A 56,983-nucleotide genomic window follows, 5' to 3' on the forward strand; every position below is an offset into this window, starting at 1 on the left:
GGGTTTGGCCGGTGTTTAACTATTTTAAATCGGCCCCGGCGGGGGGCCCCACCCCCCCCCCCGCGCCAAATTAAGTCAGCACCAGAAGAAGGTGCCGGCAATCGCTTGATCGGGCCGTCGACGCTGCCGACGGCATATTTCGGGGGGAAGTTTGCCCGTCCCACTGAAGGGTCCGCAAAACGCCTGTCATCTTTTTGGGCCGTTAAGCCACAAGGCGCACTTTGCATCAGGCGACCGTTCTCCTAAACCTGTTGGCCGGCGCGCGCGCAATCTTGATCGCACGCAATGGCGCCGGTTTGCCATTCATCCCGCATTCATCCTGCGCGTTTGTCCCGCGCGTTTGTCCCGTCTACTTGGCGCCCGCTGCGGGCGCCCGGTCTTCATTTGATTCGTGCATCTGATACGGATGGCAATGCGTCCATTGCCACCGGCAGACGTTCATTCGCTGACTTTCTTATTCCCAGGTCAGCGCGCCGCCCGTTTGATACTCAATCACTCGCGTCTCGAAGAAGTTGCGCTCCTTCTTCAAGTCGATCATCTCGCTCATCCACGGGAACGGATTTTCTTCGTTCGGGAACAGCGGGTCGAGGCCGATCTGCTGGCAACGACGGTTACAGATGAAACGCAAATAACTCTTGAACATGGAAGCATTCAGACCGAGCACGCCGCGCGGCATCGTGTCTTCTGCGTACCGGTATTCCAGTTCGACGGCTTCCTTGAAGATCTCGCGGATCTCCGCGCGAAACTCCGGCGTCCATAGTTGCGGCTCTTCCAGCTTGATCTGGTTGATCAGGTCGATGCCGAAGTTGCAGTGCATCGACTCGTCGCGCAGGATGTACTGATACTGCTCCGCCGCACCTGTCATCTTGTTCTGGCGACCCAGCGCCAGGATCTGCGTAAAGCCGACGTAGAAGAAGAGCCCTTCCATCACGCAAGCAAACACGATCAGCGACTTCAGCAATTTCTGGTCCGCTTCAAGCGTCCCGGTCGTGAAGGCCGGATCGGTGAGCGTGTTGATAAACGGAATCAGGAACTCGTCTTTCGCGCGAATCGAGTCGACCTCGTGATACGCATTGAAGATTTCGCTCTCGTCCAGACCCAGCGATTCGACGATGTACTGATACGCGTGCGTGTGGATCGCTTCCTCGAATGCCTGGCGCAGCAGGAACTGCCGGCACTCGGGCGCCGTGATGTGGCGATACGTCCCGAGCACGATGTTGTTGGCAGCGAGCGAGTCGGCCGTGACGAAGAAACCGAGGTTGCGTTTCACAATCCGGCGTTCATCGTCGGAAAGGCCGTTCGGGTCTTTCCACAGCGCGATGTCGCGCGACATGTTCACTTCCTGCGGCATCCAGTGGTTAGCACAACCCGCCAGATACTTTTCCCACGCCCACTTGTACTTGAACGGCACCAACTGATTCACGTCGGTCTTGCCGTTGATGATGCGCTTGTCCGCCACATTCACCCGCTTCGCACTGGCCGCCGCGATGTCGCTGGCGCTGGGTGCTGCGGGAGCAACGAAGTCACTTGCAAAAATATTTGGTGCGGCTGATGTTTGATGAGCCGTTTGAAGAACGCCATGACCAGCGGCTTGCGTGGCTGCATGCGAAGTGACTGGAGCTGCAGCGCGCGATGCTTGGCTGACTGCTTGGCTGAAACCCGCAACCTGCCCCGCCGGGTTACGCAACGTGTTGTGTTGCGAACCATTCGAGGGAGTTACGGCAGTGGTCTCGTCATCCCAGTTGAGCATAAATTCTCACCATCAATTTAGATCGGTTTGTACCATCTTTCCATGAGCGATAAAAGAGCTTGCTCATAAAAATCCTGTTTTAGTGTTGACGCTGCTACTTGCATACAACACTTTGCGTTGAGCTCACTGCTTGAAGCTTCATGCGAAGTCTCTTTGAATGTGTTCGATGCAGTGCTTGCTCAGTGCTCCTTCAAGCTCTTTCAGTGTTGCTTTTGCTTGGAGCGCTGCATCGTCCGGCTCTGCTGTGAATCGTGCTGCATGCGGTGCTGCGTTAAGTCTTACGTTGGATCTTGCGTGCGAAGTTCGCGTGGTCGTGAAGCGTGGAAACTAAAGTGGAAACGCAAGCGTGAGATCGAACAGCTTGCACTACATGACTGCTTCGATAAAAACCCGGCGTGTCTCTCTCGCGTCTTTCGCGTTTCACTCACCTTCGCGACTCGTTCGAAGCGGTTGAAACAGCCTTCCGATCGTGAGCTTCGGCGCTTCGCCTCAAGCCACTTTTCGAGTGCGCTCCGGCTCTGAAAAATCTGTTGCACCGAGCTTGCAATTACACGTATCTTGCAGCGGAAAAGAGTCGTTGGCGCGTCTCGTTTCCATGTCGAAAGTGTAGCACTCGATGTCGTCATCGCAAAGGCAAAACCACAAAATATTGGGTGTTCTACGCTCGTGACGACTACCTATAGTGCAAACGGCTACGTCATGCAAGAGCTGATTTCGAAGGTGAAAATGCGCTTTCGAAACCGCTGGAAGCGTAGTCAGATCATCCGTCCGAAGCCGCTTGCACGCGGCGTCTCAACCTTGCCGACAGCGCAGCGGCGTCAGCAATTCGCGCAAGTTGTTGTGATCGATTTCGTGCATCAACGCGAGTAGCCGGCCAAGTTGTCCTGCAGGAAAACCCTCACGCGCAAACCATGCAAGATAGTGACCGGGCAGGTCCGCAAGCAAGCGATCCTTGTACTTTCCATAAGGCATTTTCTGCGTGACGAGACGCTGCAAATCTTCCGGGTCCATCGTCGTTCTCCTCGGGTTTTATCGTCGCTGAATGTCGCTTGCGCGTCAGTCATGTCGGCACTTCGCGATGTCGCTGTCATGATATCGATGCCATAATCCCAGCTTCCCGCCGCGAAGAGATCCCTTCCGTTCTCCATGTCGCTAGCCATCAAAGCTTTCGTTGCCCCTCTCATCGTCGCCTGCGCGATGTTCATGGAAAGCGTCGATGCCAACGTCATCGTCACCGCAATCCCCGAAATGGCCAAAGCATTCGGGCGCGATCCCGTCACGCTGAAGATCGCCGTCACCAGCTACGTGCTCGGCCTCGGGGTCTTCATCCCGATCTGCGGCTGGGTCGCCGACCGCTTCGGCGCGCGCACCATCTTCCGTCTCGCTATCGGCATCTTCGTCGCCGGCTCGCTCTTGTGCGCCGCGTCCACCTCGCTGATCCCGTTCACGCTCGCGCGCTTCGTGCAGGGCGTCGGCGGCGCGATGATGGTGCCGGTCGGGCGGATCATCATCTTCCGCTCGGTACGCCGCTCCGAATTCATCCGCGCGATGAACTACCTCTCGCTGCCCGCCATGCTCGGCCCCGCCGTCGGGCCGCTGCTGGGCGGCTTCATCACCACCTATCTGCACTGGCGCCTGATCTTCTTCATCAACATCCCGATCGGCATCCTTGGCATCTACCTGACGAACCGTTACATCGGTAATGCGCGCGAGCCGCATCCCGGACGGCTCGACTGGTTCGGTTTCTTTTTGTCAGCAAGCGGCGGCACGTTGTTCCTGCTCGGGCTCTCGCTGATTGGCGGCGAGCTGGTCTCCAACCTGACCGCGACGAGCATGACGCTGGGCGGCGTGGCTTTTCTCATCGCGTATTTGCTGCACTCGCGACGCGTAAAAATCCCGCTTCTCGATTTGCGTTTCCTGCGCGTGCCGACGTTCCAGGCGAGCGTGATGGGCGGCTCGCTGTTTCGCATCGGCTTGGGCGCCGTGCCGTTCCTGCTCCCGCTCGCGATGCAGGAAGGGCTCGGCATGAGCGCGTTCAAGTCCGGCTCGATCACCTGCGCGTCTGCGTTCGGCGGCATGTTCATGCGCTCGCTCGCGTCGCGCGTGCTGCACCGGTTTGGCTTCCGGCAGACGCTGATGGTGAACGCGGCGCTGTCGGGTATTGCGATCGCCGCCTGCGGCATGTTCTATCCCGGAACGCCGACGTGGGTCATCTGGTCCGTCGTGCTGCTGGGCGGTTTTTTCCCGGCGTTGCAATTCACGAGCCTCAACTCGCTGACGTATGCCGAAATCGAAAGCCGCGACGTGGGCCGCGCGACGAGTCTCGGGAGTTTTATCCAGCAAGTGTCGCTGGGGTTGGGCGTGACAATCGGCGGGATCGCGCTGCAGATTTCGCATGAGCTGCAGGGACATCCGCACATCGTCTGGTCGGATTTCTGGCCGGCCTTTGTGGTCGTCGGATTGTTCTCGTTCCTTTCGATACCTATTACCGCGAAGCTGGGACACGACGCCGGGCACGAGATATCGAGAGGCACGCGCGGGTGAAGCGGTGTGCGGGGCTTGGCTAAATGCGGTGACAGCACATCCAGCCCCGATTGCGGAAAGAGCAATTGCTTCGGTCCCGTAAGCCGAATCTCAGGCTCTGCAAGCAACGGGAATTCAGCAACCACAAATACAAAAGGCCGGTTCCGAATTCGCCTGCCCTTTCCGCTGTGGGAAGAACCAACGTTTCGTACCGGCCTTCAATCCCACCGACTATCCGACTAGCGAGAGGCCGATTACATCGGCCTCTCGCCCATTACAACTTACTGGCAAGCCTCGCACTCGTCGAAGCCCGCATCGCCCGGACGCATCATGCAAACCGGACCATCGGCTTGCTGTTCCGCCGCAGTGGCAATCGCCGGCGCCGCAACCGCAGCGGCGTTGAAACCACCCGTCGACGATCCATGCGAACCCTGCGAACCAAAACCGTTGCCGTTCGCGCCTGAAGCACCGCCCTCGCCGTTCCCCGAATTACCCGACGGCACCGAGTTCAGCTGACCGTGAGCGACCGTCGACTTCTCGACGTGGGTGGCAGCCATCGTGCGGAGGTAGTAGGTGGTCTTCAGACCGCGCAGCCACGCCAGCTTGTACACCTCGTCCAGCTTCTTGCCCGACGCGCCGCCCATATAGATGTTCAGCGATTGCGCCTGGTCGATCCACTTCTGGCGACGCGATGCTGCTTCCACCACCCACGTAGCATCGAGTTCGAACGCTGTTGCGTAGATTGCCCGCAGGTCAGCCGGAACCCGGTCGATACGCGACAGCGTGCCGTCGAAGTACTTCAGGTCCGAGACCATCACTTCGTCCCACAGGCCGCGTTCCTTCAGGTCACGCACGAGGTAATCGTTCACGACCGTGAATTCACCCGACAGATTCGACTTCACGTACAAATTCTGGAACGTCGGCTCAATACATGCCGACACGCCGATGATGTTCGAAATAGTCGCGGTCGGAGCGATTGCCACGCAATTCGAGTTGCGCATGCCGTAGGTGGCGATCCGCGAACGCAGCTCGGTCCAGTCCATCGACGCGCTGTCGTCCACTTCCACGTACCCGCCGCGGGCTTCGGCCAACAACTTCAGCGAATCCTGCGGGAGAATGCCGCGATCCCACAGCGAGCCGCGATAGCTCGAATAACGGCCGCGCTCTTGCGCCAGTTCCGTCGATGCGTAGTACGCGTAGTAGCAGACCGCTTCCATCGATGTATCGGCGAATTCGACTGCTTCCTTCGACGCATACGGCGTGCGCAGCAAGTGCAGGCAGTCCTGGAAGCCCATGATGCCCATGCCGACCGGACGATGCTTCAGGTTCGAATTACGTGCTTTGGCGACAGCGTAGTAATTGATGTCGATCACGTTGTCGAGCATGCGCATGGCGACGCTGACAGTGCGCTTGAGCTTCTCGTGGTCGAGCGCCAGCGTGCCGTCGGCCTGCTTCTTCATGTGCGCGACGAGGTTCACCGAGCCGAGGTTACACACGGCGATTTCGGTGTCGCTGGTGTTCAGCGTGATTTCCGTGCACAGGTTCGACGAGTGGACAACGCCCACGTGCTGCTGCGGCGACCGGATGTTGCACGGATCCTTGAACGTGATCCACGGGTGACCCGTTTCGAACAGCATGCCCAGCATCTTGCGCCACAGTTGCGCAGCCGGAACCTTCTTGAACAGCTTGATCTCGCCGCGTGCGGCTTTCTCTTCATACGCCACGTACGCTTTTTCAAACGGTGCGCCGAACAGGTCGTGCAGGTCCGGGCAGGTAGCCGGCGAGAACAGCGTCCAGTCGCCGCCTTCGTGAACGCGCTTCATGAACAGGTCGGGAATCCAGTTCGCCGTGTTCATGTCGTGCGTGCGGCGACGGTCATCGCCCGTGTTCTTGCGCAGTTCCAGGAATTCTTCAATGTCCAGATGCCACGTTTCCAGGTACGCGCAGACCGCGCCCTTGCGCTTGCCGCCCTGATTCACCGCGACGGCCGTGTCGTTCACGACCTTCAGGAACGGCACCACGCCTTGCGACTTGCCGTTCGTGCCCTTGATGTGCGAACCGAGCGCACGCACGCGCGTCCAGTCGTTGCCCAAGCCGCCCGCGAACTTCGACAGCAGCGCATTTTCCTTCAGCGCTTCGTAGATACCGTCGAGATCGTCGGCCACCGTCGTCAGATAGCACGACGACAATTGCGAACGGCGCGTGCCGGAGTTGAACAGCGTTGGAGTGGACGACATGAAGTCGAAGCTCGACAGCACGTTATAGAACTCGATTGCCCGCGCCTCGCGGTCAATTTCGTTCAGCGCCAGGCCCATTGCAACGCGCATGAAGAACGCCTGCGGCAATTCGATGCGCTTGGTTTCGTTGTGCAGGAAGTAGCGGTCATACAGCGTCTGCAGGCCGAGATAGCCGAATTGCAGATCGCGGTCAGCGTCGAGCGCGGCGCCCAGGCGCTTCAAGTCGTACTGCTGGAGTTTTTCGTCGAGCAGTTCCGCTTCCACGCCCTGCTTGATGAACAGCGGGAAATATTCAGCGTAACGCGTGGCCATTTCGCCTTGCGAGACGTCTTCTTCCAGGATTTCGCGACGGATGGTGTGCAGCAGGATACGCGCGGTGACCTGGCTGTACGCCGGGTCCTTTTCGATCATGGTGCGCGCGGCAAGAATGGCCGAGTCGTAGACTTGCGCCATCGGCACGCCGTCGTACAGGTTCTTCACCGTTTCCGCGACGATCGGGTCAGCGTTCACTTCGCTGCCGAGATTCACGCACGCTTCGTTGATGCGCGCCTTCAACGCGTCGAGATCCAGCGGATGCGACACGCCGTTATCGATCACGTTGATGCCCAGCGCGTTCGCGCGCGTTTCCGGTGCATGCGCGCGCTCTTGCGTGCGCTTCTCGCGATACAGCACGTATGCGCGCGCCACGTTGTGCTCGCCGCCGCGCATCAGCGCGAGTTCGACTTGATCCTGGATATCTTCGATATGAAACGTACCGCCGTTCGGACGGCTGCGAACCAGCGCCCGGACCACGCTTTGCGTCAGTTGTTCGACCAGCTCGCGCACGCGCGCCGAGCCTGCGCCCTGACCGCCGTTCACCGCCAGGAAAGCCTTCGTCACAGCGATGGAGATCTTCGACGGCTCGAACGACACCACGGTCCCGTTGCGGCGGATGACTTTGTAGTCGGCCAGTGTGGCGTCCGGCGCGAGCGAGCTGTTGCTCGGCTGCTGACCCTGTACGCCGATGGGCCGCACGGAGGCGCCCTCGTAGGAAGTCGTGGCGTTGTCGGTGGTTTGCATGTGCAAATCTCCAGGTGTTCGATAGTGCGGAACGTCCGCGGATTGTTGAGATGCGTGCCGCGCGTGGTGGTCGCCTGATGCTGCTTTGTTGCTGCTCACTACTGCGTTTTCCTACCTTGCCAACCACGCACGACGATGAAATTGAAAACTGAAAATGGCTTTGCCGGGAAAATCGCCGGTGCCGTTCTTGCGTCTGGTCCAATGATTTTTCCATGGACCAGTACGCTTCAAACTGACGAAGACAACCTCTCTTGCGACGCCTGTTTGCCTCGGTCTTTCAAACTGCATGTCGACGTTTTTTACGCGACAAATCAGTTGCTTATCCGGTGTTTTCTTCTATGGCCGGGAAAGCATACGGCGCCGGCTCTACGAGCGGGGCGCCGCTTGGACAACACAACATATAGTGCGAAATACGTCCCTGAGCACCAAGTATAGTGGCATTCCGCACAGTCTCAAAAACTTTTATTTGCTGAAGAATAGCCTTGGAGGGTTGACTTTTGAAATGCCAAAGTCAGATAAGGGATAGCGCGCCAAGGTGCCGGGAACACACGCAAACTCGCTGCAATGCAAAAAGAAAGCGGCGCGGATTCATTGGCAGCGATCAGGCATAGCTGGCGCCAATCCAGCGAACGATGGCAAGCCGCAGCGCGTCAAAATAGCTCACGTCGCTCAGTGACTCACTTGCAATCAAGGGCAAGCGAGCATCGAATCAAACGTTGGCGAGATAGGGAAAGTACCGAGGCGGAAGTTGTGTATCGCGTTGCAATCGCCACCATTCAAAGTACGGGCCGGGATCCGTTTTACGACCCGGTGCGATGTCCGAGTGACCGGCTAGTGCTTCGATCGGATAACGTCGGGTGAGCGCCTGGATTACATCGTTGAGCGACGTGTATTGCGCGTCCTCGAACGCACATCGATCACTGCCCTCCAGTTCGATGCCCACCGAAAAGTCGTTGCATCGTTCACGGCCAAGAAAGCTCGACACGCCCGCGTGCCATGCGCGCTCGTTGCACGACACGTACTGCTCGATGCGGCCATCGCGATGAATCACGAAGTGCGACGAGACTCGCATGCCGCGCAAGTGGTCGTAGTACGGATGTGCGTCGTGGTCGAGACGGTTCTGGAAGAACTCGGCGATGGCGCTGCCGCCGAATTCATCGGGCGGCAGGCTCATGTTGTGAACCACAACGAGCGTGGGCTCGATGCCCCCCGGACGCGCTTCGAAATTCGGAGACGGCAGCTGGAGCGCCGCCGTGTACCAGCCGTTTGCATCGATCAAACCAGCCACGCTCATCGAGCGTCGCGGCCAGTGGGATGAGTGGCGTAGCGCTGGGCGTGATCGGAACAGCAGAAGCGATGCCCGGCCGCGACAATCGCTTCGCTACTCGGCGTATGCACGCCGCATTCGGCGCAGCGCACGAGGGCATCAGGGAGTTGCGGCGCGGAGCTCGAAGCCGAAGGACCACGAGAAGCGCGCGTGGCGCCTCCACCTTGTGGACCTGTTTGCGCGCCGGCGGGAGCCTGAGCGCGCTTGAGCTTCTTGAACAGCCACTGGCTCGCGAAGAACACAAAAATCAGCAGAAGAAGTTGGCGCATGATCTTACTAATAGTAGAGGCAATGAGAGGCCGGGGTTTCAGCTAACCGCGTCAAACGACCGCTCGATGCAGCAACACTTCGAACACGAAGCGGCTGCCCACATAAGCGAGCAGCAACGCGACGAACGAAGCCAGCACCCAGCGCAACGCGGCGCGACCGCGCCAGCCCGACACGCGGCGAGCGGTCAGCAGCGCGCCGAACATCAGCCACGACAAAATGGCGAACACGGTCTTGTGATCGAGTTTGAACGCTTTGTCGACGAGTTGCTCGTTGAACGCGACCCCCGATATAAGCGTGAGCGTCAGCAGCACGAAACCCGCAGCAATCAGGCGGAACAATAATTTTTCCAGCGTGAGCAATGGCGGGAGGGTATCGAGCCAGCTCGACACCCAGCTATTCGATGTATGCCGCGTGCTCGTTCCGCGCATGTTCTGCAGACGCTTTTCGACCATCAGCATCAGGATGGCGTGAAGCGCGGCAATCGCGAACAGCCCGTACGCAATATTCGCAATCAGGAAGTGCAGCTTGAACATGGGCGCAGCGGCATACGGCAGCACGCGTACGCCGCCAAAAATCAGCGGCATGACCGAAGCCACGCAAGCTAGCGGCAGCACGAGCAAGCGCAAGCCGTCGAGCGGGAAGAAAAAGCTTTCTATCCAGTAGATGCCAGCGCCCAGCCAGAACATGGCGGAGAGTGCGAAGGCGAAACCGAACACCATCGCGTTCTGCGGAAAGATGGTGGTGTGCAGCAAGACGCCGTGTACGAGCAACGCGACGCCGAGCAATACGCGCCCCATCGCGCTCATGCCTGACGCCTTCGATGCCCGGCCGCGCCGCATGGAGTCGGCCATGCCGGGGTTCATTCCGGTCGTCATGCCACCCGCCAGGCGACCGCCCGCCGGCATGCCCGCCAGCGCCGGCTCGACGGCCGTGTTGCGATGCGCGCGCCAGCCAGCTACGGCAAGTCCGCCGTAGAGAAGCGCAGTGAGGGCATACAGTACAATATCCATGTTCGAAGTTTACACCAGGCCCTGAAGCCACGACGTCTTCCCCCTCTTGCCAGGTCGTCTTGAAGCAAGAGCCGTCAGGACGCCGGTACTCATACGCTCTCACACGCTCCCATGCTCGACACACTCACTACACGGATGGCGCGCGTCGTCAAGACGCTGCGCGGCGAAGCCCGGCTCACCGAGGCTAACACGCAGGAAATGCTGCGCGAAGTACGCCTGGCGCTGCTCGAGGCCGACGTCGCGTTGCCGGTCGTGCGCGAATTCATCGCGAAAGTGAAGGAGAAAGCGCTCGGCGAAGAAGTGCTGTCCAGCTTGTCGCCGGGTCAGGCTCTCGTTGGCGTGGTGCAGCGCGAGCTGACGGCGATCATCGGCGGGGATTACGAGGGTAAGGCCGTCGAGCTGAATCTCGCGGTCACGCCGCCGGCCATCATCCTGATGGCCGGCTTGCAAGGCGCGGGTAAAACCACCACGTCAGGCAAGCTCGCCAAGCTGCTGCGCGAGAAACACAAGAAAAAAGTGCTGACGGTTTCCGTCGACGTGTATCGTCCGGCCGCTATTCAGCAGTTGAAAACGGTGACCGAGCAAGTCGGCGCGGACTTTTTCCCGTCGGAGCCGGATCAGAAACCGGCCGATATCGCCCGTGCGGCGGTGGATTGGGCGAAACGCCATTTCCACGACGTGCTGATCGTCGATACGGCCGGCCGGCTCGGTATCGACGAAGCGATGATGAAGGAAATCGCCGAGCTTCACGCCATCCTGAAGCCCGCGGAAACGCTTTTCGTCGTCGACGCCATGCTCGGCCAGGACGCCGTGAACACTGCGAAGGCGTTCAGCGACGCGCTGCCGCTGACCGGCGTGGTGCTGACCAAGCTGGACGGCGATTCACGCGGTGGCGCGGCGCTTTCCGTGCGCCATGTGACCGGCAAGCCGATCAAGTTCGTGGGTGTTGCCGAAAAACTGGACGGGCTGGAAGTGTTCCACCCGGACCGGATGGCGAACCGGATTCTCGGCATGGGCGACATCCTTGCCCTGGTCGAAGAAGCGCAGAAAGGCGTGGACGGCGCGGCCGCGCAAAAACTCGCCGATAAAGTCAAGAAAGGCGGCGATTTCGACCTGAACGACTTCCGCGCACAACTTGCGCAGATGAAGAACATGGGCGGTTTGTCGTCGTTGATGGACAAGCTGCCGGCGCAGTTCCAGCAGGCCGCGGCGGGCGCGAACATGGGCATCGCGGAAAAACAGATGCGCCGGATGGAAGGCATCATCAATTCCATGACGCTAGTGGAACGCGCGAAACCCGACCTGATCAAGGCGCAGCGCAAGCGCCGTATTGCAGCGGGTGCGGGCGTGCAGGTCCAGGAAGTCAACCGCATGCTCGCTCAATACGAACAGATGCGCGGCATGATGAAAAAGCTCAAGGGCGGCAATCTGCAGAAAATGATGCGCGGCATGAAGGGCATGATGCCCGGCATGCGTTGAAGTTTTTGATCTCGGCCCAGCTTCGATTTTTTTGGCCCGCGTTTCGTTGAGGAACGCGGGTTTATTATGTGGTGGCGCGCGCTCTGCGCCTCGTTTCCCTTTTGTAGCTCTACACCCTCGCCGCCTGCCCTATGAATCGCGAAGAAGCACTCCACATTTTCAGCCACTCCGAAGAGATTGTTTCGGCGCAGGACGTGACCGCGTCGATCGAAAGCATGGCGAAAGCCATCGGAGCGAGCACCGGCGAAGAGTTTCCGCTTGTGCTGTCCGTCATGGGTGGCGCGGCCGTGTTCACCGGCATGCTGCTGCCGCATCTCGACTTTCCCCTTGAGTTCGACTACATCCACTTGACGCGGTATCGGAACACGACCAAAGGCGGCGACAAGATGGAATGGCGCGTGGCGCCGGCGGAAGCGGTGAAAGATCGCGTGGTGCTGGTGCTCGATGACATCCTGGATGAAGGCGAGACCATGGCCGCTATCCGCGACCGCATCATGGCCATGGGCGCGAAGAAATTCCTCTCGGCCGTGCTGTGCGAGAAGCTCATCAATAAAGAGAAGCCGTTGCGGCCGGACTTTTGCGGCTTCGAAGTGCCGGACCGGTATGTGTTCGGCTGCGGCATGGACGCGAAGGGATACTGGCGCAACCTGCCGACCATCCGGGCGCTGACGGAAGGCGCGTGATGTGTCGCTGAGGATTGAGGTGCGGCGATCGGCCGCATCAGTTGCTTGGCGGTGAACGCAAGGCACCGAAGATTAAAAGGCCGTTTCAACGTAAGTTGAAACGGCCTTTGTACGTTCATCGTCCGGAACATCTTCAGTCAGCTCAGCTACTCGCAGCCAACTGATGCACAAACGTCCGTATTCCGGTGAGGATCATTTCCACCGATATCGCGACCAGCACCAACCCCATCAGCCTTTCAAACGCCGTGACCGCGCGTTCGCCCAACCAATGCTGGATCTTCTCGGCCAGCACCAGCACGACCGCGCAGACCATCATGGTGACCGTCAGCGCGCCGACCCACTCCCACATCTGCCCGGGTGCTTGCGATGTCAGCAACATCACCGTCGCCAGCGCCGACGGACCGGCCAGCGCGGGAATGGCCAACGGCACGATCAGCGGTTCGCCACCGCGTGAATCACCGCCCATCGGACCATCGGGATGCGGAAAAATCATGCGCAGCGCGATCAGGAACAGCACAATCCCGCCGCCCAGCCGCAACGATAAATCCGTCAGGCTCATCGCGCGAAGAAAGCGGTCGCCGACCAGCATGAATACCAGCAAGATCCCAAAGGCGATGGCAACTTCCCGCAAGATCACCACCCGCCGGCGTTCCTTTGCCACACCACGCAATGCGTTGATGAAGATCGGGATATTGCCAAGCGGATCGGTGATCAGGATGAGCAGCACCGTCGCCGAGAGGAAGTTGTACTGCACGTTACTGGGCCACTCCACGGGCCAATGCAGCGCGCACCTTCTCGATCACGATGTTGGCCGCGTCGTCCACCGGCAGCAATGTAGCTTCAGCGTCGCGTCGTGCCTGGTATTCGAGCTTGCCGTCCTTAAGTCCGCGGTCACCAATCACCAGCCGGTGCGGCACGCCAATGAGTTCCCAATCAGCGAACATGACGCCGGGGCGCTCGCCGCGATCATCGAGAACCACGTCGATGCCCGCAGCCTGCAGCGCCGCGTAGAGCTTGTCGGCTTGCTCGCGAACGGCGTCGCTGCGGTCGTAGCCCATCGGGCACAACACGACTTCGAACGGTGCAATCGATTCCGGCCAGATGATGCCCTTGGCGTCGAAATTCTGTTCGATCGCAGCGCCCAAAATGCGCGTGATACCAATGCCGTAGCAGCCCATTTGCATGGGCGCGGGCTTGCCGTTTTCATCGAGGAACGACGCGCCCATGGCATCCGAATACTTCGTGCCGAGCTGGAACACGTGACCCACTTCAATGCCGCGGCAGATTTCCAGCGTGCCCTTGCCGTCGGGCGACGGATCGCCGGCCAGCACATTGCGGATGTCCGCCACGACCGGTTCCGGCAGATCACGTCCCCAGTTCACGCCGGTGGTGTGATAGTCGACTTCATTCGAGCCCACCACGAAATCGCTCATGTTCGCGACCGTGCGGTCCGCGATCACCTTGATCGGCTTCTTCGTATTGAGCGGGCCGAGATAACCGGGCGGCGTGCCGAATGTATCGATAATTTCAGCTTCGGTAGCGAAGCGATAACCCGCCAGACCTGGCTGCTTGTTCGCCTTGATGTCATTGAGCGAATGGTCACCGCGCAACATCAATAGCCAGATGGTCGGCTCGGCACCTTCGTTTTCCGTCGCAAGGATGATCGACTTGATCGTGCGTTCCAGCGGAATGTTCAGCAGTTCCGCGACCGCTTCGCACTTCGCCTTGCCCGGCGTGGCCGTCTTCTTCATCTCTTCGGCAGGCGCCGCGCGCGTTGCATTCAGCGGCAGCGCATCGGCGGCTTCCACGTTTGCGGCGTAATCCGAGGTCGGGCAATACGCGATAGCGTCTTCGCCGGTATCGGCGATCACGTGAAATTCATGCGAACCGCTGCCGCCGATCGAGCCGTTGTCTGCCGCGACCGCACGGAATTCCAGGCCAATACGCGTGAAAACACGCACGTAGGCATCGAACATTTTCTTGTACGACTCGGCGAGGCTCGCCTGGTCGCGATCGAAGGAATACGCGTCCTTCATGATGAATTCGCGCCCGCGCATCACGCCGAAACGCGGCCGGATTTCATCGCGGAACTTGGTCTGGATCTGGTAGAAATTGACCGGCAGTTGCCGGTAGCTCTTGATCTCGCGCCGCGCGATGTCCGTCACCACTTCTTCGTGCGTCGGTCCGAGCACGAAGTCGCGGTCATGGCGATCCTTGATACGCAGCAATTCCGGACCGTACTGGTCCAGGCGTCCCGATTCCTGCCAGAGTTCGGCCGGTTGCACGCCGGGCATCAACAATTCGAGCGCGCCGGCCCGGTTCATTTCTTCACGCACGATCGCTTCCACCTTGCGAATGGAACGCAGGCCGATAGGCAGATAGCTATAGATACCGCCTGCCACGCGGCGAATCATGCCCGCACGCATCATGAGTTGGTGGCTGACGATTTCCGCGTCGGTGGGAGCTTCCTTCAGGGTGCCAATAAAGAAACGGGATGCTTTCATTCAAAAATTTTCCAATGCGGGAGCGCGTCGATTGAATGGGTTTGTCGCCCAAACCTGCGGAACATGCAGAACGTGCGGAACAAGTGAACGACGGGACAGCGATGCGGTAAGGCGTTAGCCACCCGCCCCAGCATCCCGGGCACCGAAGCGAAACGAACCCCGATTCGGGTTCGTGCCGGTGCGCCAGGCCCGTTATCTGTTTATAATCAAAGCAATTTTAAAGGATTCGAAGGTGGTTGTATGCTGGATCGTGAAGGCTTTCGCCCGAACGTCGGCATCATCCTCTTGAACGCGCACAACGAAGTGTTTTGGGGCAAACGGCTGCGTGAACATTCCTGGCAGTTTCCGCAGGGGGGCATCAAGTACGGCGAGACCCCCGTGCAAGCGATGTATCGGGAGTTACACGAAGAAACCGGTTTGCTTCCGGAGCACGTGAAGGTCGTGGGTCGGACCCGCGACTGGCTGCGTTATGAGGTGCCGGACAAGTTCATCAAGCGCGAGGTGCGCGGGCATTATCGCGGACAGAAACAGATTTGGTTTTTGTTACGCATGGTAGGCCGCGACTGTGACATTTGTTTGCGTGCGACTGATCATCCGGAATTCGATGCCTGGCGGTGGAATGAGTATTGGGTCCCGCTTGATGCGGTGATCGAGTTCAAGCGGGATGTTTATCAGCTTGCGCTCACGGAACTTTCGCGCTTTCTCAGGCGAGCAGTTGTGCGTGCTGAGCGCGCGGAACGTATGGCGCATCACGCCAATCGTTATCCGCGTGTGATTCAGGGCATGACCATGGAAGATGCGACCGTTTCTGCTAACGGTAGTGTCATTCAGGCAGAATGTTCGGTGACCGAAGAGCTGCACATCTACGCACAACGTCCTTCGCGGGATTAGGACGTGTGTCATCCGAAGCGGCGGTGCGGCAACGCACGCCGCTTTTTTTCGTGCAGCGTCGAAGGCTGGGTTTGCGTGCTTGACATGCCAGCGTTTCCCTTCAAGGGACAAAACGCGGCGTCATCACGCGGCACGATCAATTTGCAGTCGCTTCTGCATCAACCTCGGGAAATCAAGAATTGAAAGCCATTGCATTGTTCGCGGCATCCGCGGCAGCCCTTGTCGTGCTCGCCGGTTGCGGCAGTTCCAACCCGTCCAACAAGGACGACAGCGCGTTCGTCTACCTCATGGACCGCGCGCCGAATTGGACCGAAAACAAGGTGGATACCCTGCCTCCGCTGCCAAAAGATGCCAATCTCCTTGAAATTACGGTGTCGAACAATACGCCGCTGAGTTTTTTCATCGATAAAAACTCGCTTACCGTAGGCACCGACGGCGTGATCCGCTACACAATCGTCGTGAAAAGCCCGGCTGGCGCGCGCAACGTCAATTACGAAGGCATTCGCTGCGACAACTATAACTGGCGCCTGTATGCGAGCATTAATGAGGACCAAACCGACTGGGACCGCACGGTCGAAAACGATTTTCGACGGATTGAAAACGGCGAGTTAAACGCCTATCACGCCGCCTTGTATCAGGATTATTTCTGCGTGAACAAGCTGCCGTCAGGGCCAGCGCAGCAGATTTTGTCGAATATTCAGGCGAAGCGGACGGCGGTTTCGAACTATCACTGAAGCGGATGACTATTGAAAAAGCCTGCTGCGTGTGACGGTCAGTATGCTTTTTTCTAATTTTCCGTTGAGAATTTGCGACTTTTGAGGAAATAAACGAAAAATCCGCCAATTGGCGGATTTTTCGCTTCTGAGCACCCAACGTGGCTGCTTATGCCAAAACCAGGTTGTCTCGATGTATCAACTCAGGTTCGAGCATATATCCCAGCACCGTTTCGATTTCACCACTCGGCCGGCGCTGGATCAGCCGCGCCTCAGAGCTGCTGTAGTTCGTAATACCGCGCGCCACTTCCTGACCGCCCGGATTCATGCACGCGATCACATCACCACGCGCGAACGCGCCGTGTACATCGATCACGCCAATTGGCAGCAAGCTTTTGCCGTCTGCGGTAAGCTTTTCGACCGCACCGTTGTCGATAACCACGTGGCCACGCACCTGCAAATGATCGGCCATCCATTGCTTACGGGCCGCCATGCGGGCTGTCCGCGCCATGAGTTGTGTACCGATCATCTCGCCCGACGCCAGCCGGGTCAGCACATCCGACTCTCGCCCGCTAGCGATGACCGTATTCGCGCCGCTATGCGCCGCGCGTTTCGCGGCGAGAATCTTGGTCAGCATGCCGCCGCGCCCCAGGCTAGAACCCGCGCCGCCCGCCATGGCTTCGAGTTCGGGCGTGCCCGCGTCAGCCTGTTCTACCAGCGTGGCCATGGGGTCGCGCCGTGGGTCGGCGGTAAACAGGCCGCGCTGATCGGTGAGGATAATCAGCGCGTCGCCTTCTATGAGATTCGCCACTAACGCGCCGAGCGTGTCGTTATCGCCGAATTTGATTTCGTCGGTGATGACGGTGTCGTTTTCATTGATGATGGGCACGCAACCCAGACGTAGCAGGGTGAGCAGCGTTGAGCGTGCGTTCAGATAGCGTTCACGGTCGGCGAGATCGGCGTGCGTCAGCAGAATCTGCGCGGTCCGCATGCCATGTTTAGCGAAACTGCTTTCATAGACCTGCGCCAAACCCATTTGCCCGACCGCCGCTGCAGCCTGCAACTCGTCTATTTCACGCGGCCGCTTCGTCCAGCCCAGCCGATGAATGCCCTCGGCAATCGCGCCCGAACTGACCAGAACGACTTCCTTGCCCTGCCCGCGCAACGCTGCAATCTGCGCGGCCCAGCGCGCGATGGCCGCGTGGTCGAGCCCGCGCCCGTCGTTGGTTACCAGGCTCGATCCCACTTTCACTACGAGTCGCTTCGAAGCGGCTATGACGGAACGCATCTGACGCATTTCTCCTCGGATTTGCCTCGATAACCACGGGCCAGACTTTTACGCTTCGTCTTCGTCTTCGTCGACCCCCGGCGCGCGCTGCGGCGCCACGACGGCGGGTTCGTCGCGGAAACGGACATCCGCGGCGAGATCTTCGGCTTCCGCCGCCCGCGATGCATCCGAGTTCTTCGAGATGTAATCGAAGATGGCGTAGGTCAGGCTTTCGCAACCTTGCCCTGTGAGCGCCGAGATTTCGAACACCGGACCGTCCCATTCATAACGCTTGATGAAGTCGGCGACGCGCGATTTACGTTCGTCGTCCGGCACCATGTCGAGCTTGTTCAGCACCAGCCAACGCGGTTTTTCGTATAGCGCTTCGTCGTACTTGCGCAATTCGTTGACGATCGCGCGCGCTTCCACGACAGGATCGACCGCGTCGTCGAACGGGGCCAGATCGACGAGATGCAGCAGCACGCCGGTGCGCTGCAAGTGCCGCAGGAAGCGGTGACCCAGACCCGCGCCTTCCGCCGCGCCTTCGATCAAACCCGGAATATCCGCGATGACGAAGCTCTTTTCCGGTCCCACACGCACCACGCCGAGATTCGGTGCGAGCGTGGTGAACGGATAGTCGGCAATTTTCGGCCGCGCATTCGACACCGCCGTGATGAACGTGGACTTGCCCGCGTTCGGCATGCCGAGCAGACCGACGTCGGCGAGCACTTTCAACTCGAGGCGCAACATACGCCGGTCGCCCGGCTTGCCTTCCGTCTTCTGACGCGGCGCGCGGTTCGTACTTGACTTGAAGTGCAGGTTGCCGAGACCGCCCGCGCCGCCGTGCGCAATCAACACGCTCTGGTTGTGCTCGGTCAGATCGGCGATCAACTCACCCGTCTCCGTGTCCGCGATGATCGTGCCGACCGGCATGCGCAAAATGATGTCGTCGCCGCCCTTGCCGTAACAGTCGGCGCCGCGGCCGTTTTCGCCGTTGCGCGCCTGGTGTTTCTTCGCATACCGGTAGTCGATCAGCGTGTTGATGTTGCGGTCTGCAACCGCATACACGCTGCCGCCCCGGCCGCCGTCGCCGCCATCCGGTCCGCCGAACGGGACGAACTTCTCGCGCCGCATCGACGCGCTGCCATCCCCTCCGTCGCCGGCGATGACTTCAATTCTCGCTTCGTCAATGAACTTCATGAGTTGCTCCGTCCCGTGTTTCAGCGGTGTTCCGCTATTCTGCCGCGACCAGCCGATGCCAGCCACTAGACCATTCGATATATGTCACTGCCTGGCCGCGTCAATCAAGCCAGCCAATGAAAAAAGCCCCGCGAACTTCGCGGGGCCTTTTCCGGTCCTGAAGCCCGTGCCTGATTACACCTTAGGCAGCCGGGACAACGTTGACCAGATGCTTCTTTGCTGCGCCCTTCGTCGAAAACGTGACGTGGCCGTCGGTCAGCGCGAACAAGGTGTGATCCTTGCCCATGCCGACGTTATCGCCCGGGTGCATGCGCGTGCCGCGCTGGCGAACAATGATGCCGCCTGCGTTGATAGCCTGGCCGCCGTAAACCTTCACGCCGAGGCGCTTTGATTCAGAGTCGCGACCATTGCGGGATGACCCGCCTGCTTTTTTGTGTGCCATTTAATAGCTCCTTGACCGTTTAGCTTAATCGACTCGACGACGCTTACGCGGCGTTGATAGCGTCGATACGCAGTTCGGTGTAGTTCTGGCGATGGCCAGCGTGCTTTTGGTAGTGCTTCCGGCGACGCATCTTGAAGATCGTGACCTTCTTGTGACGACCTTGGGACACGACGGTACATGTGACGGAAGCCCCACTGACCAGCGGTGCACCGAACTGAATCGATTCACCTTCGCCTACTGCGAGAACCTGGTCGAGCGTGATTTCAGCGTCAATGTCTGCCGGTATCTGTTCTACTTTCAATTTTTCGCCGACAGCAACCTTATACTGCTTGCCACCGGTTTTTATGACCGCGTACATTGAGAACCTCACTCTGAATTCATTTTTCCGCACACCGTGCGCGAAAACGCGTGATTATACAGAGAGTTAGGTTCTCCGTCAAAACCTTGTGCGTCGCGAAAACTGGGGCGCTTCAGACCGGACAGAGCAACGTACACGGACCATGCGCGCACCATTATCGCGATTTTGCCGCCTGACGCCGTCCATCAGGCTTGTCGCAGCGCCCCGCGCGGTTCATCCGCGGCGTCTTTAGAGGCGGCTATCGGCCGATTCGCCTTATAATTCGCGGCACTACCCTAATTGCCGATCATGTCGTCCACTGCCATTTCCTCCCCAAACGCCGCCAACGTGCTCGAGCCTATCGCCGAGGACATGAAGCAGGTCAATCGCGTCATCCGGCAGCGCCTGGCGTCCGAAGTGATGCTGATCAACCAGATTTCCGAGTACATCATCGGCGCCGGCGGCAAACGGCTCCGGCCCGCGTTGCTGTTGCTGGTCGCCGGCGCGCTCGGCGACACCACCGGGCACCGGCATGAGCTGGCCGCGGTCGTCGAGTTCATTCATACGGCCACGCTGCTGCACGATGACGTTGTCGATGAATCCGATCTCCGGCGCGGCCGCAAGACCGCGAACGCGCTGTTCGGCAATGCGGCAAGCGTGCTCGTCGGCGACTTCTTATACTCACGCTCCTTCGAAATGATGGTCGGCGTAGGCAAGATGCGCGTGATGGAGATCCTGTCGGTTGCGACCAACGTGATCTCGGAAGGCGAAGTGCTGCAGTTGCTCAACATGCACGATCCGGACGTGGACGAAGCGCGTTACATGCAGGTGATCCGCTACAAGACGGCCAAGTTGTTCGAAGCAGCGGCGCAACTGGGCGCGGTTTTGTCGGGGTCGGATGCCCGGACGGAAGCGGCGGCGGCGGAGTTTGGCCGCCGTATCGGCACAGCGTTCCAGATCATGGACGACTGGCTCGATTACACCGGCACGGCGGAATCGATGGGGAAAAATGCCGGAGACGATCTGCGTGAAGGCAAACCCACGCTGCCCCTCATCTATCTGATGGAGCATGGTTCGGCTGAACAGGCAGCGCTCGCGCGCGAGGCGATCGAACAAGGTGGCACCGATAAATTCGATACCATCTTTGAAGCCATCACGACGTCTGGTGCGCTCGATCACACGTTGAAATGTGCACGTCAGGAAGCTCAGGCAGCAGCGGATGCAATTTCTTCGTTTCCAGATTCCATTTTTAAAGAGAGCCTGCTAGAATTATGTTCTTACTCGACGGCAAGACAGTCCTGAAAAGGAAACGAACCGTCTCAGAGTGAACATTCGGGGTGTAGCTTAGCCTGGTAGAGCGCTACGTTCGGGACGTAGAGGCCGGAGGTTCGAATCCTCTCACCCCGACCAGAATTGATAAAAAACCGCCCAGCTTGCTGGGCGGTTTTTTGTTTTGGGCCATCGATTTTCGGAGTCTCGTGTCTTGGGCTCTCGTGTCAAACCTGGCGCAAGGTTCGCGCTGTCATCGAATAAGACTCAACCACACGGCGCTTGCTCATTCATGTCTTCACTCAGATTTTCATCGGCTAGAAGAATGTCTGCGGGCCAGCGCATTGGACTGTGGTTCGTATTCTTGTATTTTCTGATCGGCGGCGCGTGCCACTTCTTGTACATGCCGCTCTTCGTGCAAATCGTGCCGCCTTATATTCCCTTCCCGCTTCTGGCCGTCATTGTGAGCGGCGTGTTCGAGTTGCTGGGTGCGGCAGGCGTGATGATCAAACGCACGCGAAGTGCAGCGGGCATTGGGCTGACGTTACTGACCATTGCCGTTACGCCCGCCAACATATTCCATGTATCAGCACGCGGATCAGTTTCCACAAGTTCCATCGTGGCTATTGCTCGTGCGGTTGCCGTTGCAGCTTGTGCTGATTGCTTGCATTTTATGGAGCACGCGAGAGCGCGCTTAGCGCGATTCGCACTTGGCTCGCTGAACTAACCACTGCGTGACGTGATGCCCGAGCCGCGCTCCTATAATGCCGAAGGCACCACTTGGCGGTCACGACCCATCATGCTTCCTCTGAAATACCTCAGCGCCTATCCGCAAACGCTCCAGGATAAAGTCCGCAAACTTATCGCCGATGACCAACTCGGCAAGTATCTCGACGACCGGTATCCGCACCGCCACGCCGTGCAATCGGATCGCGCGCTGTATCAATACACCACGGATCTCAAGCAGGAGTTTCTGCGCGTGGCGCCGGCTATCGATAAGGTGATGTACGACGCGAAACTTGACGTACTGCGTCATGCGCTCGGTCTGCACACAGCCATATCGCGCGTGCAGGGCGGCAAGCTTAAAGCGAAGAAGGAGATTCGGGTCGCGTCGCTGTTCAAGGAAGCGGCCCCGGAATTCTTGCGCATGATCGTCGTGCATGAACTCGCGCATTTGAAGGAAAGCGACCACAACAAAGCGTTTTACAGGCTATGCGAGTTCATGCAGCCCGGGTATCACCAGATTGAATTCGATCTGCGCATCTACCTGACCCAACGCGATCTTTCACGCGATTCGTCCGCTTTGTCGAATTCGTCCATCAAGTAATTGCGTCAATCCGCCGCCGCGTGAGCGAGGGTTTCGCTGGAAACACTTCGCATCGGCCGGATCAGCAACAGCAGCGGTACCACCAGCAAGGTCGCGACGAACATCAGCTTGAAGTCATTCAGGTACGCGATCATCTGCGCCTGCTGATTAATCGATTGATCCATCAGCGCGAGACTCATCTGCGATCCACTTTCGAGCATGGGCTGCATCGACGGATTGAATACGTTCACGTTCGCTGCGAGATCGGCGTGCGCGACCTGCGTGCCGCGCGTCATCATGGTCTGCACAATCGAGATGCCAATACTGCTGCCAATATTACGCATCAGGCTGTAGGTCGCCGTGCCGTCGGCGCGCAGTTCGGGCGTCAGCGTGGAAAACGTCAGCGCGCTCAGCGGCACAAAGACGAAACCCAGCCCAAAACCTTGGATCACGCCGGGCCACACGATGTCCGACACCGACAGCACCAGCGTGTATTGCATCATCTGCCAGAGCGCGAACGCCGAAATGAGAAAGCCGGCGAGCAACAACAAACGCGCGTCGATGCGTCGTAACAACCGCCCGGCAACCAGCATGGCGACCATGGTTCCCGCGCCGCTGGGCGCCGTGACCAGACCCGTCGTGGCGACGGGATAGTTCATCAGGTTCTGCAACATCGGCGGCAACAATGCACGCGTCGCGTACATCACTGCGCCAATCATGAAGATGAAAAACACGCCGGTCGCAAAATTGCGGTCCTTCAGCAGTTCGTACTTGAAGAACGAACGCTTGCCGGCGGTCGCGGTGTGCGCGAGAAAAAAGATAAAAGCCAGCACGGCAAGGATGGCTTCGATGCGGATTTCGAGCGAACCGAACCAGTCGAGCTGCTCGCCGCGATCGAGCATGGCCTGAAGTGCGCCGATCGCCAGGCCTAGCGTAGCGAACCCGAACGCGTCGAATTTCACCCCGAGCTTCGCCGCTCGCGCCGGCAGGAACGTCACCACGCCAAAGAGCGCAAACGCGCCGATCGGCACGTTGATGAAAAATACCCAGCGCCAGTTGTAGCTGTCGGTGAGCCAGCCGCCGAGTGTTGGCCCGAGAATGGGCCCGACCATCACGCCCATGCCCCAGACGGCCATCGCCTGACCTTGCTTCTCGCGTGGATTGATGTCGAGCAGAATGGATTGCGACAGCGGCACGAGCGAGGCGCCGAAAATGCCCTGCAGCAATCGGGACGCGACAATCTGCGCAAGACTCTCCGATAACCCGCACAGCGCCGAAGCGACCGTGAAACCCGCGATCGATATGATCAGGAGCCGCTTTGTGCTCAGCCGATCGGATAACCAGCCGGTCAGCGGCGTGGCGATCGCTGCCGCAACAATGTACGACGTCAGCACCCACGTGATCTCGTCCTGCGACGCCGACAACGTGCCCTGCATATGCGGCAGCGCGACATTGGCAATCGTGCTGTCGAGTGTCTGGATCAGCGTTGCAAGCATGATCGAGATCGTGAGCATGGGCCGGTTGAGCGGCGTGGCCGCCGCGCTTGCCGGCATCGATTCAGAAGACATTCAGGCGCCAATCCGGTTATCAAGGCGCTTACTTTAATAGTAAGCATGCTTATTATAAACAGGCTGATGATTGGAACAAGGACTCAGAAACCCGGGGAAACCCTCGTCCGCTCGAATGCGTGTGCGCGAGCTTCTTTCGTATAATCCGGGCATGGAAACGCACCTCGACAAGCGCTTTGGTTTTCTGATTTCGGACGTGGGCCGCTTGTGCAGCAAGCGCTTCGACGAACTCGCGAAATCGTCCCTCGACCTCACGCGGGCGCAATGCCGCGCGCTCGCCTATCTGTCCCATTTCGGCGATGTGAACCAGGCGCGGCTGGCCGATCTGCTCGAAGTCGCGCCGATATCGGCTGGCCGCCTGCTCGATCGGATGGAGGAAGGCGGCTGGATCGAACGTTTTTCGAATCCCGATGACCGTCGCGAACGGACCGTGAGAATGACGGCGAAGGCTGAAGGCGCGCTGGGCAGGGCTCGCCGGGTGGGGGATTCAGTAGCCACGGAAGCGTTGGCAGGGCTCGACGCCGACGAGCGTGCGCAACTGATCTCGCTGCTGCGACGCGTGCGCGTGAATCTGAGCACGATTGTGGACGAGTGAGCGAATTGGGAAGGGTCGGTCGCGCGATTGCCATGCAGCGGCCGCATTCAGATCCACGTCCTTTAACTCCGTCAACGCAGCGCAATCGATAGGAGGTCCGACATTTGCTACAAAGCGTGTCGAATCGTCCGCCGCGCATCCGCGATGCTTGCGGGCTCCCGCAACGCGTCCTCCTCTCCTGATTGCAACTCGTCTCCTCGGAATCCGACATGCTCCTGCTCGCCATACCGCTTACGGTAGTCGTCACGCTCGTCGTGGTCCTGATCCTTGCGAACTTCGTTAGCGGCGAAAAGAAGGTCGAGCACAACATTGACCGGCTGTATGCCAGCGACGACCCGCAGTTCATTCGTTCAATGAGCCTTCTGCTAGGGCCGCCCGTGACGTCGGGCAACCGGTATGCCGTGCTGCTAAACGGCGACGAAATCTTCCCTTCCATGCTTGATGGCATTCAATCCGCCAAAGAGACCATTACCTTCGAAACGTTCATCTACTGGTCCGGTGAAATTGGCGCGCGATTTGCGGAGGCGTTGTCGGAGAAAGCGCGCTCGGGTGTGGCTGTGCATATCCTGCTCGACTGGATGGGCTGCAAAAAAATGGACCACCGTTACCTCGACGAATTGCGGCAAGCCGGTGCCGAGGTCGTGCAGTATCACAAGCCGCACTGGACCGGACTCGGGAGAATGAATAACCGGACGCACCGCAAGCTGCTGATCATCGATGGCCACGTGGGTTTCACCGGCGGCGTCGGGATTGCGGAAGAATGGACCGGGCACGCGCAAGACGAAAAGCATTGGCGCGACACGCATTTCAGGGTGGAAGGTCCGGTAGTCGGACACATGCAGGCCGTCTTCATGGACAACTGGATCAAGGCGACTGGCAACGTGCTTCATGGTCCCAAGTACTTTCCTGAGATATCCCCCTTGCCGGAGGGCGATGCGAGTAACGGCGTCGCGCACATGTTCAGCAGCTCTCCCACTCACGGCGCGGACGACATGGAGCTGATGTATCTCATGGCGATCACTGCGGCCACGCACAGCATTCATCTGGCCAGCGCATATTTCGTCCCCGACGGCCTCGCGATCAATGCCTTGGTGGAGGCCGCTCGACGCGGCGTGAGAGTACGCATTGTGACACCCGGCAAACGCATTGATACGCATACGGTGCGTGAGGCTTCCCGCGCCTGCTGGGGAGATTTGCTGGCCGCGGGTATCGAAATTCATGAATATCAGCCGACCATGTTCCATTGCAAACTACTCGTAGTGGACGATTACCTGGTTTCAGTCGGATCGACGAATTTCGATAGCCGCTCGTTCAAGCTTAACGATGAAGCGAATCTCAATATCTACGATCGGGAATTCGCTCGTCAGCAAAGTGCGATCTTCGACGCCGATATAGAAAAGTCGCACCTCGTCACGTACGAGGAGTGGCTGAATCGGCCGAGGCTAGAAAAGCTGATAGAGAAAGCGATGCCGTTGCTCGATTGGCAACTTTGAGCATCTACACGATTTCCCGGGTTCGACCTTCGGCTATGACCTCAATGCAGTGTCAGACTGCCGCCCGCTGCCCCAATCAACTTTCTCATGGGCCACGCCTGCGCATACTGGCCAATCACAGCCACTTCACGATCCGCCTGCTCGGGCTGCACACGGTCGTCCACCACCACGATGATTGGCATGTTGGCAGTCAGCGCATTGCCCCGCAGGTCCACAAGCTTGTAAAACTCCGACGACGAAGCGTTGCGATGACATGAGATCACGTCGATCTGCGTGTCACCCTGCGACAGGTCGAAGCCATAGTGACGGCCTGACACGCCCGCAGCCTTTAGCGTGCTCCTCACTGCCAGGACATCTGGCTTCATTGCGTTGAGGTAAAGCCTTGTATCGCCGATCAGCTCGGCTCGCGGACCGCGAAGTCAGTACCCGCGTTGTCGAACTCCCATCTGGCCAGACTCATCAATGCGTCGATATAACTCGCGAACCCCGACGCCATGTTGGCAATTTTCAAACGTGCCTTCAATTTCTCCCTCATGCGTCACCTTGATATCCGGCTGCTTGATCGCCGCTTTCACGACCTGATAGTCCCGCAGATGAAACGAATTGATCTGGCGAGCGAAGCAGTGGAACAGCGTTCCCCCTGAATCAAAGAACCGTATCTGCTCGGGATCGCCCTCACCCAGATACTCCGCGTAAATCTCGAATGGGTCGCCACCGTAAAAGCCAAAAGGGGTTTGGAGAGCCATCATGGGCGGGTATTCATCTTCTAGTTGCACGCAGCCGAAGCCGAGCTTTGCGCACATGTCCTGGCAGGACGACTGGATATTCATTTCGACTCCGGAACCGAAGGGTCAGGTAAAACGCATGACAGCGTCAAGTTGGTCTTCCTGCAGAAGAGCAGCAGCGCGCTCGTAAAACTGATCGCAGACCATTCAGCGTGGCCAGCTAAACGATCGCGGCCCACGTGCTCGTGAGGATGCTGATAACCACCGACTGGTCGTCGACCGCTTTGGAAAACGTCGAGCTGGTACGCACGGCGATTACCCCGATGCTGGGAGCAATACATGCTGAACAGGAATTGCTTGAGGTGCGGCCGGTGGCAGTACCGAACAGACAGATCAGCCGCGATATCCTGAATGCGTTTGCCTTCGGCGTCCGTGACGCCGAACTCGCACTTCGCCCAATTTACCGTGTGCTGCCGCCTTCTCCATCCCGTTGATGAATCGCCAAATTTGGTGAGGCTCAACAGGCGTTCCGCCTCGTCCCGTGGAAGATCGTCGATCATATGAGGTCATGGTTTGCATCCTGCGTGCTTGCGTGGATTTCACATGACCAACCATACCTTGACGCGCTTTAGGTGAGTCAAGCTGAACGTTGTCATAAAGTGTCGGCTCGCCGGACCGACACACCTGACATCGCGAGGAAGCGATCAAGCTATCCGCCGATCACGCCCGTTCGCGTCAGCTCCTCAATCTGTGCATCGCCCATTCCAAGCACGTCGCGCAGCATGGCGCTCGTGTGCTGTCCAAGCATTGGGGGCGCCTGATCGTATGCAACCGGCGTAGCCGATAACCGCAGCGGGCTCGCCACCGTCGGCGCCACGCCCGCGACAGGATGCGTTATCTCCCGCGCCGCGCCGCGAAACTGCGCCTGATCGGAATCGAAAGCCTGCGCGATATCGTTGATCGGCCCGCATGGCACGCCACACGCCTCGAGCGCGTCGACCCAAGCGTCGCGAGGACGCGTCATGAACACCGCGGCCAGTTGCGGCAACAATTCCGCCCGGTTCACGCTACGCCCACTATTGGTGGCGAAGCGCGCATCGAGCGCCAGTTCGGGTACGTTCATCGCGGTGCATAGCGAACGAAACTGGCTGTCGTTGCCGCATGCGACGATCACATGACCATCGCTCGTGGCGAAAGTCTGATACGGCACGATGTTCGGATGCGCATTGCCCATGCGCTGGGGCGCGATGCCCGTGGTGAGGTAATTCATCGACTGGTTGGCGAGCATGGCGAGCTGGCAATCGAGCAACGCGATGTCGAGATGTTGCCCAAGCCCGCTTTTTTCGCGCTCCATCAGCGCGGCGAGCACGCCGGTAGTCGCATACATGCCAGCCATCAGATCTGTCACGGCAACGCCGACTTTTTCCGGACCGCCGCCCGCGACGCTGTCGGGTTCGCCGGTGATGCTCATCAGGCCGCCCATGCCCTGGATCAGGAAGTCATAACCCGCGCGCTGCGATAGCGGTCCGCTTTGACCAAACCCCGTTATCGAACAGTAAACAAGCCGTGGATTGAGCGACGACAAACTCTCGTAGTCCAGCCCGTATTTCCTGAGCCCACCCACCTTGAAGTTTTCGACGACCACATCGCAGGACTTCGCAAACTCGCGGATCAACGCAGCGCCTTCAGGTGAACTCATGTCGATAGCAACCGACTGCTTGTTGCGGTTCGCACACAGGAAATAGGCGCTCTCCGACGTGTCTCGCCCCTCGGCGTCGCGCAGGAACGGCGGCCCCCATGTGCGGGTATCGTCGCCCGCGCCCGGTCGCTCGATCTTGATCACCTGCGCCCCGAGATCCGCGAGGTTCTGCGTGCACCACGGCCCCGCCAGCACCCTCGATAAATCCAGCACGCGAATGCCATCCAGCGGGCGCTTTCTCGATGTATTTGTATTCATGTTCGCGCCCGGGTTTTCCGGCGTCGGTTGAGTCTTGCTGTCCTGCACCATTTCACCTCGCTCTTTTCACGCCGGGTTTTGGCTGATGCCGTCGATTGTAGCCAAGTCATCCGACAGGGCGTGTCGGCCGATCGACAGGTTCGAAATCACGTCCGCAGCCGAAATATTTGTCAGCCACCGGAATATTCGACGAGCACCATCCGTTTATCCCGTACCTGCACAAACGGAACGAGACGAACAACATGAGATTGCGAATCCCGATGCTCGCTGCAGCCCTTGTTGCGGCGTTCAGCCTGAATGCGCATGCCGCCCCGCCCATGGCCGCAAGCGGTAGGTACACCGACGCGAAGGGCATGACGCTCTACACGTTCGATAAAGATCCGGCGTCCGGCCCGAGCGCGTGCAGCGGCGGTTGCGCCCAGGCGTGGCCCGCGGTCATGGCCGACGCCTCGGACAAACCAAAAGGTGACTGGACCATCATGCCGGCCGCCGATGGCGGCAACCAGTGGGCGTACAAAGGCAAGCGCGTCTACACGTTCGCGAAAGACCAGAAACCGGGCGATGCCACCGGCGACAATTTCAAGGACATGTGGCATACGGTCAAGCAATAAGCGTGAAGCAGAAACCATCAGGAGCGATGGAGACCAGCCTGAAGCGATCGATGGCCACTGTCCGCGCGCCGGCGATATTGCCGGAACGTGAACAGTGGCCTGGATCGCCGGAAGTGAACCAGACATGAGCCAAGGCCGTTGAGCTTCGATACCGACCTCGTTGGGGTTCTCCCGCAGTTGCGGCGTTATGCGCGCGCGCTGACGGGGGACCGTGCGTGGGCCGATGACCTCGTGCAGGATGTGACCGAACGGGCGCTCGGCCGGTCGAAAGGATTTCGCGTCGGTAGTAATCTTCGCGCATGGCTGTTCACGATCATGCGCAATCTCTATATCGATCAGTTGCGCGGCCGGCGCGATATTGCCGTCGACGATGAAACCGCGCCCTGGCGCCAGATGGCCGCGCCCGTGGGCGAAGTCGACGGGCTCGTGTTGCGCGACGTGCAACGCGCGCTGTATTGCTTGCCGGTCGAGCAACGCGAAGTCATGCTGCTTGTCTGCGTGGAGGACATGAGTTATCAGGAGGCATCCGTGGTGTTGAACGTGCCGGCCGGAACGGTAATGTCGCGACTATCGCGGGCACGTGAACACATGCGTGTGCTGCTCGGTGAGGAACCGGGCCGCAAATCGGCATCGTTGAAAATCGTGAGTGGCGCATGACGAATCACGAACGTCCTGATCAAGCAGATTCCAGCGCCGCAGCCGATGAGTTGCGCGCGCTGTCGGCGTTCATCGACGATGAAGCGCCGGAGGCCGAGCGCGCCGAAACCGCCGCGCGCATTGCCCGCGATCCGGCGAGCGCAGCGACAGTGGCCGCGTATCGCGCGCAAGATAATGCGCTGCGCGCGCTGTTTGCCGCCACGGCTGATAAAGAGCCGCAAATCGTGCTCGTGCGTCCTCGCAAGCGTTACCTGATGGCTGCTAGCTGGCTGGTGGTGGGTATCGCGTGTGGCTTCCTGATGCACATGCTGTTGCCGGTCCTCGGCCAGGAACGCCCGGCGCCCACGTTCGCGCAACGCGCGGATATCGCTTACGCCGTGTACGCGCCTGAGCAGCGGCACGCGGTGGAAGTCGCGGCGTCACAGGAAGATCATCTGGTTACGTGGCTGTCCAAACGGCTCAACCGGACTTTGACTATTCCTTCGCTGCACGAATATGGGTTCGAGCTGGTCGGTGGCCGCTTGTTGCCCGGCGAGGACGGACCCGCGGCGCAGTTCATGTATCAGAACGCCAACGGCGAACGGCTTACGCTGTACATGACCAGCGGTTCGGGCAAGCACAATGACGAATACGCCATACGGATGCTGCGCGAAGGCTCGCGACGAACTTTCTACTGGACGACGGATCACGCGGGTTACGCGCTTTCAGGGCAGATTGGCGAGGCGAAGCTGCGTGCCATCAGCTTCGATACCTGCGCGGCGTTAGGCGGCGATCCAAAGAAATGGCAGTAAAAAGACATCGGGATCGCGGCGTTTGACGGTGAGTACTTAGCGCGAAGTTACCAAGACTCAAGGCCAGAAGAACAATGAAAAATAATCGAAGCAGCATGCGCCGCGCAAAGCGGCTTTTGCGCGTTGCCGCGTTCGGCACGGGATGTTTGCTGAGCGTTGTCGCCATCGCCGATGAGCGCTTCACGCTGAGCTCGCCCGGCCTCACCGATAACGCCACCCTCGACTCCCGGCACGCCGCCAGCGCTCAGGATTGCGGCGGCAAGAACATCTCGTTGCCGCTCACGTGGAGCAATGCGCCCAGTGACGCAAAAAGCTTCGCGATCACTATCTACGATCCCGACGGCGCTCGCGGCCTGGGTATCGTGCACTGGATCCTCTACGGAATTCCCGCCACGACGACCGCGCTCGGAGAAGGCGGGCCGCCGCCGGCGGGGAGCATCGGCGGAATCAACCGGACGGGGAAGGACGGCTATTACGGACCTTGTCCGCCGCACGGCGATGCACCGCATCACTATGTCGTGCAAGCCTACGCACTGGATCTCGCCGCCAATGCCCTACCCGCCGCACTCGATCGCGATGCTTTAATTGCAGCGATGAAGGGTCACGTGCTGGCGTCGTCGAGCATGGTGGGGCGGTACGCGCGCTGATGATCATCGCGCTTATGCCTTCAGTCAGGCCTCATCCGCGGCCGCGAGTCCCGCCCTCGTCTGAACGCGCCATGCACGTGAACCGCCGAGAAAGTCGACCCAGCCAAGCGCCGCGCCCGTATGGCGCAGCAACTGGAATGTGAACGGCTCGACAATCGCCGTCACAACCGCCATCCACAGGCTCGACCCGGCCGTGTCTCCGGTCCAGCGCCGGTACAGATGCACGGTCCACAAATGGAACGCGAAATCGATAAGAATCTTCGCGCCGATCACACTGAAAATCGGCAGCACAATCGCGCCGCGCCGATCCACGATAAACCCCAGCAACAGCGCAAACGCTGTCAGCCCGTAGATAGGCTGCACGGTATCGAACGCCTTCACGGGCAGCATCAGCAGACCGAGCGTGCCGTAACGCCGGTTGCCGGTCATATCGCGATTCCAGTATTGCGTCTGCAAAAAGCCCGCGAACCAGCGCCGCCGTTGCCGCATGAAACCGCTGAACGAACTCGGCGCGTCCGTGATGGCGTGCGCGTTGCCCACTACTCGCACGTCCCAGTCCAGACCGTGATCGACAGAATGACGGCGCAGACGGTGAATCAGTTCGTAATCCTCGACCAGGCATTGCGGATCGAAACCGCCGACGGCCAGCAGCGCATCGCGGCGAAATGAGGCGAACGCGCCCGAGATCAGCAGCAGACTATCCGCACGCATCCAGGCAAATCGCGCGATGAAATTACGGATGTATTCGTAGGTCTGGAACCACTGGAAAAAGCGTCCGCTCATTGTTTTGCTGCACACCGGAACCAGGATGCCCGCCGCCGCAACCAGGTTCGCCTGCGATGCAAACGCGCTGCGCATGGCCAGAACGGCGTCGTCGGCGAGACGCGTGTCGGCATCGACGGTCATGACAATCGGCGTACTGATTTTTTCGATAGCCGCATTCAGCGCACGCGCCTTGCCGCCATGCGCCACACGTAGCCAGAAGAGCGTTGGATGCAGAGTGGACGCCGCGCTCAACTCGCCTTCCACCGGTGCAACAAGACCAAAACGCTGCGTGAGAAGCTCGGCAGTGGCGTCCGAAGAACCATCGTCGGCAATCACGATTTGCGCCGCGCCGTGTGTTTGCCCGAGCAACTTTGCGAGCGTGTTGGGCAACACGGCCGCTTCGTTATGCGACGCCACGATCACGCCAAGCTGCGGCAAACCAAATTCGCGCTGTTTGCGATCAAGTGGCTTATGAGGCCGCACGAGCGTCCACGATTTCGCCGCGACGAACATCAGCAGCAAGGTGTCGTAGATCACGTAGGCAATGCCCGTGGACCATGCCACCACGCCGTGCAGGAAAAACGCACGGGCGAACAGCACAAGCCAGAGCAGCACCACGCCACCGTGAATCAGCACGCTCGCGAGGGTGATCGGGCGGGGTGCCAGACGCGGCGACGCCTGCGCGAGCGCCTCTTCCAAAGTCCGCTTCACAACGGCATCCGGTTGGGGCGAGGCCTTTTTGGGTCGCATGGGGACGGCGTGAAGTTTCACATCCATTACGGCACCATCCGCGAGATCACCGACTTCTTGTCGATCCATTGATGCTTGAGCGCGCCGCCCACGTGCATCGCTAAAAGTGCGTACAGCGCGTAACCGAGCCACGCGTGCAATGCGCCGAAACGATCGTGCAACGACTCCTTCAACGCCGGATCGAGGTTCATCACGAACCCCACGCGCGGCCACGGAATCACGCCGAACAGATGCATCGGATGCGTAGCGGCGCCTTTCCACGCCGAGTCGTGCAGCCAGCCGGACAACGGCAAGCCGATCATCAGCAGATACAGCACAAAGTGCGCAATGTGAGCGGCCATGTGTTCCCACTTCGGAAACGCCTTCGGCAACGGCGGCGGACGATGCGACACGCGCCACAAGATACGCAGCAGCACCAGACCGAGAACCGTGATGCCGATGGACTTATGGGTATCGACGATCGGACGGATCCATGAATCAGGAAACGATTCCGCCGTCAGTCCCAGCACGACGTTACAGATAATCAGCAATGCGATCAGCCAGTGCAGGACCATTGCGGTGCGTGTGTAGCGCAGCGACGTCTCGGTTTGCGGTGGATCTGAAACCGCGTTGGCAGCTTGCGTGGACATTGAAACTCCGTGCGGGAAATGGGGATTGGCCGGATGGTTCTGCCACCCGCCGCGCCAGCTTGGTCTATTGAAGCCAAGCGCGACAAGTTGCAGACGACACGATCCAAACGCGCCGCGGCGCCCGTTTATTCCATCGATTCTGCGGGAAAACGCGAACTTGCGTTAGTCGACCGTTTGTCAGATGACGTGTTGAAAGGATTCGACGGATCCGACGCCCTTGATCGACGCATTTGGCGAGACGAACGCCAGCACCGCTTGAGCGAATTGCAACGCAGCCGGATTCGCCGCGTCGCGTCGCGTGACAAGGTGAAGCGGCGCGGAGAACGCTTCGTCGCCGGCAACTGCGCAATACACCACGGTTTCCTGCTGGTATCGCTGCATGGATGCAGGCACGAGCGTAATGCCGCCGCCGGCCGCCACCAAATTGATGGCGCTCAACATGCGCGGCACTTCGCTCACCACCTCCGGCTTGAATCCCGCCTCCTCGCACGCGCGGATGAAGTCGGCGTACATACCCGGCGCGCCCGGTCGCCGCACGAAGATAAACGACTCGCCGGCGAGCGCCTTCAGCGGCACACGCGGTTGTTTGCCCGGACGCACGCCTTTTGCGGGTAGCAACGTGTGCCCAACCGGCAGCACGAGCACCATCCGCTCCTCGTGCAGCAAGTCGAAGCGCAGCTCCGCGGGCATCTCGATCGGCTTGCGCAGGATGCCTGCATCGACACGTCCAATCAACATCCGCTCGATAATGTCAGCCGCGTTGATCTCGTTCAGGTCGATGGCAATATCAGGATGCGTCGCGCGGAAACGGCGGATCGCGGCGGTGGCAAGCGGGTGAAATGCCGCCGAGCTCGTCAGCGCGATCCGCACGGAACCGAGTTGGCCGTTCGCCACGCGCCGGGCGTTGACCACGCCTTGATCGAGCGCATCGAGCACGGCGCGGGCATCGACGACAAAAGCCGCACCCGCCGATGTCAGCTCCACCCCGCGCGGCAAACGCGTGAAAAGCGCAAAACCCAGCTCTCGCTCGAGCTCCTGAATCTGCTGCGACAACGGCGGCTGCTGGATATGCAGCCGTGCCGCCGCCCGCGTGAACTGGCGCTCTTCGGCGACAGCGAGGAAGTACCGTAGGTGACGCAGTTCCATCTGAGTACCTCGCATACGCTGTAAATATGGCAATGCCATCCGATATGTATTTTACATTTGCCACTGCGTTTCGTACTCTTCGACTCAAATACACATAAATGCACGAATCCGGAGACATATGGAAACCACCTTCCCACCCAATTCGGCCGACCACGCGCCGGCTTCGCTGGCGTCGCTCAGCAAGGCGCAGATTCGCCGCGCCGTGCTGGCGTCGGTGATCGGCAATGGGCTGGAATGGTTCGATTTCCTGATCTACGGCTACTTCGCGAAGATCATCGCGCACGTGTTTTTCCCGGTCGGCAACACGGCGCTTTCAACGACGCTGACGCTCGGCACATTTGCGGTTGGATTCATCGTGCGCCCGCTCGGCGGGATCTTCATTGGCGCTTATGCGGATCGCGTCGGGCGCCGCAAGACGCTTTCCATGCTCATCCTGATGATGGCCGCCAGCACCTTGTTGATGGGCCTCACGCCCGGCTATTCGACTATCGGGTTTGCCGCGCCGTTGCTCGTGCTGCTTGCACGCGTCATGCAGGGTTTATCGGTTGGCGGCGAGTTCGCCACGGCTGCCGCGATGCTCACGGAATACGCGCCGCGCGGCAAGAAGATGTTCTTCGGCAGCTTCCAGATGACTTCGCAGGCGGTGGCGCTCGTGCTTTCATCGGCGTTTGGCTATTTCCTGACATCGAATCTGGACCGGGCGTCGCTTGAGTCATGGGGCTGGCGCGTGCCTTTCCTGGTCGGCGCGCTGGTCGGGCCAGTGGGGTTTTATATCCGCCACAAGGTCGCGGAATCGCCCGAGTTCGTCGAGTTGCGTGAACGGCTTGGCCACGCGCCCCGGCAGACCATTCGCGGTTTTTTCCGGCAACGTGGCGACGCGTCGTTGTGCGCGATGGGCGTGATCATCGTTGGGACGGCAACGAATTATTTGTGGCACACGTTCATGCCGCTGTATGTCGAGCGCCAGTTGCACTTGCCGCTGAAGAACGCGTTGTTCGGTACGGCGGTTTCAGGGCTCGTCTCGATTGTGGGATATCCGCTCGCAGGGAAACTCGCGGACCGGATCGGCGCGTACCGGCTGTTCTTTCCGGTGACGATTGTCTGGGTCGTGATCGCATATCCGCTGTTTGCATGGGTGCTCGCGTCCCCAACACCCGGCCGCGTTTTCGCAGCGCAAATGGTCGCGACCGTGGTGCTGAGTCTGATGTCGGGGCCGCATCCCGGCATGCTCACACAGTTGTTCCCCACTGCCACGCGCTCTACCGGCGTCGCGCTTTCGTACAACATCGCGGTGACGCTGTTCGGCGGTCTTGCACCGCTGACCGTCTCCACGCTCATCACCGTGACTGGATCGAATATCGTGCCGGCGTATTACCTGATCTTCGCGGGTTTCGTGTCGCTTGGGCTGGTCGGGTTGACACATTCCGGGCAGCGTCTGCGCCGAGATCCCGATGCCCTCCCGCTGGACTGAAATGAACTCCTCACATAAGGCTCGCAACGAGCACCCGGTAAGCGCAGTCGGCAACGAACGGCTGCGCGTGGTGACGTCGCGTGGTACGGGTACCGTACCGTTTTACCGGTCAATAGAAGAACGGAATGCTGCAAATATTTCGCGAATCGTGATCCTGTTGCACGGCCGTTTGCGCGATGCCGACGCTTATCTGCTCTCGGCGCAACATGCGCTCGCGGCGGCATCGACCGATCCCGCCCATACATTGCTGCTCGTGCCGCAGTTCTTGGCCGCTGCGGATATTGCAGAGCATGGCTTGTCCGCCGACACGCTGCACTGGGAATGGACTTCATGGATGGGTGGCGACGACGCGCTCGGTCCCACGCCGCTGAGTTCCTTCGATGTCCTCGATGCATTCATTGCGCAATTCGCGGATACCGCTCGTTATCCGGCTTTGCGCGACGTGGTGATCGCCGGGCATTCGGGTGGCGCGCAGGTCGCGCACCGGTACGCGATCGTAGGCGCTGGCTGCAACGTAGCCGGTGTGCGATGCCGGTATGTGATCGCGAATCCATCGTCGTATGTGTACTTTGATTCGATGCGCCCCTATGAAGACGGCGTTCTGCGTCCCGCCGATACCACCGCGTGCCCGGGGGTGGATGACTGGAAGTACGGCGTGCGGCGCGCGCCACGCTACGCGGAGTCCGCGTCATTCGGTGCGCTCGAAACACGTTACGCCGCAAGCGACGTTATCTATCTGCTCGGTCAACAGGATTGCGATCCGCACCACGACGCGCTCGACCGATCGTGTGCGGCCGCAGCGCAAGGGTCTCATCGGCTTGCGCGCGGACGCTATTACTTTTCGTACCTCGAAGCCCGCCACGCAGGGCTTGGACATCGCTGTATGGAAGTCGCCGGCGTAGGTCACAACGGCGCTGCGATGCTCGATTCGCACGAAGGCGTGCGAGCGCTGTTCGACGCAGAGCGTCTTGCAAGCGTGGTCGATTCATCGATCGCCGGCGCGACGGACTAGACACAGCGCGGACCATCACGACATTCAAGAACGTTGCTTGGGCGACGGGAACGTCGTCGTCCATACGGTACGTGGTTTCTTTATTGGTTTACCGGCAAGCGTTCGTTTGGTTCGTTTGGTTCGTTTGGTTCCTTTAGCTCATTTGTCCGATGCAGCAGTGGTTAATAAACATACGGAGACAGCATGATGAAAAACACCCTCGCCGCTTGCGGCACATCCCTTCTTGTCGTTGCGCTGGCCGGTTGCGGCGGTTCATCGTCGAATAACGACGGTGCGCCTCCTACGCCACCGACACCGCCCATTTCGTCCGCCGCGGCATGCTCTGCCCTCAACGGAACCAAGATTGCGGCGACGTCGATAGGCGTTCCCAGCAACGGCGCCACGGTGGCAAGCGCGACACTGGTCGCGGCGTCGGCCACGTCTGGCGAGTATTGCCAGGTGAACGGCACCATTGCACCCGTCGATGCAACTGCGCCAAACATCAACTTCGAAGTCAACTTGCCGACAGCATGGAACAAAAAGGCGCTGCAATATGGCGGCGGCGGATTCGATGGCACGCTCATCACCGGCCTTGCCGCACTCGACATGGCGCCAGCCGGTTCATCGACACCGCTTGCCCGCGGTTACGTAACCTTCGGCGACGACTCCGGTCACCAGAGCAAAAGCATCACCGACGGCTCGTTCGCCGCGAACGATGAAGCGCTCGCCAACTACGGTGGCCTGACGCTGAAGAAAACGCACGACGTCGCCATGCTGCTACTGAAGGCGCGTTACGCCGCTGCACCCACAAAAACGTATTTCTTCGGCAGCTCAACTGGCGGCCGCGACGGCCTCACCGTGATCCAGCGATGGCCGGCCGACTACGACGGCATCGTCGTCAACCGCCCCGCGCTTAACTACACGGGCCTGCGGCTTTCCAACGTCGTGCTCGGCCGCGCGCTTTATCTGAATGGCGGCGCGGGCTGGCTCGACGTGAACAAGACCGTGCTGCTCGAGAACGCCGTAACGAAAGCCTGCGACACGCTCGATGGCGTAGCCGACGGCATCATCTCGAACGTCGCGGCGTGCAAGCTTCAAACGCCCGCTGTGCTCACGGCCCTGCGCTGCGCGGCCGGCAAAGACACGGGAGACACCTGCCTCTCCGACGCGCAGATCGCAACCGTGAACACCATTGCCTCGCCAATGGTCTTGCCCTATCCGCTCGCGAATGGCGTCACCCGTTACGCCGGGTACAACATCCTCGCCGGTTCCGTATTTGCGGGTCAGTACACCACGCGCAACTTCGGCACGTCACCCATACCGGCCAACCCCGCTGGCAAGAACGACGCGAACCAGTGGGTCACCGGCGACCAGTGGGTGAAGTACTTCATCACGCGTATTCCTACGTTCAACTCCCTCACCTTCGATCCGCTGAATCCGGGTGCGTATCAGGCACAAGTCCAGCAAGTTTCCGCTGAAAGCGATGCGACCAACCCCGACCTCTCGGCGTTTATCGCGAAGGGCGGCAAGGCGATCATCACCCACGGTCTCGCCGATGAAATCGTCAGCACGGATTCGTCCGTGGACTACTACAACGCGCTGGTGCAAAAATTCGGCCAGGCTTCCGTCGATAGTTTCGTGCGCTTCTACCTGATGCCTGGCGTAGGCCACGGCACCGGACCATTCTTGCCGCAAGTCGATTCGCTTGGCGCACTGGAACAATGGGTTGAAAGCGGCACCACGCCGGAAACACTCACAGTCACTGACTCGACCGCTGCGACTGCCGGACGGTCGCGGCCGCTGTGCCGTTACCCGACCTGGCCGAAATATGCCGGTGGCGACGTAAATTCAGCCGCGAGTTTCAGTTGTAGCCAGTAATTGACGAGGGAGGACGGGAACGGTCGAACTAGCGTCCGGAAGGCCTGTTTAGCAAGAGAAGCAATCGCTTTCTGCTCTGCTATAGTCTTTCCCATCCTCCCTTTCCAGATCGCGCGTGGACCACATTCCCTTATGGGCGCAAATCTGCGCCATTTTTCTGCTGTTGTTTTTCTCCGCATTCTTCTCGATTTCCGAAACGTCGATGATGGCGCTCAATCGCCATCGGCTCAAACACCTCGCCAACCAGGGTTCGCTGCGCGCGCGGGTTACGCAGGGCCTGCTCGCCAAAACCGATCAACTGTTGAGCGTGATCCTGATCGGCAACAATCTGATCAACACGATCATTCCGGTGCTGACAACGTCCATCGCGTTGCGCACTTTTGGCCATAACAATGTGGTGCTGTCGATAACGACCGGAGTTGTCGCGTTCCTGATCATTGTGTTTGCGGAAATTGCGCCGAAGATTGTCGGCGCGACTTATCCGGAAAAGGTTGCGCTTCCGGCCAGCCTGATTTTGTCGCCGTTGATGCGGGCGGCCCGGCCGGTCGTCTGGTTCGTCAACCTGTTTGCGAATGGCGTGCTGAGGGTGCTGCACATCAACACGAAAGGAGGCCGGGACCAGCGGCTTTCCACCGAGGAATTGCGCACCATCGTGCTGGAATCGGGTAATTTCATGCCGACGAAGCACCGAAGCATTCTGTTGAACTTGTTCGATCTGGAGAACATCACCGTCGACGACGTGATGATCCCGCGCCGCCGGATTGAAGCACTGGATTTCGATGCCCCCTTCGACACCATCCTGCATCAGCTCGAGACCTGCTATCACAACAAGCTCGTGGTGTATCAGGGCGACATCGACCGCGTGCTGGGGGTTCTTCACGTGAGAAAGACGCTCTCCGCGCTGCACAACCAGGAATTCGAGCGCGAGACCTTGCGCGAACTTTCGGCTGAACCGTACTTCGTCCCGGCAGGCACGCCCGTATTCCAGCAACTGCAATTCTTTCAGGAGAGCCGGCATCGAATTGCGATTGTGGTGAACGAATATGGCGAGCTGCAGGGACTGGTGACGCCGGAAGACATCATTGAAGAATTGATTGGCGAGTTCACCACGACCATTCCACGCGGTGCTGGTTCGCGTGGCGGTTGGAACGAGGAAGGCGAATGCATTGTGGCGGGCAGCATGCCGTTGCGCGAGCTGAACCGCTGGTTGAAACTGACCCTCCCCACCGACGGCCCCAAGACCCTTAACGGCCTGATCCTCGAGACCCTCGAAGAGATTCCGGACGGCGACGTGAGCGTGCGTATCGCCGGCGTGCATTTCGAAGTCATGCGCAGCGACGACCAGGCGATACGCACCGTAAAAATATTCCGGCCGCAAGGCGTGGTGCTGAGAAAGCAGGGTTAGCAACGAAGATGGGAACATGGGTAGCTCGGGTTCCGCGTTGGGCATCTGGTTGCATCAGCTTGCGCCATTTCCGCCTCCGTAAATCAGCTGTCGGTGCACGTTAGCCGTTCGGCCAGCTTTTTTAGCATTGCCGAACGTTAGCCGTTCGGCCGAGTTGGAACGAGGCGCGTGGAGAGAGAAGATCAGGGCATCCCGTTCACCGAGCCACGCCCATGCCGTCCTCCCTCCCCATTACGTTTTCGCGGCCGCGGCCGCAACTGTCCTCTCGTCCATACGATGCAACTCCGGACGCCGACAACGCACCCGCCGTTGCGTTGCTCACCGAGACCCTGCGCGAAGCCGCTGCACGCGGCGCATCCGATATTCACGTCGAACCGGGCGAGCACGAGTGGCGCATCCGCTTGCGTATCGACGGTGCATTGCATGTCTTTCTCAAGCCGCCGCCGCATCTGCGTGATGCGTTCATCACGCGGATCAAAGTGCTGGCACGCATGGACATTGCCGAGCGGCGCGTACCGCAGGTCGGACGTTTGCGCTTGCCGCTGGCGAACGGGAATCCGGAAGACTATCGCGTGAATTCGCTGCCGGTCCTGTTCGGTGAAAAACTGGTGTTGCGCCGCCTGGAATCACTGCCGCCGGATTTATCCCTGGCGGCGTTGGGGCTTGCCCCCGATCAGCAGAAGATCATAAAAGCCGCTATTCACGCACCACACGGACTCGTGCTGGTCACCGGTCCCACCGGCCAGCGGCAAAACGCTCTCGCTGTATTGCTTTCTGCAGATGCTCAACGCGGAGTCACGCAACGTCTGTTCCGTCGAAGATCCCGCCGAAATCCAGCTTGCCGGCATTAATCAGGTCAGTGTCCGCGACAAAGCGGGACTCACTTTCGCAGTCGCGCTACGTGCGTTCATGCGACAAGACCCGGACGTAATCATGGTCGGCGAAATCCGCGATGCCGAAACCGCCGACGTTGCCGTGAAAGCTGCGCAAACAGGCCATCTCGTGCTGTCCACACTGCATACCAACGACGCACCCGCGGCCACCGCACGATTGATCGATATTGGCATCGCGCCGTACAACCTGGCGTCGGCGCTGAGGCTCGTTACAGCGCAACGGCTGGTGCGGCGGCTCTGCGACGCTTGCCGCTTGCCTTCAGCGCTGGAGTTCGAGCCGGGCTTCAAACCGTTCGAGCCCCTTGGGTGCGCCGCGTGCCATGGCATTGGTTATCGCGGCCGAGTAGGCGTGCATCAACTGATGCCCGTCTCCGACACCTTGCGCGAACTGATCGTCGCACGCACCGCTACGCACGCCATCACGCGGCAGGCGCAAAGCGAGGGGATGCCGAGCCTGCGTGATGCCGCGTTCGCCCGTGTACGCGAAGGCGTCACAAGCGTAGCGAAAGCCTCCGACGCCACGGAGCTCACATGAACGGCAACGCGAGCTCGATATCCTTCGATACGCGCTTTAGCTGGCGCGGCGTTGACACAAACGGCACGGACAAACGCGGCAAGACGATCGCCGCGGACTCAGCCCGTGCGCGCGCCGCGCTCAAGCGCGGCGGCGTCACGGTGCTGGAACTCACCGCGCTCGGTTCAGCACCGCCGCCTAAAGCCCGGGTTGCCGACGTCACGCTGTTCACGCGGCAACTCGCAGGCTTGCTGCGCGCCGGCTTGCCGCTTGCGCCTGCACTGGATCTCATCGCCGATACCCCTTCGCGCGGCGGCCTGCCACGCATTGTCGGATCGGTCGCGCGCGATATCACGCAGGGCATTTTTTTTTTTTTGAATTCTCGGAAGCGCTCGCGCGTCATCCCGCCTGTTTCCAACGCGCTGTATTGCCAGTTGGTCGCCGTCGGCGAAGTGGCCGGAGCGCTGCCGGTCGTACTCGCGCGGCTCGCAGACGATCGCGAACGGGCAGGCGCGCAACGCGCGAAACTGCGTGCGGCGCTGACCTATCCGGTCGTGGTGCTGTTGTTGTCGCTCGCCATTACCGCAGGGTTGCTGATTGGCGTGGTGCCGACCTTCAAGACTATCTTCGATGGCTTCGGCGCCAAGCTGCCAGCACCCACTTTGCTCGTGCTCGCGTTATCGGATGGTGTCGGGCGCTGGTGTGGACCGTTCGCGCTCTTTTGCGTGGTATCCGGCATCGCGTTCAAGCGGCTTCTACGACGCGTGCCCGCAGCAAGAAGTGCGTTCGACCGCGCGATGCTGAAGCTGCCGCTGGCGGGATCGCTCCTGCGCGCGTTGGCGGTCGCACGCTGGAGCCGCGCGCTCGGCACATTACTGGCGGCGGGCACGCCGTTATCGGATGCGTTCGACTCCCTCGCGAGCGCCACGGGCAATCGTATCTTCGATACCGCCACCGTCGAAATCGCCCGGCGCCTTCGGCATGGCGAGCGGCTTGCCGCCGCCATGCGCGCGGTCGGCTGCTTTCCGCCGGATGTGGTGCAGCCTATCGCCGTGGCCGAGGAATCCGGTTCGCTTGGCCCGATGCTGCTCGATCTCGCTACACTGGGCGACCGTCAGGTGGACGAACAGACCAGCGCATTTGCGAGCTTGTGCGAACCGGTTGTGATCGTGGTGCTCGGCGCATTGGTGGGCGGCCTGGTCCTCGCCATGTATCTTCCGATCGTTCAGCTCGGGAATGTGGTGTAGGTGGTGTAGGATCGCAGCCGAATTCAACTCAGGACAGCTATGCAGCCTTTGTATCAGGCGGAGTTTTCAGGCCGCTATCTCGACGCTTACAGTTCCGCATTCGGCGCTTTGCCGCTCGCGGCGCAGTATGGTTTCGCGATTGTCTTCGGGCTGGTGATCGGCAGCTTTTTGACGGTCGTCGTACACCGCCTGCCGATCATGCTGGAACGCGCGTGGAAGGCGGAAAACGCTATCAACAGCGAGGACCACGCGTTTAAGGACGCGCCATCGATTCCCCGCTACAACCTCGCCGTACCCCGCAGCGCATGCCCACACTGCGGCCATGTATTGCGTGCGTGGGAGAATATTCCGGTCGTGAGTTACGTGCTGCTGCGCGGCCGTTGCGCAAACTGCAAGGCACGCGTCAGCGCGCGTTATCCGCTGACCGAACTGGGGACCGCGCTGTTTGCGGCGCTATCGCTGTTTGCGTTCGGACCCACGCTGATCGCGCTCGCCGCGTTCGCTTTGTGCGCGACGCTGTTGGCTGCGAGCCTGATCGACTTCGATACCCGCTATCTGCCCGATACGCTGACCTTACCGCTGCTGTGGGCTGGCCTGATCGTCAATCTCGGCGACACTGCGTTCGTCCCGCTGCACGAAGCGGTGATAGGGGCGATCGCGGGTTATCTGTTTCTCTGGTGCGTGTATTGGCTGTTCAGGCTCGTACGCGGCGTGGAAGGCATGGGTTACGGCGACTTCAAGCTGCTCGGCGCGCTGGGCGCCTGGCTAGGCTGGCAAGCGCTGCCGCAGGTGGTGCTGGTGTCGGCGGTGGCGGGCGCCGTCTTCGGACTGGCGGCAACGGGTATTGGCAAGATGCGATTTGAAGAACCGCTGCCGTTCGGGCCGTTTCTAGCGGCAGGCGGCGTCATTACGTTATTTTTCGGTACACCGCTTTACGCATTGTTGGGCGGATAAAACGCAACAAAAAGGGGAGTTGAACGATGTTCAGCATCGGCTTGACAGGCGGAATCGGCAGCGGCAAGACCACGGTGGCGGATATGTTCGCCGTGCGGGGCGTGCCCGTCATCGATACCGACCTGATCGCGCACCAGATCACCGCACCCGGCGGCGTCGCCATGCCGTTGATCGAGAGCACGTTCGGCCCTGAATACGTCGCTGCCGACGGCTCGCTGGATCGAGCGAAAATGCGCACCCGCGTTTTCTCCGATAACACCGCCAAAGCTCAACTCGAATCGATCACCCACCCCCTGATCCGCGCAGAAAGCGAACGTCAACGCAAGGCAGCGCAAGGGGCTTATCACATCGTCGTGGTGCCATTGCTGATTGAAGCGGGCGACCGTGCGAGCAAGGTGCAGCGCATTCTCGTGGTCGATTGTCCGGTGGACATGCAAATCGAGCGCGTGATCCGGCGCAATGGCTTCACGCGCGATCAAGTGCTCGCCATCATTGCGCGTCAGGCGACACGTGAAGCGCGCCTGGCGGCCGCTGACGACGTCGTCGTTAACGACTCCGCGGCCACTCTGGAAACGCTGCAGCGCGAGGTAGACGCGTTGCACGTGCGCTATGTGGCAATGGCGCCCGGCAACAGCAAACCGCGTACCTAGCAAATGCATGCATTGCGTTCGAACTCATCACCAACGCCGCTGAAAATGCGCGCCAAATGTGATTAAACGTGCGGATTTGCCGTGAGTTTGATGCGGCATTAGAATGTCCTCACTTTCTGACATCGAACCTTTCGACCAACGCCGAGGCGAGCGCGCTTGATCCTTTACGAGTACCCCTTCAACGAGCGAATCAGAACGCTGCTGCGCCTCGAAGATCTTTTCGAGCGCTTCACCTTCTTTCTGACTCAAGAAGACCCGCGCGAACATCACGCTGCACTGACCACGTTGTTCGAGATCGCCGAAGTCGCGGGCCGCACGGATCTGAAAGCGGACCTGATGAAGGAGCTGGAGCGGCAACGCCAGACGCTCGCCCCATTCCGCGGCAACCCCGGTATCGAGCAGGATGCGCTGGAGTCGGTGCTGGGCGAAATCGAGCAGACTTTGGCCGGCCTCGGGCAGATGCAGGGCAAGACAGGCCAGCATCTCGCCGATAACGAATGGCTCGCGAGCATTCGCAGCCGTACGATTATTCCGGGCGGAACCTGCCGGTTTGACCTGCCGTCGTACTTCGCGTGGCAACAAAATCCAGCCGAGGAGCGCCGCGGCGACATCGCGAAATGGGTCACGCCCATGCTGCCCTTACGCGACGCTGCCACTATCGTGCTGCGACTCGCGCGCGAGTCGGGACAGGCGTCCAAAGTCATGGCAATGCAAGGCAGCTATCAGCAGATGCTGTCAGGTCGGACTTATCAATTGATGCAAGTGCGGGTGCCGTCAGACACGCGCCTGATTCCCGAGGCAAGCGCGAACAAGTACATGCTGTGGGTGCGCTTTACGGTTCAGGACGGCGATCTGAGGCCACGTGCAGTAGACGCTGACATCCCTTTTCACCTGACGTTATGCAGTCTTTAAGTTGGGCTTAGAAACCCCATTTACTGAACTCAACCTCTTTAAATCCGCTCTGCAGAATGACCACTATCGTTAAATGCCCGACTTGCGAGAAGGACGTCCGCTGGGTTCCTGAAAGCCGCTTTCGTCCGTTTTGTTCAGACCGTTGCAAGCAGATCGATCTCGGCGCCTGGGCGACCGAGAAGTACAAGATCGGCGGCAGTCAGCAAGACACGCCCCCCGATGAAGACTCGCACAGCGGCCTGAATTAAGGCCTGGCGTACTAAAACTAAAACTAAACCGCTTCAGCCGCGAGCCATTCCAACACCGGAATGGCAGCGGGCAACAACGGCGCAACATCGGCGGGAAGATGCTGCCAGGCCAGCGCCTGACCTTCGCGGCCAACCGGCTCACCGCTCCACGCAGTCACCTTGCAGAAGTAAAGCCGCACATAAGCATGCGGATAATCGTGCTCAAGTGTCCGCCAGCGCTCGCAGGCGGTCACATCGATACCCAATTCCTCATGCAATTCCCGCGTAAGCGCCGCTTCAACGCTTTCCCCCGCTTCCAGCTTGCCCCCGGGAAACTCCCAGTAACCTTCATACGGCTTGCCTTCCGGACGCTGCGCCAGCAAATAACGCCCATCCGGCTGCACGAGCACGCCGACCGCGACATCCGTCACTCGGCGCCCGTCAGGCGCCACGTTTGAAACGCTTGAACCAGACGCCGTCATACCTTGCGGCCCGACCAATCGCGGGCAAATTGCCACGCCACGCGTCCTGAACGCGAACCACGCTCCAGCGCCCATACGAGGGCATCGCCGCGAGCGCCGGCAATCTCTTCGTCCTGACAGCCGAAATGCTTCAGCCAGTGACCGACGATCGTCAAATAATCGTCCTGCTTGAACGGATAAAAGCTCACCCACAGGCCGAATCGCTCGGACAGCGAAATCTTCTCCTCAACCACTTCGCCGGGATGAATCTCGCCGTCGGACGTGTGTTTGTAGGTCTCGTTGTCGCTCATGTATTCGGGCAACAAATGGCGTCGGTTAGACGTCGCGTAGATCAGCACGTTGTCCGATTGCGCGGAGATCGAGCCGTCGAGCGCCACTTTCAGCGCCTTGTAGCCCGACTCGCCTTCTTCGAACGAGAGGTCATCGCAAAAAACGATGAACCGTTCCGGCCGCTCTGAAATCAGGTCGACAATGTCGCCGAGATCGTGGAGATCGTCTTTATCGACTTCGATCAGCCGCAACCCTTCCGTGTGGTATTTGTTCAGGCATGCCTTGATAAGCGATGACTTGCCGGTACCGCGCGCCCCTGTCAGCAACACGTTGTTCGCCGGCGACTTGCGCACGAATTGCCGCGTGTTCTGCTCGATCAGCCCCTTCTGGCGCTCGATATTGCAAAGATCATCGAGCGATAACGGCGACAGGTTCGGTACCGGCTGCAGGAAACCGCGACCCTGACGCTTGCGCCAGCGAAATGCCACGGCACTGTTCCAGTCGATTTCCGGCGGAGCCGGCGGCAACATCCCTTCTACGCGCGCCAGGACAGCTTCGGCGCGGGTCAGAAATTGTTCGAGTTTATCCATGGGAAATTTAGGTGGCTCAAGACCGGTAATCGGCGTTGATGCTGACGTAATCATGCGAGAGATCGCACGTCCAGATGGTGGCGTCGGCCTGACCGCGGCCTAGCAGCACGCGAATGGCGATCTCGCTTTTCTTCATCACGCGCTGGCCGTCTTCCTCGCGATACTCAGGATTGCGGCCGCCGTTCTTCGCGACGAGGACATCGTCGAGATACAGGTCGATCTTGTTCACGTCCAGATCGGTCACGCCCGCATAACCGATAGCCGCGAGAATCCGGCCGAGATTAGGATCCGACGCGTAGAACGCGGTCTTGACCAACGGCGAATGGCCGATCGCGTAAGCGATCAGGCGGCATTCGGCTTCGCTCGTGCCGCCTTCCACCGTCACCGTCATAAATTTGGTCGCACCTTCGCCGTCGCGCACGATCAGTTGCGCCAGCTCTTGCGCCACCGACGTCACCGCATCGCGCAACGCGACATAAGCGGGCGAATCCGTAGAAGTAATCAACGGCAGCGTCGATTTACCCGACGCAATCACGATGAACGAATCGTTCGTCGAGGTATCGCCGTCAATGGTGATGCAGTTGAACGAGCGATCGGCCACGTGCTTGATCAGCGTATCGAGGACGGGTTGCGTGAGAGCGGCGTCGCAGGCGAGAAAACCCAGCATGGTCGCCATGTTCGGCCGAATCATGCCGGCGCCCTTGCTGATCCCCGAAAGCGTGACCGAATGGCCATCGATCTGAACCTGACGCGATACGGCTTTCGGCAACGTATCGGTCGTCATGATGGTTTGCGCCGCGTCGTACCAGTGAGCCGGTTTTTGATTCGCGAGCGCAGCAGGCAATCCCGCCTTCAAACGATCAACCGGCAGCGGCTCGAGAATCACGCCCGTGGAAAACGGCAGGATCTGTGTGGCTTGCAAGTCCAGCAGCGCGGCCAGCGCGTCACAGGTTTCGCGCGTGTGAGCCATGCCCGGCTCGCCGGTTCCCGCGTTCGCGTTGCCGGTGTTCACCACAAGTGCGCGAATGCCCTTGGCGCCCGCACGCACTGCGTCCAGATGCTCGCGACACACCGTGACGGGCGCCGCGCAGAAACGGTTTTGCGTGAATACGCCGCCGACCGTCGCGCCTTCTTCGAGTTGAATAACGAGCACATCCTTGCGATTTGGTTTTCGAATGTTCGCCTCGGCCCAGCCTAGCGTGACGCCGGCGACGGGAAACAGGTTGGCGGGATCGATCGAGGGGAAATTGACGGCCATGTTCGCGACTCGCTAAAAGTGGCGAGTGCCGCTGCACAAAAAACGCAACGACACGGAGATGAAAGAAACGGAGCCCGGCTTGTTTGAAAGACAGACATCCGGGGATACCAAAACCAGCTTGCCAAAGACAAACGACGCATCGCTGCGTCGCCTGTCTCTAATGCTCTTTGTTACTTACCTACGCTTTCCAAACCGCCAATTATGCGAGCTTGCCGTGACAGTTTTTGTACTTCTTGCCGCTGCCGCATGGGCACGGGTCGTTACGTCCGACCTTCGGCACGTCGTCGGTTGCCACGCGCGTCGCAACCGTGGTGTCGTCGCCGTATGCCATTGCCTGATTGATCATCTGCGCAGTGGCGTCTGCTGCGACGGCTGCCGCCGGCGCGGCGCCATCGGTGAAATCCGCGTGCTGGAACGACACGTTCTCCAGATGGCTGCCCCGTTCCTCGTACTGTTCAGCGGCTTCTTCAAGCTGTTCCGGCGACTGGATCTGCACGTTCATCACAACCCGCGTGACTTCCTGCTTCACCGAATCAAGCATGGCGGCGAATAGTTCGAACGCCTCGCGCTTGTACTCCTGCTTCGGATTTTTCTGCGCATAACCACGCAGATGAATGCCCTGACGCAAGTGATCCAGAGCGGCCAAGTGCTCGCGCCAACGGCTGTCGAGCGTCTGCAGCATGATCGAACGCTCGAACGCGCTGAACGATTCACGTCCAACCAGCGCGACCTTGGCTTCATAGCTTTCATCGGCGGCGGCAACAACGGCTTCCAGAATCTCGTCAGCGTCGATGGAATTCGACTCGTTGATCATTTCCTGAACGGCGAGATCGAGTGCCCACTCGTTGCGCAGCGCTTCTTCCAGTTCCGGCGCGCTCCATTGCTCTTCAATGCTTGCCGCCGGAACGTACGTGCGCGTCACCTCGGTAATCACGCTCTGGCGCATGGCGGTGATCGTCTCGGCCACGTCCGTTGCTTCGAGCAATTCGTTGCGCTGTTGGTAGATCACCTTGCGCTGATCGTTCGATACATCGTCGTATTCGAGCAATTGCTTGCGAATGTCGAAGTTGCGCGCTTCCACCTTGCGCTGCGCCGATTCAATCGAACGCGTGACAATGCCCGCTTCAATCGCCTCGCCTTCCGGCATCTTCAGGCGGTCCATGATCGAGCGCACGCGATCGCCGGCGAAGATACGCAAAAGCGGATCGTCGAGCGACAGATAAAACCGCGATGAACCCGGGTCGCCCTGACGTCCGGCGCGACCGCGCAATTGGTTATCGATACGACGCGACTCGTGCCGTTCCGTACCAATGATGTGCAGCCCGCCCGCCGCCTTCACGCGGTCGTGCAGCGCTTGCCATTCGTCCTCGAGATGCTTGATGCGGCGTTGCTTCTCTTCGTCGGAGAGCGCTTCGTCCGCCTCGATAAACGACGACTGCTTCTCCACATTGCCGCCCAGCACGATGTCCGTACCGCGACCGGCCATGTTTGTCGCGATGGTAACCGCCGCCGGCCGTCCCGCTTCCGCGACAATCGCCGCTTCGCGTGCGTGCTGCTTCGCGTTCAGCACTTCGTGCTTTAGACCGGCTTGCGTGAGCAGACCGGACAGCAATTCCGACGCCTCGATAGACGTGGTACCCACCAGCACCGGCTGTCCGCGCTCGACGCAATCGCGGATATCGCGCGTCACGGCGTCGTAGCGTTCCTTCGCGGTCTTGTAGATCTGATCCTGCTTGTCGATACGCTTCGGCGGCCGGTTCGTCGGGATCACGACCGTTTCCAGGCCATAGATCTCGTTGAATTCGTACGCTTCGGTGTCCGCCGTACCCGTCATGCCGGACAGCTTCGAATACATGCGGAAGAAGTTCTGGAACGTAATGGACGCAAGCGTCTGGTTCTCGTTCTGGATCTTGACGTGTTCCTTGGCTTCCACGGCCTGATGCAAGCCGTCCGACCAGCGTCGACCGGTCATCATGCGGCCGGTGAACTCGTCGACGATCACAACTTCATTGCCCTGAACCACGTAATGCTGGTCGCGGAAAAACAGCGTGTGCGCGCGCAATGCGGCGTACACGTGGTGCATCAGCGTGATGTTTTGCGCCGCGTAAAGGCTCTCGCCCTCACCGATCAGGCCCCATTCGGCCAGCAGACGCTCGGCCTTTTCGTGACCTTGTTCCGTGAGGAAAACCTGACGCGCTTTTTCGTCGAGCGTGTAGTCGCCCACCTTTTCGACGCCCGTGCCGTCCGCCTTCTCTTCGCCGATCTGCTGCTCGAGCAGCGGCGGCAGCGCATTCATGCGCACGTAGAGTTCGGTGTGATCTTCGGCCTGGCCGGAAATAATGAGCGGCGTACGCGCTTCGTCGATAAGAATCGAGTCCACTTCGTCGACCACCGCGAAATTCAGCGGACGCTGCACGCGCGCGTGGGTCTCGTAGACCATGTTGTCGCGCAGGTAGTCGAAGCCGAACTCGTTGTTCGTGCCGTACGTGATGTCCGCGGCATACGCTTCCTGCTTCTGCGCGTGTTCCATCTGCGACAGGTTGATGCCCCACGACAACCCGAGGAAGTTGTAGAGCTTGCCCATCCATTCGGCGTCGCGTTGCGCGAGGTAATCGTTCACCGTGACCACGTGCACGCCGCGCCCGGACAGCGCGTTCAGATACGCGGCCAGCGTGGCGACGAGCGTCTTGCCTTCGCCCGTGCGCATTTCCGCGATCTTGCCGTAATGCAGCACCATGCCGCCGATCAACTGGACGTCGAAGTGACGCATCTTCAGCACGCGCTTGCTGGCCTCGCGGCACACAGCGAACGCTTCGGGCAGCAGCCGGTCGAGCGATTCGCCGCTCGCCACGCGTTGCCGGAACTCGTCGGTCTTCGCGCGCAGTTGCTTGTCCGTGTACTGCTCGATCGTCGGCTCGAAAGCATTGATCGCCGCAACGGTCTTTTGGTACTGCTTGACTAGGCGCTGGTTGCGACTGCCAAAAAACTTTTGGAGGAAACCGGTGGTCATCGGATCAGTGTCTGCGTCGCGGTATCGGCTTAGAGCGCGCTGGCTGCGTCCCAGTTCGGGGAACCTCGGCGGCTTAAGTCCATGGGTGAAATCGAATCGGGGATTTTAGCACGCGGCCCCGATGGAGCTTGCGTGCGCATCGTTTGTGGCATATCGGCCAACGGCACGCCGGAGCCTTTCAAAGCGGCAAGCGCGCCGCCATGCCGCACGGTGCGCAGCGTTACAATCAGTGCATCGCCGCCAGCCCCACAGATTGAAAAATGAGCCGATTTCCGCCGAATTCAAGGCCCCCGCCACGCTTCGATCCCCGCAAGCCGCAGGCGCTGACCGAAGTGCTCGGCCGCACCAGCGAGTTTCTCGCGCTGCGCGCCGGTGTCGAGCAGGTCACGGCGCTGCAACGGGACCTGGCTGCGCTGCTGCCCGATTATCTCGGAGCCAATGTGGAACCGGGTTTCATTAAAGACGGTGTACTGGCCCTTTTCGCCGGCCACAACGCGCTCGCTGCGCGCCTTCGGCACATCGAACCGCGTCTCCTGGTCGACTTGCAGCAACGCGGCTGGGCCGTCAATGCGCTGAAGATTCGCGTGCGCCCGCAAGCGATGAAAGACGTCGTGCCGCCGAAACAAGCGCTGATGTCCGCCGCCGGGGCCGACGCGCTGCAAACGCTCGCCGAAACCCTGGAGCCGTCGCCGCTTCAGGAAGCGCTCGCTAAAATGGCCGCGCGTCATCACGCGAAAACACAAAAAAAATGAGCGGCGCTCGAAAGCAGCCACTCATTTTCATTCTCGCTTACTAACTACACTTTACGCAAACGCCGTCTGGGTATCGAAAGCGAAACCGCGCGGCGCCGCTTGCTTATCTTCGAACGTCACGATTTCATACGCGTCTTCGTGCGCCAGTAATTCCCGCAACAACATGTTATTCAAGGCGTGGCCGCCTTTATATGCCGCATAAGACGCCAGCAACGGATGACCGACCACATACAGGTCGCCGATTGCGTCCAGCATCTTGTGCTTCACAAATTCGTCTTCATAACGCAAACCGTCGTTATTCAGAATCCGGTATTCGTCGAGCACGATGGCGTTGTCCATACTGCCGCCACGCGCCAAACCGAGTTCGCGCATCATTTCAACTTCATGCGCAAAACCGAACGTTCGTGCCCGAGCAATATCCCGAACATACGATGTATTCGCGAAATCAACTTCAAGCGCCTGACCGGTTTTATCAACAGCCGGGTGGCGGAAATCAATGGTGAACTTCAGTTTGAAGCCGAAATACGGATCGAGACGCGCGAATTTATCGCCGTCGCGGATTTCAACCGGCTTCGTCACCTTGATGAATTTCTTTGCCGCGTTCTGCTCTTCAATACCCGCCGATTGAATCAGAAACACGAACGAAGCAGCGCTGCCATCCATAATAGGAATTTCTTCAGCCGTGACATCGACATACAAATTGTCGATACCCAGACCAGCACACGCCGACATCAAATGCTCGATGGTCGATACGCGCGCGCCGTCCTTCTGCAATACCGACGCCAGACGCGTGTCGCCGATAGCCATGGCCGACACCGGAATGTCGACCGCAACAGGCAGGTCGATACGCGCAAAGACGATACCGGTATTGGCCGGCGCGGGCCGAAGCGTCAAATCCACCTTGCGGCCCGAATGCAGGCCGATGCCGACGGTTTTGACGATGGTTTTAATGGTTCGCTGCTTCAACATGATTTTTTCGCTTCGATTGTGACTCTCGATTGAGAGAATCAATCGTGAATTTGTATTCAATAGCGCGGAGTATACTCTAATCGCTTCGCGTCGTCCCGGGAGGAGCCTTGCAACTTGTTTCTCCAAGTTACCGGGTAATTTCGGTACGCCAGATGCTCTGCGACGCGAAAACCAGCAGGGTTGGGCCGATGGCCGGAATGGAGGCATTCCCGGACATCGGCACCGCGTTACGGCTTTGTTAAGACTTTGTTGCGGCGTATTTCAAGAGACGGATCGGACGGCATTTTATGTGGCACGAATGCAACACGACACCCGCGCTTCGGGCCGCTTTTCGGCCCGGTCTCCGTCCTGAAATGAGCGCGACATCAGCTCAACATTGCTTCAAACATTAACTCAACGTCGCCAATACGCTCTCAGCGCTGCTGACTTCGAACTTGCCGGGTGCTTCGACATTCAGCGTCTTGACCACGCTGTCATCGACCACCATGGCGTAGCGCTGGGAGCGAATTCCCATGCCACGCTCCGACAAATCCTGCTCCAGGCCGAGTGCTCGAGTAAAACGCGCGCTGCCGTCGGCGATCATCTTCACCTTGCCCGAGGTTTGGAGATCGCGTCCCCACGCGCTCATCACGAACGCGTCGTTGACGGAGACACACCAGATTTCATCGATACCCGCCGCAGCCAACTTCTCTGCATTGTCGATAAAACCTGGCACGTGCCTGGCGGAACAGGTGGGCGTGAACGCGCCCGGCAATCCGAAGATCACCACGCGCTTGCCCGCCGTCCGCTCGCGCACCGAGAAACCATTCGGTCCCACGGCGCAACCTTCCGTCGCCACATCGATAAATTCGAAAAGGCGTTCGTCGGGCAGCGTTTCACCTGTCTTGATCATGGATCTGCCTTTCACTAAGTCAGTGCTGGTCACGCCAGCGATTTACCGCTTGATTCGTCATACATCATGCATTCAATGTCGTCGCGCGACACCCGCTCTCCCAGTTCGATCTCATCCCAATATAGACGATGATGAACGCAATTGAGGCGGTCACTCAGCCACAGTCCAGCGTCCAGAAGACGCGGCCCGAAACCTGAGACAGCACGACCTTTGCTGACGCTTTTACCTTTGGGCGCTTAATACAAAAACAGCTACAAAAACAGCCGCCCGGTAAAATCATCAGTCGGCTTGCTTACGCAAAAACGCCGGAATGTCGTACGTATCCACGCCCTTTTCCTGCAGCGCCTGCACGTGCGAAGCGGCCGTTTCACGCGACGAACGCCACACAGCCGGCGTATCCAGGGCGCCGTAATCCGTGCCGTTCGATTGCTGCGGCGCATAGCTGTGCTGTGCGTGCGCGATCGGCGCGTTGTCCGTGCCCGTACGCAGCAAGGTCATCGGTGCAGCTTGTTGCTTCTTCGCTGCGCGGCCAAGACCCGTTGCCACCACCGTCACGCGCAAGGCATCGCCCATTGCGTCGTCATACACCGCCCCGAAGATCACGGTCGCATCTTCTGCTGCATACGACTTGATCGTGTTCATCACTTCACGCGTTTCCGACAAACGCAGCGAACGGCTCGACGTGATGTTCACCAGCACGCCACGCGCACCCGACAGATCCACGCCTTCCAGCAGCGGACTTGCGACCGCTTGTTCAGCAGCAAGACGCGCGCGATCGACACCGGCAACCGTCGCCGTGCCCATCATTGCCTTGCCTTGCTCGCCCATCACCGTCTTCACGTCTTCGAAGTCGACGTTGACCAGCCCGTCGACGTTGATGATTTCCGCAATGCCGGCAACAGCGTTGTTCAATACATCGTCAGCGCACTGGAAGCACTTGTCCATTTCCGCGTCATCGCCCATCACCTCGAACAGCTTGTCGTTCAGAACGACGATCAGCGAGTCGACGTGATCCTCCAGTTGCTGCGATCCCGCTTCAGCCACGCGCATGCGGCGGCCGCCTTCGAACTCGAACGGCTTGCTGACTACGCCCACCGTCAAGATGCCCATTTCCTTCGCGATCTGAGCCACGACCGGTGCTGCACCCGTACCCGTGCCGCCACCCATGCCTGCGGTGATGAACACCATATGCGCGCCGCGCAACGCATCGGCAATACGCTCACGCGCATCTTCCGCTGCGGCCTTGCCCATGTCCGGCTTCGCGCCAGCTCCGAGACCCGTATTGCCCAACTGGATCACCTGAGTGGCACGCGAACGCGCGAGTGCTTGCGCATCCGTATTCATCACGATGAAGTCCACGCCCTGGACCCCGCGGTTGATCATGTGCTGTACTGCATTACCGCCTGCACCACCAACACCAACGACCTTGATGATCGTTCCGTTGGTTTCCGTTTCCAGCATTTCGAAATCCATATTGCCTCCGTCAAGAATGAAAATCGGCGTTATTCGGCAAGAGATCGGGCAACCTCTTGTCGCGCGCCAGCCGCCGGCACCAGCGCGAATTCTTTGTGTTCAAAAATTTCCCAGGAACCAATCTTTCATGCGTCCCAAAACCTGTCCCATCGATCCGGATTGCACAGCGACCTTGCGGCCGCGCATGCGTTGCGAACGGCCTTCGACGAGCAAACCCATCGCGGTGGAATAGCGCGGATTGCGAACGACATCGGCCAGACCGCCCGCGTATTCGGGCACGCCGATACGCACCGGCTTCAGGAAGATGTCTTCGCCGAGTTCGACCATGCCGGGCATCATCGATGCACCGCCGGTCAGCACTACGCCACTGCTCAGCAATTCTTCGTAGCCCGACTCGCGCACGACCTGCTGCACGAGCGAGAACAGTTCTTCGACGCGCGGCTCGACAACAGCCGCCAGCGCCTGCCGCGAGAGCGTGCGCGGACCGCGCTCGCCCAGTCCCGGCACTTCGATCATTTCGTCCGGGTCAGCCAGCGCCTGCTTCGCGATCCCGTAGCTCACCTTGATATCTTCGGCATCGGGCGTCGGCGTACGCAGCGCCATGGCCACGTCGCTTGTGATCTGGTCGCCGGCGATAGGAATCACCGCCGTATGACGAATCGCGCCTTCGCTGAAGATGGCGATGTCGGTCGTGCCGCCACCGATATCAACCAGCACCACGCCAAGTTCCTTCTCGTCTTCCGTCAGCACCGCCAGCGACGAAGCCAGCGGCTGCAAGATCAGGTCGTTCACTTCGAGGCCGCATCGACGCACGCACTTCACGATGTTCTGCGCCGCGCTCACCGCGCCCGTCACGATGTGCACCTTCACTTCCAGCCGGATGCCGCTCATGCCGATCGGCTCGCGCACATCTTCCTGGCCGTCGATGATGAATTCCTGCGTCAGGATATGCAGCACCTGCTGATCGGTCGGGATGTTGATTGCCTTGGCCGTTTCGATCACGCGCGCCACATCGGTCTGCGTAACTTCCTTGTCCTTGATGGCAACCATGCCGCTCGAATTGAAGCTGCGAATGTGGCTGCCGGCGATGCCGGTGAACACATTCGTGATCTTGCAATCGGCCATCAGTTCGGCTTCTTCGAGCGCGCGCTGGATTGACTGGACGGTGGCTTCAATATTCACCACCACGCCCTTCTTCAATCCCTTCGAATCGCTCTGGCCGAGCCCGATCACCTCGTAGTGGCCTTCGCCTTTCAATTCGGCGACGATAGCCACCACCTTCGACGTCCCGATGTCGAGGGCGACCAGCAAGTCTTTGTAGTCTTTGCTCATAGGGTGCTCATTGCCTGTGATGTCTGCTTACTTCTTCGCTTTGTCGGTGTCGCTGATAAAACGCATGTTGGCTGCCTTGACTGCGAAGCCGTTCGGATAGCGCAAATCCGCGTACTCGATGTCATTTCCCCACCGCCCCGTCACCGCCGGCCACGCCGCCACGAACCGTTTGCTGCGATCGAACAACGTGTCCTGATTGCGCTCGCGCCCCA

General features: G+C 59.7%; 53 protein-coding genes, 1 tRNA gene and 1 pseudogene (1 of these 55 running past the window's edge). 27 read left to right on the forward strand and 28 right to left on the reverse strand.

The features are described 5' to 3' along the window. Positions 1–454: 454 nt before the first annotated feature. Positions 455–1,750, reverse strand: coding sequence for a ribonucleotide-diphosphate reductase subunit beta (locus ACMX25_RS10075; RefSeq protein ID WP_299717101.1), 1,296 nt, complete (start codon positions 1,748–1,750; stop codon positions 455–457). Between the two features lie 792 nt (positions 1,751–2,542). After that, positions 2,543–2,761, reverse strand: a complete 219-nt coding sequence (locus tag ACMX25_RS10080) for a DUF3820 family protein (protein WP_414949592.1) — start codon at positions 2,759–2,761, stop codon at positions 2,543–2,545. A 135-nt stretch (positions 2,762–2,896) separates the two neighbouring features. On the opposite strand from ACMX25_RS10080, the gene ACMX25_RS10085 reads away from it, so the two are divergent. Continuing rightward, entirely contained in the window at positions 2,897–4,294 is a 1,398-nt protein-coding gene (locus tag ACMX25_RS10085; protein ID WP_414949594.1) for an MFS transporter, read from the forward strand. Positions 4,295–4,554: 260 nt separating this feature from the next. On the opposite strand, the gene ACMX25_RS10090 is transcribed toward ACMX25_RS10085, so the two are convergent. The 4 genes from ACMX25_RS10090 to ACMX25_RS10105 form a co-directional block, all read right to left on the reverse strand. Then, a complete protein-coding gene (locus tag ACMX25_RS10090) occupies positions 4,555–7,569 on the reverse strand; it encodes a ribonucleoside-diphosphate reductase subunit alpha (protein WP_414949595.1) in 3,015 nt (1,004 codons plus the stop codon). A 709-nt stretch (positions 7,570–8,278) separates the two neighbouring features. Beyond that, on the reverse strand, positions 8,279–8,863 hold the full coding sequence (gene ampD, locus ACMX25_RS10095; protein WP_414949596.1) for a 1,6-anhydro-N-acetylmuramyl-L-alanine amidase AmpD: 585 nt from the start codon (positions 8,861–8,863) through the stop codon (positions 8,279–8,281). Then, positions 8,860–9,165 (reverse strand): PP0621 family protein, encoded by a 306-nt coding sequence (locus ACMX25_RS10100; RefSeq protein ID WP_414949598.1) that lies wholly within the window; start codon positions 9,163–9,165, stop codon positions 8,860–8,862. The genes ampD and ACMX25_RS10100 overlap by 4 nt, the downstream gene beginning before the upstream one ends. A 51-nt stretch (positions 9,166–9,216) precedes the next feature. Further along, entirely contained in the window at positions 9,217–10,176 is a 960-nt protein-coding gene (locus ACMX25_RS10105; RefSeq protein WP_414949600.1) for a cytochrome C assembly family protein, read from the reverse strand. Positions 10,177–10,287: 111 nt separating this feature from the next. Between ACMX25_RS10105 and ffh the strand changes: the two genes are divergently transcribed. Then, entirely contained in the window at positions 10,288–11,655 is a 1,368-nt protein-coding gene (gene ffh, locus ACMX25_RS10110; protein WP_414949601.1) for a signal recognition particle protein, read from the forward strand. Positions 11,656–11,786: 131 nt separating this feature from the next. Then, positions 11,787–12,338 (forward strand): hypoxanthine-guanine phosphoribosyltransferase, encoded by a 552-nt coding sequence (locus tag ACMX25_RS10115; RefSeq protein ID WP_299713931.1) that lies wholly within the window; start codon positions 11,787–11,789, stop codon positions 12,336–12,338. 142 nt (positions 12,339–12,480) lie between these two features. Here the strand turns inward: ACMX25_RS10115 and ACMX25_RS10120 are convergent, their stop codons facing one another. Next, positions 12,481–13,092, reverse strand: coding sequence for a MarC family protein (locus tag ACMX25_RS10120; RefSeq protein WP_414949681.1), 612 nt, complete (start codon positions 13,090–13,092; stop codon positions 12,481–12,483). Position 13,093: 1 nt separating this feature from the next. Further along, complete coding sequence (locus ACMX25_RS10125) at positions 13,094–14,842, reverse strand: proline--tRNA ligase (RefSeq protein WP_414949602.1); 1,749 nt, start codon at positions 14,840–14,842, stop codon at positions 13,094–13,096. Between the two features lie 240 nt (positions 14,843–15,082). Here ACMX25_RS10125 and ACMX25_RS10130 point away from each other — a divergent pair, with 240 nt between their 5' ends. Beyond that, positions 15,083–15,733, forward strand: coding sequence for an RNA pyrophosphohydrolase (locus ACMX25_RS10130; protein ID WP_414949604.1), 651 nt, complete (start codon positions 15,083–15,085; stop codon positions 15,731–15,733). Between the two features lie 179 nt (positions 15,734–15,912). Next, positions 15,913–16,467, forward strand: coding sequence for a CNP1-like family protein (locus tag ACMX25_RS10135; protein WP_414949606.1), 555 nt, complete (start codon positions 15,913–15,915; stop codon positions 16,465–16,467). A gap of 148 nt (positions 16,468–16,615) precedes the next feature. On the opposite strand, the gene proB is transcribed toward ACMX25_RS10135, so the two are convergent. From proB to rplU, 4 genes are all read right to left on the reverse strand, one after another. Continuing rightward, positions 16,616–17,734 carry a glutamate 5-kinase gene (proB, locus tag ACMX25_RS10140; protein WP_414949607.1) on the reverse strand — a complete coding sequence of 373 codons (1,119 nt, stop codon included), beginning with the start codon at positions 17,732–17,734 and terminating at the stop codon, positions 16,616–16,618. A 48-nt stretch (positions 17,735–17,782) separates the two neighbouring features. After that, positions 17,783–18,913, reverse strand: coding sequence for a GTPase ObgE (gene obgE, locus ACMX25_RS10145; protein ID WP_414949609.1), 1,131 nt, complete (start codon positions 18,911–18,913; stop codon positions 17,783–17,785). Between the two features lie 181 nt (positions 18,914–19,094). Further along, positions 19,095–19,355, reverse strand: coding sequence for a 50S ribosomal protein L27 (rpmA, locus tag ACMX25_RS10150; protein WP_031360734.1), 261 nt, complete (start codon positions 19,353–19,355; stop codon positions 19,095–19,097). 43 nt (positions 19,356–19,398) lie between these two features. Further along, the gene (gene rplU, locus ACMX25_RS10155; protein ID WP_056354755.1) at positions 19,399–19,713 is read right to left on the reverse strand and encodes a 50S ribosomal protein L21; all 315 of its coding nucleotides are present in this window, start codon (positions 19,711–19,713) and stop codon (positions 19,399–19,401) included. A 288-nt stretch (positions 19,714–20,001) separates the two neighbouring features. Between rplU and ACMX25_RS10160 the strand changes: the two genes are divergently transcribed. The 4 genes from ACMX25_RS10160 to ACMX25_RS10175 all read left to right on the forward strand — a co-directional run bounded on the left by ACMX25_RS10160 (position 20,002) and on the right by ACMX25_RS10175 (position 22,288). Next, complete coding sequence (locus ACMX25_RS10160; RefSeq protein WP_414949611.1) at positions 20,002–20,994, forward strand: polyprenyl synthetase family protein; 993 nt, start codon at positions 20,002–20,004, stop codon at positions 20,992–20,994. 31 nt (positions 20,995–21,025) lie between these two features. Continuing rightward, positions 21,026–21,102, forward strand: a tRNA-Pro gene (locus ACMX25_RS10165). A gap of 184 nt (positions 21,103–21,286) precedes the next feature. Next, entirely contained in the window at positions 21,287–21,688 is a 402-nt protein-coding gene (locus tag ACMX25_RS10170) for a DoxX family protein (RefSeq protein WP_414949612.1), read from the forward strand. Between the two features lie 72 nt (positions 21,689–21,760). Next, positions 21,761–22,288: a M48 metallopeptidase family protein gene (locus ACMX25_RS10175; protein WP_414949614.1), complete on the forward strand. Its 528-nt coding sequence runs from the start codon at positions 21,761–21,763 to the stop codon at positions 22,286–22,288. 5 nt (positions 22,289–22,293) lie between these two features. On the opposite strand, the gene ACMX25_RS10180 is transcribed toward ACMX25_RS10175, so the two are convergent. After that, on the reverse strand, positions 22,294–23,835 hold the full coding sequence (locus tag ACMX25_RS10180; RefSeq protein ID WP_414949615.1) for a DHA2 family efflux MFS transporter permease subunit: 1,542 nt from the start codon (positions 23,833–23,835) through the stop codon (positions 22,294–22,296). 151 nt (positions 23,836–23,986) lie between these two features. Here ACMX25_RS10180 and ACMX25_RS10185 point away from each other — a divergent pair, with 151 nt between their 5' ends. Then, positions 23,987–24,430, forward strand: coding sequence for a MarR family winged helix-turn-helix transcriptional regulator (locus tag ACMX25_RS10185; RefSeq protein WP_414949616.1), 444 nt, complete (start codon positions 23,987–23,989; stop codon positions 24,428–24,430). Positions 24,431–24,645: 215 nt separating this feature from the next. Further along, positions 24,646–25,923 carry a cardiolipin synthase gene (gene cls, locus ACMX25_RS10190; protein WP_414949683.1) on the forward strand — a complete coding sequence of 426 codons (1,278 nt, stop codon included), beginning with the start codon at positions 24,646–24,648 and terminating at the stop codon, positions 25,921–25,923. A 41-nt stretch (positions 25,924–25,964) separates the two neighbouring features. Here cls and ACMX25_RS10195 read toward each other — a convergent pair whose 3' ends face one another. Both ACMX25_RS10195 and ACMX25_RS10200 read right to left on the reverse strand, forming a co-directional pair. Next, entirely contained in the window at positions 25,965–26,288 is a 324-nt protein-coding gene (locus ACMX25_RS10195) for a hypothetical protein (RefSeq protein ID WP_414949617.1), read from the reverse strand. Positions 26,289–26,342: 54 nt separating this feature from the next. Continuing rightward, positions 26,343–26,753: a hypothetical protein gene (locus ACMX25_RS10200; protein ID WP_414949618.1), complete on the reverse strand. Its 411-nt coding sequence runs from the start codon at positions 26,751–26,753 to the stop codon at positions 26,343–26,345. Positions 26,754–26,899: 146 nt separating this feature from the next. On the opposite strand from ACMX25_RS10200, the gene ACMX25_RS10205 reads away from it, so the two are divergent. After that, positions 26,900–27,142: a hypothetical protein gene (locus ACMX25_RS10205; protein ID WP_414949620.1), complete on the forward strand. Its 243-nt coding sequence runs from the start codon at positions 26,900–26,902 to the stop codon at positions 27,140–27,142. Between the two features lie 215 nt (positions 27,143–27,357). Here the strand turns inward: ACMX25_RS10205 and ACMX25_RS10210 are convergent, their stop codons facing one another. Then, positions 27,358–28,605, reverse strand: a complete 1,248-nt coding sequence (locus tag ACMX25_RS10210; RefSeq protein WP_414949621.1) for a CaiB/BaiF CoA transferase family protein — start codon at positions 28,603–28,605, stop codon at positions 27,358–27,360. A 242-nt stretch (positions 28,606–28,847) separates the two neighbouring features. Between ACMX25_RS10210 and ACMX25_RS10215 the strand changes: the two genes are divergently transcribed. The 4 genes from ACMX25_RS10215 (at position 28,848) to ACMX25_RS10230 (ending at position 31,311) form a co-directional block, all read left to right on the forward strand. Then, entirely contained in the window at positions 28,848–29,216 is a 369-nt protein-coding gene (locus ACMX25_RS10215; RefSeq protein ID WP_414949622.1) for a COG4315 family predicted lipoprotein, read from the forward strand. A 138-nt stretch (positions 29,217–29,354) separates the two neighbouring features. Continuing rightward, complete coding sequence (locus tag ACMX25_RS10220) at positions 29,355–29,873, forward strand: sigma-70 family RNA polymerase sigma factor (protein WP_414949624.1); 519 nt, start codon at positions 29,355–29,357, stop codon at positions 29,871–29,873. Then, positions 29,870–30,664 carry an anti-sigma factor family protein gene (locus ACMX25_RS10225; RefSeq protein WP_414949626.1) on the forward strand — a complete coding sequence of 265 codons (795 nt, stop codon included), beginning with the start codon at positions 29,870–29,872 and terminating at the stop codon, positions 30,662–30,664. The genes ACMX25_RS10220 and ACMX25_RS10225 overlap by 4 nt, the downstream gene beginning before the upstream one ends. 74 nt (positions 30,665–30,738) lie before the next feature. After that, positions 30,739–31,311, forward strand: a complete 573-nt coding sequence (locus ACMX25_RS10230) for a YbhB/YbcL family Raf kinase inhibitor-like protein (RefSeq protein WP_414949627.1) — start codon at positions 30,739–30,741, stop codon at positions 31,309–31,311. A gap of 24 nt (positions 31,312–31,335) precedes the next feature. Here the strand turns inward: ACMX25_RS10230 and ACMX25_RS10235 are convergent, their stop codons facing one another. The 3 genes from ACMX25_RS10235 to ACMX25_RS10245 all read right to left on the reverse strand — a co-directional run bounded on the left by ACMX25_RS10235 (position 31,336) and on the right by ACMX25_RS10245 (position 34,601). After that, entirely contained in the window at positions 31,336–32,787 is a 1,452-nt protein-coding gene (locus ACMX25_RS10235) for a glycosyltransferase family 2 protein (protein ID WP_414949629.1), read from the reverse strand. A 65-nt stretch (positions 32,788–32,852) separates the two neighbouring features. Beyond that, positions 32,853–33,455, reverse strand: a complete 603-nt coding sequence (locus tag ACMX25_RS10240; protein ID WP_414949631.1) for a cytochrome b — start codon at positions 33,453–33,455, stop codon at positions 32,853–32,855. A 177-nt stretch (positions 33,456–33,632) separates the two neighbouring features. After that, entirely contained in the window at positions 33,633–34,601 is a 969-nt protein-coding gene (locus tag ACMX25_RS10245; protein ID WP_414949632.1) for a LysR family transcriptional regulator, read from the reverse strand. Between the two features lie 118 nt (positions 34,602–34,719). Here ACMX25_RS10245 and ACMX25_RS10250 point away from each other — a divergent pair, with 118 nt between their 5' ends. The 10 genes and pseudogenes from ACMX25_RS10250 to yacG all read left to right on the forward strand — a co-directional run bounded on the left by ACMX25_RS10250 (position 34,720) and on the right by yacG (position 45,764). Beyond that, positions 34,720–36,072 (forward strand): MFS transporter, encoded by a 1,353-nt coding sequence (locus tag ACMX25_RS10250; RefSeq protein ID WP_414949633.1) that lies wholly within the window; start codon positions 34,720–34,722, stop codon positions 36,070–36,072. Between the two features lies 1 nt (position 36,073). Beyond that, the gene (locus tag ACMX25_RS10255) at positions 36,074–37,084 is read left to right on the forward strand and encodes a hypothetical protein (RefSeq protein WP_414949634.1); all 1,011 of its coding nucleotides are present in this window, start codon (positions 36,074–36,076) and stop codon (positions 37,082–37,084) included. Between the two features lie 186 nt (positions 37,085–37,270). Next, complete coding sequence (locus ACMX25_RS10260) at positions 37,271–38,941, forward strand: tannase/feruloyl esterase family alpha/beta hydrolase (RefSeq protein WP_462686293.1); 1,671 nt, start codon at positions 37,271–37,273, stop codon at positions 38,939–38,941. Between the two features lie 115 nt (positions 38,942–39,056). Further along, positions 39,057–40,346, forward strand: coding sequence for an HlyC/CorC family transporter (locus tag ACMX25_RS10265; protein WP_414949636.1), 1,290 nt, complete (start codon positions 39,057–39,059; stop codon positions 40,344–40,346). A 212-nt stretch (positions 40,347–40,558) separates the two neighbouring features. Further along, a pseudogene (locus ACMX25_RS10270) lies at positions 40,559–41,774 on the forward strand (GspE/PulE family protein). Continuing rightward, entirely contained in the window at positions 41,771–43,000 is a 1,230-nt protein-coding gene (locus ACMX25_RS10275; protein ID WP_414949637.1) for a type II secretion system F family protein, read from the forward strand. The pseudogene ACMX25_RS10270 and the gene ACMX25_RS10275 overlap by 4 nt, the downstream one beginning before the upstream one ends. Before the next feature lie 39 nt (positions 43,001–43,039). Then, positions 43,040–43,954 carry a prepilin peptidase gene (locus tag ACMX25_RS10280; protein ID WP_414949639.1) on the forward strand — a complete coding sequence of 305 codons (915 nt, stop codon included), beginning with the start codon at positions 43,040–43,042 and terminating at the stop codon, positions 43,952–43,954. Between the two features lie 26 nt (positions 43,955–43,980). Next, the gene (coaE, locus tag ACMX25_RS10285; protein WP_414949640.1) at positions 43,981–44,604 is read left to right on the forward strand and encodes a dephospho-CoA kinase; all 624 of its coding nucleotides are present in this window, start codon (positions 43,981–43,983) and stop codon (positions 44,602–44,604) included. Positions 44,605–44,760: 156 nt separating this feature from the next. Next, complete coding sequence (gene zapD / locus ACMX25_RS10290) at positions 44,761–45,516, forward strand: cell division protein ZapD (RefSeq protein ID WP_031360708.1); 756 nt, start codon at positions 44,761–44,763, stop codon at positions 45,514–45,516. 56 nt (positions 45,517–45,572) lie between these two features. Beyond that, the gene (gene yacG / locus ACMX25_RS10295; protein WP_089162457.1) at positions 45,573–45,764 is read left to right on the forward strand and encodes a DNA gyrase inhibitor YacG; all 192 of its coding nucleotides are present in this window, start codon (positions 45,573–45,575) and stop codon (positions 45,762–45,764) included. 23 nt (positions 45,765–45,787) lie between these two features. On the opposite strand, the gene ACMX25_RS10300 is transcribed toward yacG, so the two are convergent. The 4 genes from ACMX25_RS10300 to secA all read right to left on the reverse strand — a co-directional run bounded on the left by ACMX25_RS10300 (position 45,788) and on the right by secA (position 51,353). After that, positions 45,788–46,225, reverse strand: coding sequence for an NUDIX domain-containing protein (locus tag ACMX25_RS10300; RefSeq protein ID WP_414949642.1), 438 nt, complete (start codon positions 46,223–46,225; stop codon positions 45,788–45,790). Beyond that, positions 46,222–47,085, reverse strand: coding sequence for an ATP-binding protein (locus tag ACMX25_RS10305; protein ID WP_414949644.1), 864 nt, complete (start codon positions 47,083–47,085; stop codon positions 46,222–46,224). The genes ACMX25_RS10300 and ACMX25_RS10305 overlap by 4 nt, the downstream gene beginning before the upstream one ends. A 16-nt stretch (positions 47,086–47,101) precedes the next feature. Further along, positions 47,102–48,343: a bifunctional glutamate N-acetyltransferase/amino-acid acetyltransferase ArgJ gene (argJ, locus tag ACMX25_RS10310; RefSeq protein ID WP_414949645.1), complete on the reverse strand. Its 1,242-nt coding sequence runs from the start codon at positions 48,341–48,343 to the stop codon at positions 47,102–47,104. A gap of 199 nt (positions 48,344–48,542) precedes the next feature. Further along, entirely contained in the window at positions 48,543–51,353 is a 2,811-nt protein-coding gene (secA, locus tag ACMX25_RS10315) for a preprotein translocase subunit SecA (RefSeq protein WP_414949647.1), read from the reverse strand. 260 nt (positions 51,354–51,613) lie between these two features. Here secA and ACMX25_RS10320 point away from each other — a divergent pair, with 260 nt between their 5' ends. Beyond that, entirely contained in the window at positions 51,614–52,105 is a 492-nt protein-coding gene (locus tag ACMX25_RS10320; RefSeq protein WP_414949648.1) for a DciA family protein, read from the forward strand. 51 nt (positions 52,106–52,156) lie between these two features. Here the strand turns inward: ACMX25_RS10320 and lpxC are convergent, their stop codons facing one another. The 5 genes from lpxC to ACMX25_RS10345 all read right to left on the reverse strand — a co-directional run. Beyond that, entirely contained in the window at positions 52,157–53,074 is a 918-nt protein-coding gene (gene lpxC / locus ACMX25_RS10325) for a UDP-3-O-acyl-N-acetylglucosamine deacetylase (RefSeq protein WP_414949650.1), read from the reverse strand. Between the two features lie 388 nt (positions 53,075–53,462). After that, positions 53,463–53,966, reverse strand: a complete 504-nt coding sequence (locus tag ACMX25_RS10330; RefSeq protein WP_414949651.1) for a peroxiredoxin — start codon at positions 53,964–53,966, stop codon at positions 53,463–53,465. Positions 53,967–54,245: 279 nt separating this feature from the next. After that, positions 54,246–55,439 carry a cell division protein FtsZ gene (gene ftsZ / locus ACMX25_RS10335; RefSeq protein ID WP_089162465.1) on the reverse strand — a complete coding sequence of 398 codons (1,194 nt, stop codon included), beginning with the start codon at positions 55,437–55,439 and terminating at the stop codon, positions 54,246–54,248. A 99-nt stretch (positions 55,440–55,538) separates the two neighbouring features. Further along, complete coding sequence (gene ftsA / locus ACMX25_RS10340; protein ID WP_031360698.1) at positions 55,539–56,771, reverse strand: cell division protein FtsA; 1,233 nt, start codon at positions 56,769–56,771, stop codon at positions 55,539–55,541. 27 nt (positions 56,772–56,798) lie between these two features. After that, a protein-coding gene (locus ACMX25_RS10345; protein ID WP_414949652.1) for a cell division protein FtsQ/DivIB crosses the window boundary here: on the reverse strand, positions 56,799–56,983 show its end. 568 nt of this gene lie beyond the right edge of the window; the window shows 185 of its 753 coding nt (coding positions 569–753); its start codon lies beyond the right edge, outside the window; it ends in the stop codon at positions 56,799–56,801.

It is taken from the genome of Caballeronia eucalypticola (assembly GCF_047608185.1).
Taxonomy (GTDB): Bacteria; Pseudomonadota; Gammaproteobacteria; order Burkholderiales; family Burkholderiaceae; genus Caballeronia.

Excerpts from the sequence above, each read along its gene's own strand:
- obgE (WP_414949609.1), bottom strand. The coding sequence starts at position 18,913 with ATGAAGTTCATTGACGAAGCGAGAATTGAAGTCATCGCCGGCGACGGA.
- ACMX25_RS10115 (WP_299713931.1), top strand. The coding sequence starts at position 11,787 with ATGAATCGCGAAGAAGCACTCCACATTTTCAGCCACTCCGAAGAGATT.
- ACMX25_RS10075 (WP_299717101.1), bottom strand. The coding sequence starts at position 1,750 with ATGCTCAACTGGGATGACGAGACCACTGCCGTAACTCCCTCGAATGGT.
- ACMX25_RS10215 (WP_414949622.1), top strand. The coding sequence starts at position 28,848 with ATGAGATTGCGAATCCCGATGCTCGCTGCAGCCCTTGTTGCGGCGTTC.
- ACMX25_RS10200 (WP_414949618.1), bottom strand. The coding sequence starts at position 26,753 with ATGAATATCCAGTCGTCCTGCCAGGACATGTGCGCAAAGCTCGGCTTC.
- ftsA (WP_031360698.1), bottom strand. The coding sequence starts at position 56,771 with ATGAGCAAAGACTACAAAGACTTGCTGGTCGCCCTCGACATCGGGACG.
- ACMX25_RS10225 (WP_414949626.1), top strand. The coding sequence starts at position 29,870 with ATGACGAATCACGAACGTCCTGATCAAGCAGATTCCAGCGCCGCAGCC.
- ACMX25_RS10160 (WP_414949611.1), top strand. The coding sequence starts at position 20,002 with ATGTCGTCCACTGCCATTTCCTCCCCAAACGCCGCCAACGTGCTCGAG.
- ftsZ (WP_089162465.1), bottom strand. The coding sequence starts at position 55,439 with ATGGATTTCGAAATGCTGGAAACGGAAACCAACGGAACGATCATCAAG.
- ffh (WP_414949601.1), top strand. The coding sequence starts at position 10,288 with ATGCTCGACACACTCACTACACGGATGGCGCGCGTCGTCAAGACGCTG.
- rpmA (WP_031360734.1), bottom strand. The coding sequence starts at position 19,355 with ATGGCACACAAAAAAGCAGGCGGGTCATCCCGCAATGGTCGCGACTCT.
- ACMX25_RS10240 (WP_414949631.1), bottom strand. The coding sequence starts at position 33,455 with ATGTCCACGCAAGCTGCCAACGCGGTTTCAGATCCACCGCAAACCGAG.
- ACMX25_RS10125 (WP_414949602.1), bottom strand. The coding sequence starts at position 14,842 with ATGAAAGCATCCCGTTTCTTTATTGGCACCCTGAAGGAAGCTCCCACC.
- ACMX25_RS10130 (WP_414949604.1), top strand. The coding sequence starts at position 15,083 with ATGCTGGATCGTGAAGGCTTTCGCCCGAACGTCGGCATCATCCTCTTG.
- proB (WP_414949607.1), bottom strand. The coding sequence starts at position 17,734 with ATGCGTTCCGTCATAGCCGCTTCGAAGCGACTCGTAGTGAAAGTGGGA.
- ACMX25_RS10205 (WP_414949620.1), top strand. The coding sequence starts at position 26,900 with ATGCTGATAACCACCGACTGGTCGTCGACCGCTTTGGAAAACGTCGAG.
- yacG (WP_089162457.1), top strand. The coding sequence starts at position 45,573 with ATGACCACTATCGTTAAATGCCCGACTTGCGAGAAGGACGTCCGCTGG.
- ACMX25_RS10300 (WP_414949642.1), bottom strand. The coding sequence starts at position 46,225 with ATGACGGCGTCTGGTTCAAGCGTTTCAAACGTGGCGCCTGACGGGCGC.
- ampD (WP_414949596.1), bottom strand. The coding sequence starts at position 8,863 with ATGAGCGTGGCTGGTTTGATCGATGCAAACGGCTGGTACACGGCGGCG.
- ACMX25_RS10080 (WP_414949592.1), bottom strand. The coding sequence starts at position 2,761 with ATGGACCCGGAAGATTTGCAGCGTCTCGTCACGCAGAAAATGCCTTAT.
- ACMX25_RS10175 (WP_414949614.1), top strand. The coding sequence starts at position 21,761 with ATGCTTCCTCTGAAATACCTCAGCGCCTATCCGCAAACGCTCCAGGAT.
- ACMX25_RS10185 (WP_414949616.1), top strand. The coding sequence starts at position 23,987 with ATGGAAACGCACCTCGACAAGCGCTTTGGTTTTCTGATTTCGGACGTG.
- ACMX25_RS10330 (WP_414949651.1), bottom strand. The coding sequence starts at position 53,966 with ATGATCAAGACAGGTGAAACGCTGCCCGACGAACGCCTTTTCGAATTT.
- ACMX25_RS10195 (WP_414949617.1), bottom strand. The coding sequence starts at position 26,288 with ATGAAGCCAGATGTCCTGGCAGTGAGGAGCACGCTAAAGGCTGCGGGC.
- ACMX25_RS10210 (WP_414949621.1), bottom strand. The coding sequence starts at position 28,605 with ATGAATACAAATACATCGAGAAAGCGCCCGCTGGATGGCATTCGCGTG.
- ACMX25_RS10170 (WP_414949612.1), top strand. The coding sequence starts at position 21,287 with ATGTCTGCGGGCCAGCGCATTGGACTGTGGTTCGTATTCTTGTATTTT.
- secA (WP_414949647.1), bottom strand. The coding sequence starts at position 51,353 with ATGACCACCGGTTTCCTCCAAAAGTTTTTTGGCAGTCGCAACCAGCGC.
- ACMX25_RS10245 (WP_414949632.1), bottom strand. The coding sequence starts at position 34,601 with ATGGAACTGCGTCACCTACGGTACTTCCTCGCTGTCGCCGAAGAGCGC.
- ACMX25_RS10275 (WP_414949637.1), top strand. The coding sequence starts at position 41,771 with ATGAACGGCAACGCGAGCTCGATATCCTTCGATACGCGCTTTAGCTGG.
- ACMX25_RS10105 (WP_414949600.1), bottom strand. The coding sequence starts at position 10,176 with ATGGATATTGTACTGTATGCCCTCACTGCGCTTCTCTACGGCGGACTT.
- lpxC (WP_414949650.1), bottom strand. The coding sequence starts at position 53,074 with ATGTTGAAGCAGCGAACCATTAAAACCATCGTCAAAACCGTCGGCATC.
- ACMX25_RS10305 (WP_414949644.1), bottom strand. The coding sequence starts at position 47,085 with ATGGATAAACTCGAACAATTTCTGACCCGCGCCGAAGCTGTCCTGGCG.
- ACMX25_RS10250 (WP_414949633.1), top strand. The coding sequence starts at position 34,720 with ATGGAAACCACCTTCCCACCCAATTCGGCCGACCACGCGCCGGCTTCG.
- rplU (WP_056354755.1), bottom strand. The coding sequence starts at position 19,713 with ATGTACGCGGTCATAAAAACCGGTGGCAAGCAGTATAAGGTTGCTGTC.
- ACMX25_RS10260 (WP_462686293.1), top strand. The coding sequence starts at position 37,271 with ATGAAAAACACCCTCGCCGCTTGCGGCACATCCCTTCTTGTCGTTGCG.
- ACMX25_RS10180 (WP_414949615.1), bottom strand. The coding sequence starts at position 23,835 with ATGTCTTCTGAATCGATGCCGGCAAGCGCGGCGGCCACGCCGCTCAAC.
- ACMX25_RS10230 (WP_414949627.1), top strand. The coding sequence starts at position 30,739 with ATGAAAAATAATCGAAGCAGCATGCGCCGCGCAAAGCGGCTTTTGCGC.
- ACMX25_RS10255 (WP_414949634.1), top strand. The coding sequence starts at position 36,074 with ATGAACTCCTCACATAAGGCTCGCAACGAGCACCCGGTAAGCGCAGTC.
- coaE (WP_414949640.1), top strand. The coding sequence starts at position 43,981 with ATGTTCAGCATCGGCTTGACAGGCGGAATCGGCAGCGGCAAGACCACG.
- ACMX25_RS10100 (WP_414949598.1), bottom strand. The coding sequence starts at position 9,165 with ATGCGCCAACTTCTTCTGCTGATTTTTGTGTTCTTCGCGAGCCAGTGG.
- ACMX25_RS10280 (WP_414949639.1), top strand. The coding sequence starts at position 43,040 with ATGCAGCCTTTGTATCAGGCGGAGTTTTCAGGCCGCTATCTCGACGCT.
- ACMX25_RS10320 (WP_414949648.1), top strand. The coding sequence starts at position 51,614 with ATGAGCCGATTTCCGCCGAATTCAAGGCCCCCGCCACGCTTCGATCCC.
- ACMX25_RS10090 (WP_414949595.1), bottom strand. The coding sequence starts at position 7,569 with ATGCAAACCACCGACAACGCCACGACTTCCTACGAGGGCGCCTCCGTG.
- ACMX25_RS10085 (WP_414949594.1), top strand. The coding sequence starts at position 2,897 with ATGTCGCTAGCCATCAAAGCTTTCGTTGCCCCTCTCATCGTCGCCTGC.
- argJ (WP_414949645.1), bottom strand. The coding sequence starts at position 48,343 with ATGGCCGTCAATTTCCCCTCGATCGATCCCGCCAACCTGTTTCCCGTC.